The organism is Labrenzia sp. PO1 (assembly GCF_012273635.1).
Taxonomy (GTDB): Bacteria; Pseudomonadota; Alphaproteobacteria; order Rhizobiales; family Stappiaceae; genus Roseibium; species Roseibium algicola.
Window position 1 is genome coordinate 1 of sequence record NZ_JAAXCR010000009.1, and the last position, 52,601, is coordinate 52,601.

The 52,601-nt window shown below is 59.2% G+C and carries 46 protein-coding genes and 3 tRNA genes; 29 read left to right on the forward strand and 20 right to left on the reverse strand.

Annotation, left to right across the window (positions count from 1 at the left end; all coding sequences use genetic code 11):
• The 10 genes from HCG46_RS27995 to HCG46_RS28040 all read right to left on the reverse strand — a co-directional run.
• Positions 1 to 198, reverse strand: a 198-nt coding sequence (locus HCG46_RS27995; RefSeq protein WP_353621848.1) for a caspase family protein, incomplete at its 3' end; no start/stop codon positions are given.
• Positions 199 to 305: 107 nt separating this feature from the next.
• The gene (locus tag HCG46_RS28000) at positions 306 to 830 is read right to left on the reverse strand and encodes an Hpt domain-containing protein (protein WP_023001108.1); all 525 of its coding nucleotides are present in this window, start codon (positions 828 to 830) and stop codon (positions 306 to 308) included.
• 144 nt (positions 831 to 974) lie between these two features.
• Positions 975 to 1,784: an NAD kinase gene (locus HCG46_RS28005; RefSeq protein ID WP_031269325.1), complete on the reverse strand. Its 810-nt coding sequence runs from the start codon at positions 1,782 to 1,784 to the stop codon at positions 975 to 977.
• A 166-nt stretch (positions 1,785 to 1,950) separates the two neighbouring features.
• Positions 1,951 to 2,715, reverse strand: coding sequence for a trypsin-like serine protease (locus tag HCG46_RS28010; protein WP_209009659.1), 765 nt, complete (start codon positions 2,713 to 2,715; stop codon positions 1,951 to 1,953).
• Positions 2,716 to 2,856: 141 nt separating this feature from the next.
• Positions 2,857 to 4,353, reverse strand: a complete 1,497-nt coding sequence (locus HCG46_RS28015) for a sulfatase-like hydrolase/transferase (RefSeq protein ID WP_168688130.1) — start codon at positions 4,351 to 4,353, stop codon at positions 2,857 to 2,859.
• On the reverse strand, positions 4,350 to 5,132 hold the full coding sequence (gene phnX / locus HCG46_RS28020) for a phosphonoacetaldehyde hydrolase (protein WP_168688131.1): 783 nt from the start codon (positions 5,130 to 5,132) through the stop codon (positions 4,350 to 4,352). Before phnX ends, HCG46_RS28015 begins: the two co-directional genes overlap by 4 nt.
• 9 nt (positions 5,133 to 5,141) lie before the next feature.
• Entirely contained in the window at positions 5,142 to 6,269 is a 1,128-nt protein-coding gene (locus tag HCG46_RS28025) for a TIGR03364 family FAD-dependent oxidoreductase (RefSeq protein ID WP_168688132.1), read from the reverse strand.
• 191 nt (positions 6,270 to 6,460) lie between these two features.
• Entirely contained in the window at positions 6,461 to 7,354 is an 894-nt protein-coding gene (locus tag HCG46_RS28030; protein ID WP_168688133.1) for a LysR substrate-binding domain-containing protein, read from the reverse strand.
• A 6-nt stretch (positions 7,355 to 7,360) separates the two neighbouring features.
• Entirely contained in the window at positions 7,361 to 8,773 is a 1,413-nt protein-coding gene (locus HCG46_RS28035) for an AtzE family amidohydrolase (protein WP_168688134.1), read from the reverse strand.
• On the reverse strand, positions 8,770 to 8,955 hold the full coding sequence (locus HCG46_RS28040) for a DUF4089 domain-containing protein (protein WP_200863770.1): 186 nt from the start codon (positions 8,953 to 8,955) through the stop codon (positions 8,770 to 8,772). The genes HCG46_RS28035 and HCG46_RS28040 overlap by 4 nt, the downstream gene beginning before the upstream one ends.
• Positions 8,956 to 9,161: 206 nt before the next feature.
• On the opposite strand from HCG46_RS28040, the gene HCG46_RS28045 reads away from it, so the two are divergent.
• The 13 genes from HCG46_RS28045 to HCG46_RS28105 all read left to right on the forward strand — a co-directional run bounded on the left by HCG46_RS28045 (position 9,162) and on the right by HCG46_RS28105 (position 26,525).
• Positions 9,162 to 9,749 (forward strand): ANTAR domain-containing protein, encoded by a 588-nt coding sequence (locus HCG46_RS28045; protein ID WP_023001117.1) that lies wholly within the window; start codon positions 9,162 to 9,164, stop codon positions 9,747 to 9,749.
• A 60-nt stretch (positions 9,750 to 9,809) separates the two neighbouring features.
• Positions 9,810 to 10,919: a CmpA/NrtA family ABC transporter substrate-binding protein gene (locus HCG46_RS28050; protein WP_168688135.1), complete on the forward strand. Its 1,110-nt coding sequence runs from the start codon at positions 9,810 to 9,812 to the stop codon at positions 10,917 to 10,919.
• 365 nt (positions 10,920 to 11,284) lie between these two features.
• A complete protein-coding gene (locus HCG46_RS28055) occupies positions 11,285 to 12,685 on the forward strand; it encodes a CmpA/NrtA family ABC transporter substrate-binding protein (protein WP_168688136.1) in 1,401 nt (466 codons plus the stop codon).
• Between the two features lie 91 nt (positions 12,686 to 12,776).
• Complete coding sequence (locus HCG46_RS28060) at positions 12,777 to 13,859, forward strand: ABC transporter permease (protein WP_023001120.1); 1,083 nt, start codon at positions 12,777 to 12,779, stop codon at positions 13,857 to 13,859.
• A gap of 10 nt (positions 13,860 to 13,869) precedes the next feature.
• Positions 13,870 to 15,630, forward strand: coding sequence for a nitrate ABC transporter ATP-binding protein (locus HCG46_RS28065; protein ID WP_168688137.1), 1,761 nt, complete (start codon positions 13,870 to 13,872; stop codon positions 15,628 to 15,630).
• Positions 15,631 to 15,647: 17 nt separating this feature from the next.
• A complete protein-coding gene (nirB, locus tag HCG46_RS28070) occupies positions 15,648 to 18,101 on the forward strand; it encodes a nitrite reductase large subunit NirB (RefSeq protein WP_168688138.1) in 2,454 nt (817 codons plus the stop codon).
• Entirely contained in the window at positions 18,098 to 18,439 is a 342-nt protein-coding gene (gene nirD / locus HCG46_RS28075; RefSeq protein ID WP_023001123.1) for a nitrite reductase small subunit NirD, read from the forward strand. The genes nirB and nirD overlap by 4 nt, the downstream gene beginning before the upstream one ends.
• Before the next feature lie 31 nt (positions 18,440 to 18,470).
• Positions 18,471 to 19,316, forward strand: a complete 846-nt coding sequence (locus HCG46_RS28080; RefSeq protein ID WP_055654787.1) for a formate/nitrite transporter family protein — start codon at positions 18,471 to 18,473, stop codon at positions 19,314 to 19,316.
• Between the two features lie 63 nt (positions 19,317 to 19,379).
• A complete protein-coding gene (locus HCG46_RS28085; protein WP_168688153.1) occupies positions 19,380 to 21,113 on the forward strand; it encodes a bifunctional protein-serine/threonine kinase/phosphatase in 1,734 nt (577 codons plus the stop codon).
• 9 nt (positions 21,114 to 21,122) lie between these two features.
• Positions 21,123 to 21,572 carry a cyanase gene (gene cynS, locus HCG46_RS28090; RefSeq protein WP_023001126.1) on the forward strand — a complete coding sequence of 150 codons (450 nt, stop codon included), beginning with the start codon at positions 21,123 to 21,125 and terminating at the stop codon, positions 21,570 to 21,572.
• 22 nt (positions 21,573 to 21,594) lie between these two features.
• Positions 21,595 to 24,276 (forward strand): nitrate reductase, encoded by a 2,682-nt coding sequence (locus HCG46_RS28095; protein ID WP_168688139.1) that lies wholly within the window; start codon positions 21,595 to 21,597, stop codon positions 24,274 to 24,276.
• Positions 24,251 to 25,795, forward strand: coding sequence for a siroheme synthase CysG (cysG, locus tag HCG46_RS28100; RefSeq protein WP_168688154.1), 1,545 nt, complete (start codon positions 24,251 to 24,253; stop codon positions 25,793 to 25,795). Before HCG46_RS28095 ends, cysG begins: the two co-directional genes overlap by 26 nt.
• Before the next feature lie 40 nt (positions 25,796 to 25,835).
• Positions 25,836 to 26,525 carry a GntR family transcriptional regulator gene (locus HCG46_RS28105; protein ID WP_023001129.1) on the forward strand — a complete coding sequence of 230 codons (690 nt, stop codon included), beginning with the start codon at positions 25,836 to 25,838 and terminating at the stop codon, positions 26,523 to 26,525.
• Here the strand turns inward: HCG46_RS28105 and HCG46_RS28110 are convergent.
• Positions 26,522 to 26,935: a nuclear transport factor 2 family protein gene (locus tag HCG46_RS28110; RefSeq protein ID WP_168688140.1), complete on the reverse strand. Its 414-nt coding sequence runs from the start codon at positions 26,933 to 26,935 to the stop codon at positions 26,522 to 26,524. The two genes, HCG46_RS28105 and HCG46_RS28110, sit on opposite strands and share 4 nt — an antisense overlap.
• A 234-nt stretch (positions 26,936 to 27,169) precedes the next feature.
• Between HCG46_RS28110 and HCG46_RS28115 the strand changes: the two genes are divergently transcribed.
• The 4 genes from HCG46_RS28115 to HCG46_RS28130 all read left to right on the forward strand — a co-directional run bounded on the left by HCG46_RS28115 (position 27,170) and on the right by HCG46_RS28130 (position 33,112).
• Positions 27,170 to 28,357: an ABC transporter substrate-binding protein gene (locus HCG46_RS28115; RefSeq protein ID WP_168688141.1), complete on the forward strand. Its 1,188-nt coding sequence runs from the start codon at positions 27,170 to 27,172 to the stop codon at positions 28,355 to 28,357.
• A gap of 85 nt (positions 28,358 to 28,442) precedes the next feature.
• A complete protein-coding gene (locus HCG46_RS28120; protein WP_168688142.1) occupies positions 28,443 to 29,318 on the forward strand; it encodes a branched-chain amino acid ABC transporter permease in 876 nt (291 codons plus the stop codon).
• Positions 29,319 to 29,396: 78 nt separating this feature from the next.
• Positions 29,397 to 31,847, forward strand: coding sequence for a branched-chain amino acid ABC transporter ATP-binding protein/permease (locus HCG46_RS28125; protein WP_168688155.1), 2,451 nt, complete (start codon positions 29,397 to 29,399; stop codon positions 31,845 to 31,847).
• Complete coding sequence (locus HCG46_RS28130) at positions 31,844 to 33,112, forward strand: amidohydrolase family protein (RefSeq protein WP_168688143.1); 1,269 nt, start codon at positions 31,844 to 31,846, stop codon at positions 33,110 to 33,112. Before HCG46_RS28125 ends, HCG46_RS28130 begins: the two co-directional genes overlap by 4 nt.
• Here the strand turns inward: HCG46_RS28130 and HCG46_RS28135 are convergent.
• The 5 genes from HCG46_RS28135 to HCG46_RS28155 form a co-directional block, all read right to left on the reverse strand.
• Positions 33,109 to 33,903, reverse strand: coding sequence for an FCD domain-containing protein (locus HCG46_RS28135; RefSeq protein ID WP_168688144.1), 795 nt, complete (start codon positions 33,901 to 33,903; stop codon positions 33,109 to 33,111). The two genes, HCG46_RS28130 and HCG46_RS28135, sit on opposite strands and share 4 nt — an antisense overlap.
• A gap of 37 nt (positions 33,904 to 33,940) precedes the next feature.
• The gene (locus tag HCG46_RS28140) at positions 33,941 to 34,948 is read right to left on the reverse strand and encodes an oligopeptide/dipeptide ABC transporter ATP-binding protein (RefSeq protein ID WP_168688145.1); all 1,008 of its coding nucleotides are present in this window, start codon (positions 34,946 to 34,948) and stop codon (positions 33,941 to 33,943) included.
• Complete coding sequence (locus HCG46_RS28145) at positions 34,945 to 36,882, reverse strand: dipeptide/oligopeptide/nickel ABC transporter permease/ATP-binding protein (RefSeq protein WP_168688146.1); 1,938 nt, start codon at positions 36,880 to 36,882, stop codon at positions 34,945 to 34,947. The genes HCG46_RS28140 and HCG46_RS28145 overlap by 4 nt, the downstream gene beginning before the upstream one ends.
• Positions 36,882 to 37,826, reverse strand: coding sequence for an ABC transporter permease (locus HCG46_RS28150; RefSeq protein ID WP_023001138.1), 945 nt, complete (start codon positions 37,824 to 37,826; stop codon positions 36,882 to 36,884). Before HCG46_RS28150 ends, HCG46_RS28145 begins: the two co-directional genes overlap by 1 nt.
• A gap of 280 nt (positions 37,827 to 38,106) precedes the next feature.
• A complete protein-coding gene (locus HCG46_RS28155; protein WP_035908743.1) occupies positions 38,107 to 39,666 on the reverse strand; it encodes an ABC transporter substrate-binding protein in 1,560 nt (519 codons plus the stop codon).
• 147 nt (positions 39,667 to 39,813) lie between these two features.
• On the opposite strand from HCG46_RS28155, the gene HCG46_RS28160 reads away from it, so the two are divergent.
• From HCG46_RS28160 to HCG46_RS28195, 8 genes are all read left to right on the forward strand, one after another.
• On the forward strand, positions 39,814 to 41,055 hold the full coding sequence (locus HCG46_RS28160) for a Zn-dependent hydrolase (RefSeq protein WP_168688147.1): 1,242 nt from the start codon (positions 39,814 to 39,816) through the stop codon (positions 41,053 to 41,055).
• A gap of 159 nt (positions 41,056 to 41,214) precedes the next feature.
• A complete protein-coding gene (gene cyoA / locus HCG46_RS28165; protein WP_031269334.1) occupies positions 41,215 to 42,147 on the forward strand; it encodes a ubiquinol oxidase subunit II in 933 nt (310 codons plus the stop codon).
• A complete protein-coding gene (cyoB, locus tag HCG46_RS28170) occupies positions 42,147 to 44,186 on the forward strand; it encodes a cytochrome o ubiquinol oxidase subunit I (protein WP_152506381.1) in 2,040 nt (679 codons plus the stop codon). Before cyoA ends, cyoB begins: the two co-directional genes overlap by 1 nt.
• An 11-nt stretch (positions 44,187 to 44,197) precedes the next feature.
• A complete protein-coding gene (gene cyoC / locus HCG46_RS28175; RefSeq protein ID WP_023001143.1) occupies positions 44,198 to 44,791 on the forward strand; it encodes a cytochrome o ubiquinol oxidase subunit III in 594 nt (197 codons plus the stop codon).
• 9 nt (positions 44,792 to 44,800) lie between these two features.
• Positions 44,801 to 45,106, forward strand: coding sequence for a cytochrome o ubiquinol oxidase subunit IV (gene cyoD / locus HCG46_RS28180; protein ID WP_168688148.1), 306 nt, complete (start codon positions 44,801 to 44,803; stop codon positions 45,104 to 45,106).
• Between the two features lie 66 nt (positions 45,107 to 45,172).
• On the forward strand, positions 45,173 to 45,442 hold the full coding sequence (locus HCG46_RS28185) for a hypothetical protein (RefSeq protein ID WP_075284752.1): 270 nt from the start codon (positions 45,173 to 45,175) through the stop codon (positions 45,440 to 45,442).
• Positions 45,443 to 45,562: 120 nt separating this feature from the next.
• A complete protein-coding gene (locus HCG46_RS28190; RefSeq protein ID WP_168688149.1) occupies positions 45,563 to 46,780 on the forward strand; it encodes an FAD-dependent oxidoreductase in 1,218 nt (405 codons plus the stop codon).
• Positions 46,777 to 47,757, forward strand: a complete 981-nt coding sequence (locus tag HCG46_RS28195) for a glycosyltransferase family A protein (RefSeq protein ID WP_168688150.1) — start codon at positions 46,777 to 46,779, stop codon at positions 47,755 to 47,757. The genes HCG46_RS28190 and HCG46_RS28195 overlap by 4 nt, the downstream gene beginning before the upstream one ends.
• Before the next feature lie 64 nt (positions 47,758 to 47,821).
• Here HCG46_RS28195 and HCG46_RS28200 read toward each other — a convergent pair.
• Positions 47,822 to 47,897: transfer RNA gene (locus tag HCG46_RS28200), tRNA-Thr, on the reverse strand.
• A 680-nt stretch (positions 47,898 to 48,577) separates the two neighbouring features.
• Here HCG46_RS28200 and HCG46_RS28205 point away from each other — a divergent pair.
• A complete protein-coding gene (locus tag HCG46_RS28205) occupies positions 48,578 to 49,768 on the forward strand; it encodes an MFS transporter (RefSeq protein WP_152510559.1) in 1,191 nt (396 codons plus the stop codon).
• Between the two features lie 25 nt (positions 49,769 to 49,793).
• Here HCG46_RS28205 and HCG46_RS28210 read toward each other — a convergent pair whose 3' ends face one another.
• The 3 genes from HCG46_RS28210 to HCG46_RS28220 all read right to left on the reverse strand — a co-directional run bounded on the left by HCG46_RS28210 (position 49,794) and on the right by HCG46_RS28220 (position 51,712).
• A complete protein-coding gene (locus tag HCG46_RS28210) occupies positions 49,794 to 50,609 on the reverse strand; it encodes an RNA methyltransferase (protein WP_168688151.1) in 816 nt (271 codons plus the stop codon).
• Between the two features lie 72 nt (positions 50,610 to 50,681).
• Positions 50,682 to 51,185 carry a PaaI family thioesterase gene (locus HCG46_RS28215; protein WP_168688152.1) on the reverse strand — a complete coding sequence of 168 codons (504 nt, stop codon included), beginning with the start codon at positions 51,183 to 51,185 and terminating at the stop codon, positions 50,682 to 50,684.
• Positions 51,182 to 51,712, reverse strand: a complete 531-nt coding sequence (locus tag HCG46_RS28220; protein ID WP_209009660.1) for a MarR family winged helix-turn-helix transcriptional regulator — start codon at positions 51,710 to 51,712, stop codon at positions 51,182 to 51,184. Before HCG46_RS28220 ends, HCG46_RS28215 begins: the two co-directional genes overlap by 4 nt.
• Before the next feature lie 418 nt (positions 51,713 to 52,130).
• Between HCG46_RS28220 and HCG46_RS28225 the strand changes: the two genes are divergently transcribed.
• The 3 genes from HCG46_RS28225 to HCG46_RS28235 all read left to right on the forward strand — a co-directional run.
• Positions 52,131 to 52,215 (forward strand) — tRNA-Tyr (locus HCG46_RS28225).
• A 22-nt stretch (positions 52,216 to 52,237) separates the two neighbouring features.
• A tRNA-Gly gene (locus HCG46_RS28230) sits at positions 52,238 to 52,311 on the forward strand.
• 170 nt (positions 52,312 to 52,481) lie between these two features.
• Positions 52,482 to 52,601 (forward strand): GTP-binding protein (locus HCG46_RS28235; RefSeq protein ID WP_286185580.1); only part of this gene is annotated, 120 nt, incomplete at its 3' end.

Genomic DNA, 52,601 nt, shown 5'->3' on the forward strand with positions numbered 1-52,601 from the left:
CAGGTCGAGACCTGTGACGACATCGAATCCGAGGTCCGTCAGCTTGTCCGACATGCCCTTGGCATCGTTGTAGGGGTTCTTCAGCTCCGCGACATTCGCGTAGCCGGAATTCCCTATTACAAGAGCTACCCTTCGTTCGGCATGTGCGGAAGTCAAAGACAGCAATAAAAGAAAAAAGAAACAAAAAAAATGTTTCACGGCCATTCTCCATGAATAGGCCGAATGCTATGCGCGCTTGAAACCTGAGTCAATCAACTCTTTGACGTTGCGGCATAAACCTTGTTGGCAATTGGTCTACTGGTCCGTCAGACGTCATCAGGTTTCGGCGGAAATTGTGCGAGATATTCTTCCGTCACGCCTTGCAGGGTTTTCAGAAGTTCGACGCCGGTCTTGTTCGCTTCGTCCTTTGCACCTTCGGCGACCATTGCGCGAATGGCTTCGACGTAGCGTTCGACGAGGGACAGGGGCAACTTGTCGGGAGACGGCACGGTTTCGATCAGGTGACAGAAGCTGGCGGCGACTTCGCCAACCAATGGAAAACCAAGTGTCAGGGCCTGTCCCTTGATATTGTGTGCAGCCTGAAACAGGGCGGCGAGGGTGTCGTCGTTCAATCCCTGTGCGCGAACAGCTTCCCAAGCGTGAAGCAGTGTGGCGCTCTCGTTGTTCATCCAGGTTCCGAAATGGGAAGACAAGCGTTCGAGTGCTGCTTCAGCCGCCTTGACCGGATCGAATTTCTTGGCCTCGCGAGGTGTCAGTTCCCGCACCTTGCTGCGCAGGTCCGAAGGCGGGGACAAGATTTCATATTCCTGGTCCTTGGCAGTGTCGGCCATGACGGCAAATGTCCTCGTTATCCTCGCTCGGTCCTGACTTCAGAACACCTCGGTGGCAAAGCCTTCGGGCATTCGGCCGGAGCCTGTGGCTGGCAGTATCGGCAATCATACTTAACAGGGTGTTTCCGCCAGGATGTTTCGAAACTAATAGCGGAACATTTCAGTGAGGATGCGTTCGTCCCAACCGTGATCAGAATCAAACATGATCACGCCTTCCGCTTCGGCCGCTTCCCGGACTGCGACATGGGTGACGTGACGGATTTCGGTGTGGTCGGCCGACGCGCTGACAGGGCGTTTGCCGGGATCCAGTATCTCGATATCGACCTTTGCGCCGTTCGGCAGGATCGCGCCGCGCCAACGCCGTGGCCGGAAGGCGCTGATGGGGGTCAGCGCGAGCAGTTGTGCGGTGATTGGCAGTATCGGGCCATGCGCAGATAGATTGTAGGCAGTGCTGCCTGCCGGTGTCGCGACTATGATGCCATCGCACACAAGTTCTTCCAGCCGGACGCGTCCATCGACCGAGATGCGCAGCCGGGCGGCCTGCGATGTCTGGCGCAGGAGTGACACCTCGTTGATGGCAAGGGCGTGATGGATGCCTTCAGAGGTCGTTGCCGTCATTTCCAAAGGCCGGATCGTCGTGATGTCGGCCAGCGCTAGCCGGTCCTTCAGGTCGTTTTCCCGGTATTCGTTCATCAGGAAGCCGACCGAACCACGGTTCATGCCGTAGATCGGTTTGTTGCTGCCCATGTGCTTGTGAAGGGTCTGCAGCATCAGGCCATCGCCGCCGAGAGCCACGATGACATCGGCTTCAGCCACCGGAACATTGCCGTAGCGGGCGGACAGGTCTTCCTGAGCCTTGAGTGCTTCCTCCGTGTCGCTGGCGACAAAGGCGAGCTTGTCGGTGGAAACCGGCCGGAAGTGTTCGGCACTGGAAGGAGGCGCAGATTGGTACATGAGCCAAGGGGTCTTTGCGTCTGGCAGTCTGCCGGCCAAAAAGCTGCATGCGTTGCGAAGCTGCTCCGGGCCGAATTCAGGGAATAGCACCATAACCGGGCAACCGGCGTTGGTGCAGAGAAAATTTGTCTTTCGGTTCAGATTATGCCCGTCGGCTGAATTGTCGTCAGTTGTCCGTATCAAGCGATGACCGGAGTGGCGGGGCTGCCGGAGTACTGTCATCGCTGCAGCTCGGATTGGCCAAAAGGTCCTGCCATTCCAGGAAAGGCACGATGGCTGAGCGGACGGCGTCGATCTTGGCTGACATGATGCCGGCAACACGGAGCCCGTTCGGCGTTTCCACCAGGAGCGGACCGCCCGATGCGCCGGCTTCCGAGGCGCAATCCGTTACCCAGCTGTCCTCGGCGGTTCCCATGACCCTGCATGCGGTCACGACGGTTGGCAGAAACCGGCGGCTGCGGCGGTAACCTGCGGATTGAAACCGTGTGTCCTTGGTCAGAACTGTTGCCTCATCCAGCGAAAGCACCGGAACGGGCGGTAATGTGCTGGGTTCCTTCAGCAAAATGATCCCGACATCCTTGTGTACCTCCCGCAACCTGGGATTCTGCCGTGGCTCGTATCCTGCAGCGGTGATGGTGCAGGCAGGTTCCAGGCGGGCGGAGTATTCGTCCCGCCGAACACCGGCCATGAACAGAAGGTCTTCGATCGGAAAGGGCTTGCGGGTCGTCTTGTTGTAGAGGCAATGGGCGGCTGTGAGCACGATATCGGGTGCGATCAAGGTGCCGGTACACATGGCAGTCGACCTGAAGCCGGCAACGTTTACCCGTCCAATGGACGGCCAGGGTGGATCGATCGAGTCAATGACCTTGAGCTCAATCGGGGCCGCGGACACATGCTGGTGCGAGAGCAGGGCGACGAGAGCCAGCCCCATGGTCCGGAGAACACTCCGTCCAATCCCGGTGAAAAGCTGATTTTTCCGCAAAGTCTGACGCATTCTTCAGAGCCCCTATGGAGGGTTCATTCTGTCGTTCGACGCTTAACGTCACGCTAAGCGGACCTGCGAAAGTCCAGGCTATTCCCGATAGTAGTCCCAGACCAGGGTGCGGGCCAGGGTCTCGTCGTTGTGACGCATCCGGGTTGCCACAAGGGCATCAAGGTTGGCGATCACCAGGTCCGGGTGACTGGCCGCCTCGTTGACCGGCGCGGTGGACTTGCAGGCGGCCTTCATCAGAATGTTGGGCATTCCGGAGAAATGCACGAACTGCCATTCCGGCCCGAGGCGGCAAAGTGCGGTGGAGGATCCTTCATGGGCAGATGCCGGGAACTTCTCCGGCCATTTCTTCAGAAATTGCCTGTAATCGAACTCCCAAAGGGCAGCATCTCGCCAGGACAGAGGCGTTTGTCCGCTGAGGTACGGCAGCAGGCTGGCTCCGTCCAGAGCATGCTCAGGTTCGATATCCAGCAGATCCAGGAGCGTCGGGAAGATATCGGTCGAGGAGGTAAAGGCGGAGACCCGGTTCGCTACACCGCCACCCGGTGCCCGTATCATGAGGGGGATGTGGTAGCTCTCGCGGTAGAACCCGCTTTTGCCGAGCATCCAGTGATCGCCCATCATCTCTGCATGATCGGAAGTGAAAATAACCAACGTGTTTTCGAGTGGTTCCAGCGCCTCGAAGATCCGGCCGAGCTGTGCGTCAACTTCGGTGATCATGCCGTAATAAAGTGCTCGCAACCGCCTGAGATCGCGCTCCGTCAGATCACGCACGAAGTCAGTGGTTCCAGGTAAATGGGAGGCCAGCTGCTGATAGTCCTGCAGGGCTTCCATTAGGGGATGAAACGCAGCTTCCTCCGCCGCAGTTGGTGCCCCGGAGAAACCCGGCCCGTCATCCGGATGGTAGAGGGTGTTATAGGGGGCAGGAGCGGCAATCGGCGGATGCGGACGCAGGAAGGAAACATGCGCCATCCATGGCCGGTCTTCTTCCTGTTCTCCAAGCCAGGTGAGGAAGGCATCCGTCATGAAGGCGGTCTGGGTTTCGTCCTTCGAATACCTGGCTGCCTTGAGGCTGACTTTTTCACCTTCTTCGGGTTCCACGTGATGGATGGTAGGCAAACCTGCGGGATCGTGGCCGCGTGAGGCCATCCAGGAAAGCCATTGCTTTTCGTCCTCGGCAAGAGGCTGGCGTACCCAGAAGCCGGGCAGAACACCTTCATAGGAAGTCAGGACAGGATCGTTCGGGTGATGCAGGCGCGGATCGGGTGAGGTATCGGTGTAGCCGAACAACGTTGGCGTATATCCGGCCCGGCGGGCAGCACGGGCGATATTGTCGAACCGATCATCGAGTGGCGCGCCATTCCACACGACCCGGTGGTTCATCTGGTAAAGTCCGGTATAGAGCGAGGCCCGTGCAGGAGAGCACGGAGCCGTTGCTGCATAATGCTGCTCGAAAACTGTTGCCGTTGCGGCGAAGGCATCAAGGTTCGGCGTCCTGACAACAGGGTGTCCAACTGTGCCGAGACAATCGCCCCGCCACTGGTCAGCGGTGATCAGCAGGATATTCGGACGTGTCATTCCGCTTCCAGTTTCTCGATCAGGGCTGGCAGATCCGCGACCGTATCAATCACGTAATCGGCGCCGGCTTTTTTCAGCTCTACCGTTGCATGCTGGCGCAGGACGTCAACCTGATCTTTCGAAAGGGCAGCGAGTTCCTCCGGTGTCTTGCCTGCATAGTTGCCCGACAGCGCAAGACCAACAGTCAGGCAGCCGGCTGCAACACCCTCGGCAATGCCCGGTTCAGTGTCGTCCACCTTGATGACCGCGCTCGGCGGATAGGCCACCAGATCGACGAAGCACTGATACATGCCGAGCGGACCGGGACGGCCTTCCGGCAGGTCGTCGGCACAGATGAGATTGTCCGGCTCATAACCCTGTTCGGCGGCTTTCGGCAGCACGCGTTCCATGATCGAGCGTGTATAGCCTGTGGTCGAGCCGATTTTCATGCCCTTGGCGCGAAGCAATCTGACAACCTCGACAGCACCTGGAACGAGATCGGAGAAATCGGCGACGACTTCCTCGTTCATTGGAACGAAGACCTTGTAGACCTTGTCCACATCGGCATCAGTTGGTGCGTGGCCGTATTTGGCGATCCATTGGGCGCAGATGTCCGGATCATCCATCATGGAGCGGATGTGGTCCCACTTCGGTTTGCCCATCGGGCCGCGTGCCTGGTCGATGGTTGCGGTAATGCCGAAGGTCTCGAAGGCCTTTACGAAGACACCCATCGGGGCAAAGGATCCGAAGTCGATCATGGTGCCGGCCCAGTCGAAGACCACGGCTTTGAATTTGCTCATCTTGTTTCCTCACGCATAGAGATCGGCAATGGTTTCCTCGCCGATGGCGAAGGCGGTGGAGGCACCGCAGCCGGCCGTGACGACGACAATGCGGGTACTATCGTCCGGCGCATCGGTGAAGCGCCAGCGGTCCGGGGCAGAGGCATAGGTGCCGATCCAGGTTTCAGAAATGTCATAGGGGCCGAGATCGAGGATCGTCTCCATCTCGCCCAGGATCAGGTCGTTCACGGTCTTGTCGATGAACGGATCGGGTGTCGCGCTGTAATGATGGCTGTCGCCGACAACGAGACTGCCGTCTTCGGACTGGACAACGATCAGGTGAATGCCGTTTTCCCGGTGATCAACCATCTCCCGATCCAGCCGGGCTTTCAAAGGCTCTGCTTGGGGGAGTTCGGCATAGCCAAGATATCGCGCCAGGCCGAGGTCAGACATGACTGCGGTGCCAAGGTCGATACGATTGCGAGGGGCGACGCGTAACATCTGCAGTTTGCAGCGTGTGACTTCGTAAGTGGCGATCCGGTCAGAAAAAAGCGTCGTGCCATCGTCGCCCGGGCAGATGATCACGGTCTCCGCGGGCACCGTCCCGCGCGAGGTCTGAAGCTTCGGCGCCTCGACAGAATTGACGCTTGTCTGCCAGAGGAAGTCGACGGCATGGGCTTCTTTCAGCCAATTGGCGATCCGGGGCAGGGCATCTTTCGATTCCACGCGCACTTCCAGCGGCGAATAGAGCGCGCAGGTGATTTTCTCCTGTCGCAAACAGGGAACCTTGAGGGAGGCCTCAGCGGGTGTAAGGCGCCGACACTCCGCACCCATTTCTGTCTTCAGAAACGCGTTGATAACAGCTTCCGACTCCGGGAGCCTTGCGGTCATGGTCAGACCTTCGTGCAGCAGCGGTATGCGGGCGGCTTTCGCAACTTCTGCCCACACCTGTCGGCTGCGCGACGCTTTCTGCCAGCAGTCGCCTGCCTGTTGGCCGGTAACAGTCACAAAGCCGAAGTTGCGGATCGAGGCGCCATTTGCCTGGCTGTCGCGATCAATGACGACAACTTTCTTGCCGCGCCTGACTGCTGCGAGGGCGTGCGCAAGCCCAACGATCCCGGCACCGACGATCGCAAGGTCATAAGATCTCTGTTTCATTCAGGCGGTCTCTGGAAATGTGCTGGAGCCGTTCGAAGTCAGTATCACGCTTTTGTCGCGGGCGATGGAATCGACTCTGGTGCAGTGGTTTTGTAAGCGTCAGGCGCCAGTAATCACGGAAGTGCCTTTCGGTCTATCAAAGATCAGAATGTATAGGTTTTAATTATCAAATGACGGGTGACTTCTATTTGTCATGAAGCGGGCAAACCGGCTCGAAATGCCTCTATGGCGGCAACCGTACCCATGTCTTTTTGCCAGACTGCAAAGTGGTTTGCGTTGAGGTTCGCGTCTTCGATCCTGACACCGACACAACCGTCGCGCTCGGTGATTTCCGCTTCCAGCGCGACACCGATACCCGAGCCGGATCTGACCAGTGTTGCGATTGATCCCCACGAGCCAAGAGCGAGTGCGGTCTTGGGTCTTGTCCCGGCAAGCGTGGCAGCGGCTTCGAACAGCCTGCGGGTACCGGAACTTCCTTCGCGTTGGAGGAGGGGGAGCTCGGCGACGTCTTTCCAGGAAGCGCTCTCCTTTTTCGCCAGCGGGTGTTCGGGAGGAACCGCCAGGACAATGCGTGTCTTCAGGATCAGTTCGCCTTCGAGGCCTGCCGGAATTTCGCGCCCGGTAATGAAGCCGATATCGAGAGAGCCTGTTTCGATCAGGTTGATGATGTCCTGGCTTGCAAGGGCGCGGGCCTCGATCGAGATGGTCGGGTGTTTCGCCATGAAGGCCGAGATGATCGGGATGGCGAGCTGATAGGTTGAATAGCCAATCCTGAGTTCACCAGCCGCAAGGGCGCGGTGGTGAGACAGCTCGGTTTCCAGATCGCCTGCCAATGCCAGCAAGGCCCTGATGCGGGGCAATAGAGAGACCAGAACCGGCGTCGCGGAAACTGAATATCCGGACTTTACCAGCAGTTTTGTCTTGAAGCGGCTTTCCAGACCCTGAATGTGATTGGAGATGGAGGGTTGGGAGACGCCGATTTCCTTCGCCGCATCTGTGAAGCTTCCGGTGCGCACCACCGCTTCCAGCGCTCGCAGTTGCGCCAGGCTGAGGTTTCCTGTGGTGCGGGCCTGTTCCCTTTTCACCGGGCTTCAGGCCGTCAAATTGGCGACGGGCGCGCGGCAGATACCTGTCTGTTCCAGGTGGTGAGCGACACGAAGCGCCAGATCCTCGCGCCAGGCAGGGGCGATCACCTGAACACCGATCGGCAATGTCGCCCCTTCCAGCCAGACCGGTACCGTCACCGCGGGAAGGCCGATGAAGGAGATTGGCTGGGTAAACAGGCCGATGTTGGGACGGGCCGGCATGGTCTCGCCGCCGATCGTGAAGGTCTTGGTACCTGACGGCAGGGCCGGGAAGGGGGTGGCCGGGGCCAGAAGAACATCGACATTCTCGAAGATCTTGCGGAAGAGGTCGCGAAACCAGCTCCGGAAGCGCTGGGCCTGCTGGACCCAGATTGCCGGTACCATGGTTCCCGCCAGGAAGCGGTCACGCGTTTCCGGGTCAAAGTCCTGCGGCCGTTCCAGGATACGGCCGAGATGCAGGGTAGAGCCTTCGGCCGCCGTGATGACATAGGCCGCGGCGCGGGCCCGGGCAGCTTCCGGAATGTCGATCTCAAGGCTTGCCCCAAGCGCCTTGGCGACAAGATCCACTGCATTCAGGGCATCCGGCAGGGCCTTGTCGCGGAAATAGCCACCTGCCACGGCAATGCGCAGCGGGCCGATATCTTCCTGCAGCCGGTTATGGGTCTCGATTTCCGGATGGTTTGCCTGGGCCGGGTCCGCGGGGTCGTGGCCCTGCAGGACGTCAAAGATCAGGGCAAGATCTTCTGCCGATCGTGTGAGTGGGCCTAGGTGATCGAGACTGCCGACAAACGGATATGTGCCTGCACGGCTGAGGCGGCCATAGGTCGGTTTCAAGCCGAACAGGCCGCAGAACGAGGCCGGTACGCGGATGGAGCCATTGGTATCGGAGCCCATTGCCAGCGGCACCATGCCGGCAGCCGTTGCCGCGGCAGATCCGGAGGAGGACCCCCCGGTCATATGACCCGTATCATGAGGATTGCGGCAGATGCCGTCGTGTGCGCTCTCGCCGGTAAAATCATAGGCGTATTCGCCCATGTGGGTCGCGCCGACCAGAACTGCGCCAGCGTCCTTCAGCTTGCGGACCAAAGTCGCATCGGCAGAAGCAGGCGGGTTTTCGCGATTGATCTTCGCGCCGGCGCGGGTTGTCAGACCTTCGACATCATACAGGTTCTTGACCGCATATGGGACACCGGCGAGTGGCAGTGTTCGGCCCTCTGTAATCGCGTCATCGACAGCGCGCGCTTCAAGAAGTGCACGCTCCCCCAGGACGTCGGTAAAGGCGTTGACCGTCGGATTGAGACGTTCAATAGCTTCGAGAGATGCGTAGGCAACTTCCAGAGCCTTGATGTCGCCGCTGTTGACGGCTGTGGCCGTCTGAGCCGCCGAGCGGGTGTTCAGTTTGCTGTTGTCCTGGCTCATGGAACAAAGACCGGTGCGGCTTCGGCGTGGTCTTCCAGCGGAAAATCCAGGACGGCTTCGGCAGCTTTCTCGATCGCGGCGATATGCATTTCCACAACAGGGCGCCAATCTTCTTCGATCGTCAGCCCCAACATCTTTTCCATGTGGGCCACATGCGCCTTCGGCTCAAACGTGTCCGCCATCCCGCTTTCCTTCATCCTGAATTTTCCCGGTGCATCATTCTAAGGCTGTGGGGTTCTGTCCAGAGGAGAAATCTTCTTTTGGTTCCCGTCTTTTGCAAGTCCGGTTTCACGCGTTCCAGGGTCACTTCAGAATGTCTCCACAGGACAGCTTTGTTGCGGCGCAGCATTTTTGTTGCATAAAAAATAGCCCTGCGCATAATGGCGGCATGAGCGGCGGGCTTTCCATTCTGGTTATAGATGACAACAAGATCCGTGCCTCGATCATCGAGCAGGGATTGCACGATGCCGGGCACGATAGGGTCATTCTTGTTCACCAGATGGAAGGACTGGTTCGTCAGATCGCCGACATCAATCCGGATGTGATTGTCATCGATCTGGAAAACCCGAATCGCGACCAGCTGGAACACATGTTTCAGGTGTCGCGCGCGGTGCGGCGACCGATTGCGATGTTCGTCGACAAGTCGGACAGCCATTCCATCGAGGCGGCCGTCGATGCTGGGGTGTCGGCCTATATCGTCGACGGGCTCAAGCGGGAGCGGGTCAAATCGATCCTTGATATGGCGATCAGCCGCTTTCGCGCGTTTTCCAGGCTGACGGAGGAGCTGGAGGAAGTGCGCTCTGAACTTGCAGACCGGAAAACCATCGATCGGGCCAAGGGCATCCTGATGAAATCGAAGGGGCTCAGCGAGCAGGAGGCCTATGACCTGTTGCGTCGCACGGCCATGAACCAGAGCCGGAAGATCATTGATGTGGCGCAGAGCCTGGTGATCGCCAGCGGACTTCTGGGAGACTGACGCGATGACAACAAAAAACACCGAGTGGGGAGAAGCGGCCAACCAGGGGACTGGAGTATCATGGATACGAACTTGAAGCCCGTCATCGCCGGATTTATCCCGCTTCTGGACAGTGCCGTTGTCGTGGCAGCTGCCGAACTCGGTTTTGCCGAGCAGGAAGGCATCGCGCTTAAGCTTATCCGCGAAACATCCTGGGCCAATATTCGAGACAGAATTTCGGTCGGTCATTTTGACGTGGCGCATATGCTCGCCCCGATGCCGATTGCATCCAGCCTCAACCTGACCAGTCTTGCCGTGCCCATGCTGGCGCCCATGCTTCTGGGGCTAGGTGGCAACGCAATTACGGTTTCCAACGCACTCTGGGCGGACATGTCGGCTGTCGGAGCCGATCCGGAAGGCGACCCGACGTCGACCGGTGCGGCGCTCGCGCGGGTGATTGCCAACCAGCAGGAGGCGGATGTGCCGCTGCTTCATTTCGGGGTTGTGCACCCGTTTTCAGGCCATGCCTATGAATTGCGCTATTGGCTCGCCGCCGCCGGAATTGATCCGGACCGGGATGTCGAGATTACCGTACTGGCGCCGCAGGTCATGGCGGATGCCCTGGCCGCCGGTCAGCTCGATGGATATTGCGTTGGCGAGCCCTGGAACACGGCTGCGGTCGACGCGGGAACGGGGCGCATTGCAACCTACAAACAGGCCATCTGGCCGGACAGTCCGGAAAAAGTGCTGGGCGTGACGCGCAAATGGGCCGAAGCCAACCCGGAAACGCTGGCCGCGCTGATGCGTGCCTTTTCGGCAGCCGCCGACTGGTGCGCCGATCCGAAGAACAATGCCGAGCTGGCCGACATGCTCGCAAGGCCGGACCTTCTGGCTTGCCCCGCTGAAATCTGCCTTGCAGCGCTATCGGGCCGTATCAGGCTCGGCCCGGTCTCGGTGAAGAACGTTCCGGACTTCCTGACCTTCTCGGGTGGGCTCAAGGCGGCGCCAATGCCGGTCCACGGCAAATGGTTCTACGAGCAGATGGTTCGCTGGGGGCAGGTGGAGCGTTCGCGAGAGGCGGAAAGCGAAGTTGAAAAGGTCTTTTCTCCGACCGCCTATCTGGAGGCTCTGGAGCTGACCGGAGAAGCGACAGACATGACCATAGAAATGTTTGACGGCGCCCGTTTTTAACTTCCGAGACAGCTCGCCTGGCGCCGGGGCAGTCTGGTTGCGTTGCACAAAATTCGTTCAGTTGCCTGCAAGCTTCGATGATCAAATATGCAGCTTGAGCATATGGTCAAAATTTTCACAAAGAGTAAGTATCTGTAAATAAAGAGAAAAGCCAATTTCTCCAAATTGGCACAGTTCGTGCTTTTAAGCAGGTGAGGCCGACGCTGGCCTACCAGATATCGCACCCACTGCCGGGTGCACAGGCAAAGCCGCCGATTTGAACCGCATGGGAATTCCTCCCGTCATGCGGTTCGGTCGGCGGCTTTTTTATTGCTCCTGTGCCCGGCTGAAGAGGGCGCAGGACGAACGAGGGACAGGACGCGACAATGAAAAAGACCCTGAATATCACCCGCCGGAACGCATTTGGCGCCCTGATGGCAGCCACGGCACTTGTGTCCGCTTCCAGCGCCTATGCCGAGATGCTGGATGTCGAAAAGGACGAACTCACCTTCGGCTTCATCAAGCTGACGGACATGGCTCCGCTCGCGGTTGCCTATGAGCTCGGCTATTTCGAGGAAGAAGGCCTTTTCGTAACCCTGGAGCCGCAGGCCAACTGGAAGGTTCTGCTCGACCGGGTCATCACGGGCGAACTGGATGGGGCGCACATGCTGGCCGGACAGCCGCTGGCGGCCACCATCGGTTTCGGCACGAAGGCACACATCGTGACGCCGTTCTCCATGGACCTTAACGGCAACGGCATTACCGTTTCCAACGAGATCTTCGAGATGATGAAGCCGCACCTGGAAATGCAGGACGACGGCAAGCCGGTTCACCCGATCAAGGCAACCGCCTTGAAGCCGGTCGTCGACAAGTTCAAGTCCGAAGGCAAGCCGTTCAACATGGGCATGGTCTTCCCAGTTTCCACCCATAACTACGAACTGCGCTACTGGCTGGCATCCGGTGATATCAACCCGGGCTTCTATTCCAGTTCGGATATCTCCGGCCAGATCCAGGCAGACGCTCTGCTGTCGGTCACTCCGCCTCCGCAGATGCCTTCAACGCTGGAAGCCGGCACCATCTATGGCTATTGCGTCGGCGAACCCTGGAACCAGCAGGCAGTCTTCAAGGGCATCGGCGTTCCGGTCATCACCGATTACGAGATCTGGAAGAACAACCCGGAGAAGGTCTTCGGTCTGACGCAGGAATTTACCGAAGAATATCCGAACACCACGCTTGCGCTTACCAAGGCGTTGATCCGCGCGGCCAAGTGGCTGGACGAGAACGACAATGCCAATCGTATGGAAGCCGTCGAGATCCTGTCCCGCTCGGAGTATGTCGGTGCGGACGCTGAAGTGATTGCCAACTCCATGACCGGCACCTTCGAGTATGAGAAGGGCGACAAGCGAGACGTTCCCGACTTCAACGTCTTCTACCGCTACTTCGCCACCTATCCCTACTATTCCGACGCCGTCTGGTACCTGACCCAGATGCGCCGCTGGGGGCAGATTTCCGAGTACAAACCCGACAGCTGGTACGACGAAGTCGCGCGGTCGGTCTATCGCCCGGACATCTATCTGAAAGCCGCAGAAATGCTGGTCGAGGAAGGGCATGTGGCCAAGGAAGACTTCCCCTGGGAAACGGACGGCTACCGCGCTCCAACCCCGTCGGCGGACATCATCGACGGCATTCCCTACGACGGCAAGCAGCCGAACGCCTACATCGACAGCCTTCCGATCGGCCTGAAAGGCAAGCAGGTGGTCGACGGCAACCAGGTCGTGGGCGGCTGATCTTCCCCAAACTTGAGCGGCGGTCTGCAGCCCCGCCGCTCGTTTTTCTCATTCGACACGAACCGACAGAATTCGAACAAGGATTGACGACATGGCCAATGCCGATACCGCAGGCAGTCAGGACCTTGCCCGTGCCGCACGCCGGGAAAAGCTCTTCACACGGATCAACAAGGCCGCCGGCTGGCTGGATGCGCTCGGCCTTTCCTGGACCGTGCCGCTCCTGAAAATTGCCGCAGGCGACAGCCCGAAGGAGCAGCTGGGGGAACTCAAACGCGTTCTCGTGATTCCTCTTCTGGGCATCATCGCCTTTCTCGTCCTCTGGGGAGCGCTGGCGCCCCAGGTGCAGACATCCCTGGGCGCAGTTCCCGGGCCGGCGGCCGTCTGGAGCCAGGCGGTCAACCTCTGGGACGATCATGAGCGCGAGCGTGACAAGGCCGCTGCGTTCTACGATCGCCAGGAACAACGCAACGCCAAATACGAAGCTGAAGGCAAGACCGACAAGATCAAGTGGCGCGATTATACCGGCAAGCCGACCTATATCGACCAGATCGGCACCTCGCTGAAAACCGTCGGCCTCGGCTTCCTGATCGCAACGCTGATTGCCGTGCCGCTTGGCATTGCCTCCGGTCTGTCGCGCTCCTTCAACGGCGCTATCAATCCGCTGATCCAGATCTTCAAGCCGGTGTCGCCGCTGGCATGGTTGCCGATCGTCACGATGATTGTTTCGGCAACCTATGCCGATCCTGTCGACTGGCTGTCTAAATCCCTGCTGATCTCCGCCGTCACCGTGACGCTCTGCTCCATGTGGCCGACCCTGATCAACACCGCGCTGGGTGTGGCCTCGGTCGACAAGGACCTGATGAATGTCGGCCGTGTTCTGCAGCTGCCGACCTGGAAGACCGTTACCAAGCTGGTTCTGCCGTCCTCTCTGCCGCTGATCTTCACCGGGCTTCGCCTGTCGCTGGGTGTGGGCTGGATGGTGCTTATTGCGGCAGAAATGCTGGCGCAGAACCCGGGGCTTGGAAAATTCGTCTGGGACGAATTCCAGAACGGCTCTTCCCAGTCGCTCGCAAAGATCATGGTCGCTGTCCTGACCATCGGCATCATCGGCTTCATGCTTGACCGGCTGATGTTTGCCCTGCAGCGCGCCTTCACATTCTCGGCCAATCGCTAAGGAGACGGATATGTCCTTTCTGGAAATTTCCGGCGTCTCCAAATCCTATGGCGAAAATGCCACCCGGACGGATGTGCTGGACGATATCAATCTGAAAGTGGAAGAGGGCGAGTTCATTGCCATCGTCGGGTTTTCCGGCACCGGCAAGACCACGCTGATCTCCCTGCTGGCCGGTCTCATCGAGCCGGACAAGGGCGGCATCATCTTCAAGAACAAGGAAATTGACGGGCCGCACCAGGATCGGGGCGTCGTGTTCCAGTCCTATTCGCTGATGCCGTGGTTGTCGGTGTTCGGCAATGTGGCGCTGGCCGTCGACAGCGTTTTCAAGAAGAAGAGCGCCGCTGAGCGCAAGGCGATCTGCGACAAGTACATCGAGATGGTCGGTCTGGGGCATGCCAGGGACCGCAAGCCGTCGGAACTTTCCGGTGGCATGCGTCAGCGCGTTGCCGTGGCACGGGCACTCGCCATGCAGCCTGAGCTTCTGTTGCTGGATGAGCCGCTGTCCGCTCTTGATGCCTTGACCCGCGCGAAGCTGCAGGACGAATTCGCCGCGATCTGCGACGAAGAGAAGAAGACCATCATTCTCATCACAAACGATGTCGATGAGGCAATCCTTCTAGCAGACCGGATCATACCCCTGAAGCCCGGCACACCGGCAACGCTCGGTCCGGAGTTCAAGGTGTCGTTTCAGCGGCCACGCGATCGCGGTGAACTCAATCACGATGACGACTTCATTCGCCTGCGTGCCGAAGTCACCGAATACCTGATGGAGGCTGGTGCCGAGCGTGGCGCTGATCTGGAGCGGGAAATCGTTCTGCCGGACATCGTTCCGATTACCCAGCGTCCGAAGCCTGCCGACAAGCTTCCGGCGGCTTATGAGCGGGCATCGGAATCCGCGGTTCAGGACCGTTATCTCGACTTCTCTCAGCTGAAGAAGGTCTATCCGACGCCGAAGGGGCCGCTGACGGTTGTCGACGGTTTCGATCTGAAAATGAAGAAGGGCGAGTTTATCACCCTGATCGGCCATTCCGGATGCGGAAAGTCGACGGTCCTGTCCATGGTGGCCGGGCTCAACAAGATCACCGAAGGTGCCATCGTACTGGACGGAACTCATGTGACGCAGGCCGGTCCGGACCGTGCCGTCGTTTTCCAGGCGCCGAGCCTGATGCCCTGGCTGACAGCATACGAGAATGTCGAGCTTGGGGTCGACAAGGTCTATCCGGATGCGTCCAGGGCCGAAAAGCGGGACGTGATTGAATATTACCTCGGCAAGGTCGGTCTGTCGGACGCCATGCAAAAGGCTGCTTCGGAGCTTTCCAACGGCATGAAGCAACGCGTCGGCATTGCACGGGCCTTTGCCTTGTCGCCGAAGCTCCTGCTGCTGGACGAACCCTTCGGCATGCTCGACAGCCTGACCCGCTGGGAGCTGCAGGACGTCCTGATGGACGTCTGGAAACGCACCCAGGTGACGGCCGTCTGCGTCACGCATGATGTCGATGAGGCCATCCTGCTCGCCGACCGGGTGGTGATGATGTCGAACGGGCCCAATGCCCGCATCGGCAACATCATGGAAGTGGACCTGCCACGGCCGCGGTCGCGCAAGGAGCTGCTCGCCCACCCGGATTACTACGCCTACCGCGAGGAGCTTCTGGACTTCCTGGAAGCCTATGAAGGCGGCGCGGACCCGAGCGAAGACCAGTTGAAATCCATTCAGGAAAAGCGGGCCGCACGGATGGCCCGTCAAACCGCGGCAGCCGAAGCAGCCGAATGAAAGTCTGGAGAAAAGCCATGACAAAACAGAAACTTGTCATCGTCGGCAACGGCATGGCACCCGGGCGGATGCTCGAAAACCTGTTCGAAAAAGACAGGGATGCTTATGACGTCACCATTTTCAATGCAGAGCCGCGGGTCAACTACAACAGGCTGATGCTGTCGCCCGTGCTGTCAGGCGAGAAGTCATACGAGGACATCATCACCCATGGCGACGACTGGTATGCCGAACATGGCGTGACGCTTCACAAGGGAGCCCGGGTTGCCGAGATCGACCGGGACGCCAAAACGGTTACCTCGGAAAACGGCGTCACCGCCAAGTACGACAAGCTGGTGATCGCGACGGGATCTTCCCCCTTCATCATTCCGCTTCCTGGCAAGGACCTGGACGGGGTTTTGACCTATCGCGATCTGGACGATGTGGAAAAGATGCTGGATGCGGCCAAACGGGGCGGACGTGCCGTCGTCATCGGCGGTGGGCTCCTGGGTCTTGAAGCGGCAGCCGGTCTCAAGATGCAGGGCATGGACGTAACCGTTCTGCACCTGATGCCGACCCTGATGGAACGCCAGCTCGACCCGGCTGCGGGGTTCCTGCTCGAAGCGGAATTCAAACGTCGCGGCATCGACGTGCGCACCAAGGCAAACAGTCATGAAATCCTGGGTGATGATGCAGGCAAGGTGAGGGGCATCCGCCTTGACGACGGCACTGAGATCGAAGCCTCGATCATCGTCATGGCCGTCGGCATCCGCCCGTCGGCCGACCTTGCCAGGGAGGTCGGGCTGGACGTCAATCGCGGTGTGCTGGTTGGCGATGACATGCGCACCAGCGATGCGGACATCTTCTCGCTCGGGGAATGCGTCGAACACCGTGGCATGTGTTACGGGCTTGTCGCGCCGCTTTATGAAATGGCGGGTGTGATTGCCGACAATCTGCTTGGCGCTTCTTCCGAATACACGGGCTCGGTCACCGCGACGAAGCTCAAGGTGACAGGTGTCGATCTCTATTCGGCAGGCGATTTTTCCGAAGGCGACGACCGGGAAGAGATCGTGCTGCGTGATGCGTCGGCCGGCGTCTATAAGCGCATCGTCCTGAAAGACAACAGGATCGTCGGTGCCGTCCTTTACGGAGAGACCTCCGATGGTCCGTGGTTCTTCGACCTCCTCAAAAAAGGTACCGACGTCTCGGACATGCGCGAGACGCTGATCTTTGGTCAGGCTTACCAGGGAGGGTCCCCGCTGGACCCTACGGCGGCCGTTGCAGCCTTGCCGGATGATGCGGAAATCTGCGGCTGCAACGGCGTATGCAAGGGCAAGATCGTTACGACGATCAAGGAGAAGGGTCTGACGACCCTGGACGGTGTTCGGGCCCACACAAAGGCCTCGAACTCCTGCGGCACCTGCACGGGGCTGGTCGAGCAACTGATGCAGGTGACCTTGGGCGATGCCTATAACCCGGCGGCCGTAACGCCGATGTGTGGTTGCACGCACCTGGGCCATGACGAGGTCCGCCGCCTGATCAAGTCCAAGGAGCTGAAATCCATTCCGGCAGTGATGCAGGAACTGGAATGGACCACCTCCGGCGGCTGTGCCAAGTGCCGGCCGGCGCTCAACTACTATCTGGTCTCCGATTGGCCGGATGAATATGCGGATGATTACCAGTCCCGTTTCATCAACGAGCGTGTCCACGCCAACATCCAGAAGGACGGCACCTATTCGGTGGTCCCGCGCATGTGGGGCGGGATGACCTCTTCCAAGGAACTGCGGGCGATTGCCGATGTGGTCGACAAGTTCAACATTCCGGCGGTGAAATGCACCGGTGGCCAGCGCATCGACATGCTTGGCATCAGGAAGGAAGACCTGCCGGCAGTCTGGGCGGACCTCGGCAAGGCCGGGTTCGTTTCCGGGCAGGCCTACGCCAAGGGTCTCAGGACCGTGAAGACCTGCGTCGGGACGGACTGGTGCCGCTTCGGCACGCAGGATTCCACCGGTCTCGGCATCAAGCTGGAAAAGTTCATGTGGGGCTCATGGACCCCGGCGAAGTTGAAGATGGCGGTCTCCGGCTGCCCGCGAAACTGCGCGGAAGCAACTTGCAAGGATATCGGCATCATCTGCGTCGACAGCGGTTACGAGATCCATTTCGCCGGAGCTGCCGGTCTTGACATCAAGGGCACGGAAGTTCTGGGCCTGGTGAAGACCGAGGATGAGGCGATCGAGCATGTTGCTGCGCTCACTCAGATGTACCGCGAGCAGGGCCACTACCTGGAGCGGATCTACAAGTGGGCGAAACGCATAGGTCTGGAGGAGATCCGTCGCCAGATCATGGACGATAAGGCGATGCGCGTGGCGTATTTCGACCGTTTCGTCTTCTCCCAGAAATTCGCCCAGGTCGACCCATGGTCGGAGCGTGTCTCCGGCAAGGACAAGCATGAATTCAAGCCGATGGCTGTTCTGACGAAGGAGGCTGCCGAATGACTGCCGACATCCGTAACTGGGTCCATATCGGCACCCTTGAAGACATTCCTAGGGAGGGAGCGCGGTGCGTGAAGAATGGCGACATGACCATCGCCATCTTCCGCACCGCCAAGGACGACGTCTTTGCGCTGGAAGACAAGTGTCCGCACAAGAACGGGCCTCTCAGTCAGGGCATTGTGCATGACGGATGTGTGACCTGCCCGTTGCACAACTGGGTGATCTCCCTGGAAACGGGAGCCGCGCAAGGAGCTGACGAAGGCCGCACGGCAGCTTTCCCCGTCCGGCTGGAGGATGGCCGGATCCTTGTCGATCTTTCCTATTCCCACGAAGCCGTCTGACCGGCCGAGCACTCTCGCGAAAGGAATTCAGATGTCATATGTAACGCCACAGGAATTTGCCACCAAGATGATCGACGCCGGTGAAGCGAAGATCTTCATGTCCACAAAGGACACGCTCATCCGGGCCTATATGGCAGGCGCCATCCTTGCCCTTGCCGCCGCCTTCGCCGTGACCATCGCCGTCAATACCGGTAATTTCCTGGTCGCCTCGATCCTGTTCCCGGTCGGCTTCTGCATGCTCTATCTGCTCGGCTTCGACCTTCTGACGGGCGTGTTCACGCTGGCGCCGCTGGCCGTGATCGCTAAACGTCCGGGCTGCACCTGGGGCGGTGTGTTCCGGAACTGGGGCCTGGTCTTTACTGGCAATTTTGCAGGTGCCCTGACCACGGCGGTGTTCATGGCGATCATCTTCACCATGGGTTTCAGCCAGGAACCGAACGCCGTCGGTCAGAAGATTGGCCAGATCGGTGAAACCCGGACACTCGGCTATGCCGCCGCCGGCTGGGCGGGGCTGCTGACAGTCTTTATCCGCGCAGTGATGTGCAACTGGATGGTTTCGACCGGTGTTGTCGCCGCGATGATGTCGAACTCTGTCTCCGGCAAGATCATGGCGATGTGGATGCCGATCCTGGTGTTCTTCTATCTCGGCTTCGAGCACTCGATCGTGAACATGTTCCTGTTCCCCTCGGGCATCATGCTCGGCGGCAACTTCACCTGGTTCGACTACTTTGCCTACAACGAAATTCCGGTTGTTGTCGGCAATCTGGTCGGTGGGCTGACCTTCGTCGGCGGCATGATCTACGCCACCCACTACAAGACGTCGCCATCCCGCAAGGCAGGCTACGAAAAGGCGCCGGTCGCAGCGCCTGCCGAATAAGTGCGACGCTCCGCCGTCATTGGCGGCGGAGCGTCTTTTCCCGAGGAGCCATTTCCCGTGCTGATGCAAGTCCGCCATACCACCTTGAGCGTCGAGACCGGCCAGCATTCGTCTGCCGGACGGAAAGCCCTGAACCAGGACTTTCATGGCGCCATGGTGCCGGACGGCCCGGCCCTGGTGCACAAGGGCATCGCACTTGCTGTCGCGGACGGCATTTCCTCCAGTCCGGTTGCGCATGTCGCAGCCGAAACGGCCGTCAAATCCTTTCTCTCCGATTACTATTGCACCTCTGAAGCCTGGACAGTGAAGACCTCTGCCGTCCGGGTGATCTCTGCCGCCAATTCCTGGCTTTTCAGCCAGACGAAACAGGTCGATGATCTCGACAGGGGCCATGTCTGCACCTTTTCTGCCCTGGTCCTGAAGGGGCGCAAGGCGCATCTCTTCCATGTTGGTGACAGCCGCATCTGGCGTCTTTCCGGCCAGAGCCTGGAACAGCTGACGGAAGACCACACTGTCCGGATTTCCGAACAGGAGAGTTATCTCGGCAGGGCTCTGGGGGTCGGGCAATCTGTCGATATCGATTATGCCGTGTTCGATCTTCGTCCGGGCGATCTGTTTGTCCTCACGACGGATGGTGTCCATGGCTTCTTGCGGGCGAAGGATATGGCCGACGCCGTGCTGGCCGGCGAAGCGCTCGATCAGACAGCCAGGACACTTGTCGAAAAGGCGCTGGCTGCAGGCAGCGACGACAATCTGACCGTTCAGATCGTGCGGGTCATCGACATCGCGGAACCCGGTGCAGATGATCTCCTGAACGGGGAAGGCACCTTGCCACCGGCGCCGCTGCCGAAGGTACCTGGCAGCCATGAGGGGTTCCGTTTGATACGCGGCTTGCACGCCACCAGCCGCAGCCACATCTATCTGGCGGAAAATGAAGAAACCGGCGTACCGGTGGCGCTCAAGTTTCCGTCGCTCGATTTACGCGGAGAGGAAGACTATCTGCGCCGGTTCGCGCTGGAGGAGTGGGTTGCACGCCGGATTTCATCGCCGCATGTGTTGAAGGCTTCCACCTATCCGCAGGGCCGTCAGACGCTTTTTCTGGCATCGGAGTTTGTCGAAGGCCAGACGCTTCGCCAGTGGATGATCGACAATCCTCACCCCAGCCTTCAGACCGTGCGCGGGATTCTGGAGCAGGTGGCCAGGGGATTGATGGCCTTCCACCGCAAGGAAATGGTCCATCAGGACCTGCGGCCGGAAAACATCATGATCGACACGTCCGGCACGGTGAAAATCATCGATTTCGGGTCGGTGCGGATCGCCGGCGTGATGGAAGCCGCTCCTTCGCTCGACAAGGGGGAGATCCTCGGCACCCACCAATATACCGCACCAGAGGTGTTTCTCGGCTACCTCGGGACTGAGTACAGCGACCAGTTTTCGCTCGGTGTGATCGCCTACGAAATGCTGACCGGGCGTTTGCCCTATGGTGCGGCCGTTGCCAGGGCAACCAGTGAGCGGGCACAGGCTGCCCTGCGCTATCGCAGTGCGACAGCTGTCACGGAACGGGTTCCGGACTGGGTCGATGGCGCGCTTTGCCGCGCGGTTCATCCCGTGCCGGGCAAGCGCTACGAAGCGCTGAGCGCCTTCCTGGAAGATCTTCGTCGCCCGAACCCGGCCTTCAGTTCAGATCGATTTGTCCCTCTGGCGGAACGGGATCCAGTCCGCTTCTGGCAGATCGTCTCTGCTGTTCTCGCGGTGCTCTGCGCCATCCTCTTGTTTCAACTCTTCGGCAATTCATAGGAGATTTTCATGACCGCTCTTACCCGTGAAGACGTTACCAGCATGATCCTGTCGGCGAAGCGCCAGGCGGGGCTCACATGGGAAGGCATTGCCGAAGCGATCGGCATGTCGCCTGTCTGGACCCATTCGGCGGCCATGGGCATGAACGCCATGCCGGAAGACAAGGCAAAGGCAATCACGGAGACACTCGGTCTGCCGCAGGAAGCGGCGCTAGTACTGCAGGAGAGCCCAACAAAGATCTGGTCGCAGACCGTGCCGACGGATCCGTGCATCTACCGTCTTTATGAAATCGTCGGTGTCTACGGCCCGACAATCAAGGCTTTGATCCATGAGAAATTCGGCGACGGCATCATGTCGGCCATCGATTTCGACATGTCGGTAACCCGTGTTGAGAACCCCAAGGGAGACCGGGTGAAGATCGAGATGTCGGGCAAATACCTTGGCTACAACGCCTGGTAAATCAAGAACCGGGATTGATGGCATGACCGAACAAGAAAAAACAATCCGGACCACCTGTCCCTATTGCGGTGTCGGCTGCGGCGTCCTCGCGACCCGGCACCCGGACGGGACGGTGACTGTTGCAGGTGACCCCAAGCACCCATCCAATTTCGGCCGGCTGTGTTCCAAGGGTTCGGCCCTTGGAGAAACGCTTTCGCTGGATGACAGATTGCTCTATCCGGAAATCGACGGCGAACGCGCCAACTGGAATGACGCGCTCGATCTTGTCGCGCGCAACTTTCAGGATGCCATTCGGGAACATGGACCAGATAGCGTTGCGTTTTATGTGTCCGGCCAGATCCTGACCGAAGACTATTACGTCGCCAACAAACTGATGAAAGGGTTCATCGGTTCGGCGAATATCGACACCAATTCCCGCCTTTGCATGGCATCTTCGGTTGCCGGGCACCGCAGGGCATTCGGCTCGGACACGGTTCCGGGAACCTATGAAGATCTTGAACTGGCAGACCTTGTTGTGCTGGTCGGCTCCAATCTCGCCTGGTGTCATCCGGTCCTGTTCCAGCGCCTTGAAGCGGCCAAGGCTGCAAACCCGGCGTTGCGGGTGGTCGTAGTGGACCCGCGCAAGACAGCGACCTGCGCCATCGCCGATCTGCACCTGCAATTGAAGCCCGACACGGACGTTGCCCTCTTTAACGGGCTGCTCGCCTTTCTGGCGGAAGCGTTTGTCGTGAATGACAGCTATGTCAATCGCTTCACTCAAGGACTTGAGAAGGCAGTTGAGGCTGCAGGACCCTGCGAGATCGGCCAGATAGCCGAAAAGACCGGCCTGTCACGTCAGGATATCGCACTCTTCTACAAGATGTTTGCCCGGACGGAAAAGACAGTCACCGTCTATAGCCAGGGTGTCAACCAGTCAGTCGTAGGCACGGACAAGGTCAATTCCATCGTCAACACACATCTGGCAACTGGACGGATCGGAAAGCCCGGCATGGGCCCTTTTTCCGTCACGGGTCAGCCGAACGCCATGGGCGGCCGGGAAGTCGGTGGACTGGCCAATATGCTCGCCGGCCACATGGCTTTGGAAAATGCCGAGCACCGCGGGATCGTGCAGGACTTCTGGCAAAGCCCGGTCGTGGCTGATCGGTCCGGCTTGAAAGCTGTTGAGCTTTTCAAGGCCGTGCGGGAAGGCCGGATCAAGGCGCTCTGGATCATGGCGACAAGCCCGGTGGACAGCCTGCCGGATGCAGATGGCGTGGCAGAAGCTCTTGAAACATGCTCCTTTGTAGTCGTTTCGGAAGTAACGCGGGCAGCCGACACGGTTCCCTATGCGAACGTGTTGCTGCCTGCAGCCGCATGGGGTGAAAAGGACGGGACGGTTACCAACTCCGAGCGCCGGATCTCAAGACAGCGTGCGTTCCTGGAGCTTCCCGGTGAGGTTCGCCCCGACTGGTGGCACCTGAGCGAAGTCGCAAGACGCATGGGCTTTGCCGGGGCCTTTTCCTATGAAGGGGCTTCGGCGATTTTCCGTGAGCATGCAGCACTCTCCGGGTTTCGGAACGAAGGCAGCCGTGATTTCGATATCGGTTCTTATCGGGACGTGTCTGATGCCGATTTCGATGCCATGGAGCCCTTTCAGTGGCCGCAGCCGGCGGGGGCACTACCAGCTGATACGAGGTTCTTTGCTGGCGGAGGATTTTTCACCGAAAGCGGCAAGGGGCAGTTCGTGCCTGTTGTTTTCAAGGCTCCGCGGCAAACAGAGCGCCGCTATCCGTTCACCCTGAATACGGGCCGGATCCGCGACCAGTGGCACACCATGACGCGCACCGGCAAGACGCCGCGCCTTACCGCGCATTTTGCCGAACCTTTTGCCGAACTCAACCCGATCGATGCCGAAAAGCTCGGGATCGACCCGGCAGATCTGGTGACGGTCAAAAGCCCTTATGGGGCCGTGGTGGTGCGGGCGCTACTGACAGACCGGGTCGCCCCGGGAGAAGTCTTCGTGCCGATGCATTGGACCGACCAGCTTGCATCGAAAGCCCGCATCGATGCGGTCATGGCGCCCGAGACAGACCCCCATTCCGGACAGCCCGGATCCAAGTTCTCGCCTGTGGCTGTGGCAAAAGCGAAAATGGCCTGGTTCGGTTTTGCCGTCTTGCGCCAGCGACCGGAGAAGATCGCTGCCGACTACTGGGCCCTTGCTCCTGTGCCTGGCGGTTACCGGCTTGAGTTCGCGGCGAAAGCCGATGCGGATTTCGCGGAAATCGCAGCTGCGTTGACCTCGTCCAGCAACGAGACGACCGATATATCGGACGGTGCCGCTGGCTGGAGACGTTTGGCCGAGTGGCGGGACGATGTGCTACAGGCAGCGTTCTTCTTTTCCGCATCCCCGGTGGAAGTCTCGCGCCAATGGGCTTGCGGGCTTCTGGATGAGGGGCCTGTTTCGCCGCAGGAGCGGGCACGGGTTCTTGCTGGACGCGTGCCGGCAGACAGGCCGGATCCGGGGGCGCTGGTCTGCTCCTGCTTCCAGATCGGCTGCAACCAGATTGCCGAAGCCGCACGCTGCGGTGCGACGAGTGTCGGTGCAATCGGTGAAACACTGAAAGCCGGCACGAATTGCGGCTCCTGCCGCTCGGAAATCCAGACGCTTCTCGATGAAATTGCAAAGGAAAGCCTCGATGATGCCGACATTGCGCAAGCCAGCTGAGGTAAAGCGCCGGAGCCGTCCGGCACGCGTGGGGGCTCTTGCAAGCCTGCCGCTGTTCTTTCCGCTTGAAGGAAGAAAAGTCCTGCTAGCAGGCGGCACGGAAGCTGCCGCCTGGAAGGCGGAGCTGCTGGCTGCTGCCGGGGCAGACGTACATGTTCACGCACAGGAACTGGAGCCGGCTTTCGAGGCACTTCTTGCGGCCGGCAGCATCAAGGGGCGTTTCATACATCACCGGTCCTGCTGGTCGCAGCAAGACTTAGAGGGCGCAGCCCTTGCGATTGCCGATGCAGAGAGTGACGAAGAAGCCGCAGCGTTTGTTTTGGCCGCGCGGCGCATGGGAGTTCCGGTCAATGTGATCGATAACCCCGCCTATTGCGACTTCCAGTTCGGGTCCATCGTAAACCGGTCACCGGTCGTGATCGGTATCTCGACCAATGGAGTCGCGCCGATTCTTGGCCAGGCGATCCGACGGCGGATCGAGACGCTGATGCCTGAAAGTCTGCAAGGATGGGCGCAGCTGGCGAGCCGGTTGCGGGAAAAGACGCTTTCCCTGCTGGACGCGGGGGCACAGCGGCGCCGGTTCTGGGAGCGGATCTCCGATCTTGCCTTCTCGGGCAGTTCGGCGCCTGAAGAGGAAGAGCATCTCGCCGAAGCACTTCTGGAGGATGCGAGGACGTCTGGCGCAGGCAAAGTTACCCTTGTGGGGGCAGGGCCGGGCGATGCCGAATATCTGACACTGAAAGCCGTGCGTGCGCTGCAATCGGCTGATGTCATTCTCTTCGATGATCTGGTCGATGACGCGGTTCTCGAACTTGCGCGTCGAGAAGCCAGGCGGATGCTGGTCGGAAAAAGAGGTGGCCGGCAAAGTTGCCGCCAGGAAGACATCAACGACATGATGGTTTTGCTGGCACGACAGGGCAAACACGTGGTGCGGCTCAAATGCGGAGATCCGATGATCTTCGGCCGTGGTGGAGAGGAACTCGACCGTCTTGCTGCTGAAGGCATCCCGGCAACCGTTGTTCCCGGCATCACAGCGGCCTCTGCCATGGCGGCACGCCTGGGCGTTTCCCTGACGCACCGTGACCATGCTCAGTCGGTCAGGTTTGTCACCGGCCACTCGCGCAAGGGAGATTTGCCGGAAACCGTAGATTGGGCTGCGCTCACCGACCCAGCCACCACGACCGTTTTCTACATGGGGGCGCGCATGGCCGGCCGTATCAGAGACCGGCTTGTTGCCGAGGGCTTGTCCGCTGCGACCCCCGTCGTTGCCGTTTCGGGAATATCCCGCACCGACGAAAAGCGCTGGTCGGGAACGCTGGACGAACTTGAACGCGGTGTCGATTTGCTTGGACTGGAAGGTCCGGTCCTCATCGGAGTGGGGCAGGTCTTTCGGGCAACAGGCCGTCAGGACGGGCAAGGTGAAGGATTTGAATTCAATCAGGTCTTCTCTGTGCGAGGGGAAATGGCCGGAGCTGAAAATCGAGGCATTCGGACACTTGGCAAATCTGCAGCTATTTGATTTGTTTGAGCGGCAAATCAGCTGGTGATCCGAAGCACTGATGAATCGTTCCGAACAAATTTGCGCAGCCCTGCGCAGTGCCATCCTTGAGCGTGCCCTGTTACCGGGCATGAAACTGCCGGAAGATTCGCTGGGTGAGCGTTTCGGGTCGAGCCGGACGATTGTGCGCCAGGCACTGGAACGGCTCGCAGCGGAGGGCCTTGTCGAACTGCGACGGAACAGGGGAGCCGTTGTCGCAACCCCCAGCCTGGAAGAGGCGCGGGATCTGTTTGACCTGCGATGCCAGATCGAAGACCTCGTGGTGTCCCGGCTGAGCGCTGAATTCTCCCAGAAGCACCTTGATGCACTGAATGCGCATCTCGACAAGGAAATCGCCGCTGAAAAGGGACCTGAGCCTGTCTCCATCCGGCTTGCCACGGAATTCCACATTCTTATGGCGCAGCTCACGGAAAGTCCGGTTCTGATCCGCTACGTGGAAGATGTCGGCTATAGATGCGGGTTGACGCTGGCGCTTTACTCGCGGCCGCATTCCACTGATTGCGGGATCCAGGAGCACCGGGAAATTATTGATGCTCTTTCCAAGGGCGATGAGGATCGGGCCAGGGATCTCATGCGACATCACCTGGGGGCCGTGGCTGACCGGGCGCTGATCAAGCCCGAAAACAAGGGGCAGGGCATCTATCTTGATGCCCTGGAACCTTACGTTCGCGCCGTTCGAGGAGACGACTAGGCTTCAATGCCCATGCGGGTGAGAATTCGCTCCGCGCTGTCGTTCCAGACATCCATCTTTGTGATCTTGCCGTCATGCACTTCGAACCGATCGACATACCGGTTGCCTTCGAAGGCGGTTCCGTCCGGCCATTCACCGTAAAGCGTCCCGACAGAGTAGACGACAACCCCGTCCGCCCCGCGGGCAACGTCGAAACGGTCCATCTTCTTCTTCACCCACTTGTACCGCTTCGCGTTAAAGCCGGTCGGACCTGAGGGATGGTTGAATACCCGTCCGCCCGTAAACGTGATCGTCACATCGTCGGCAACGTATGTCGCAGCGAGATCCGGATCGGGTTTCATGGAAGCGTCGAGATATTCCCTGACGATCTGCGCTTCCTCGGGAAGAGTGTCCTTGTTTTCGTCCTGCATCGGGCGTCCTTTTCAAAATGGCCTTCCGGAGCATAAATCCTGTCCGGTTTTTTGCATGCAAATTTTGTATGCAAAGATTGCATGCAATTTAAGCGAAATTCTGATGTCATCGAAGGTCTGTAAAGGCAGAAATTAGATAAGTAATTGAAATGTATAGAGATCAGTAAACTGGCATCTGACTTGCTCTTGATGTGGCGTTCGGACGTGTCGTCCGGAAAACCAGAGGAGCCGTTCATGAAATCCGCTTGCAAATTTCCGAAGGTGACACGCCGCGTTCTGATGTCAGGTGCTGTCGGCCTCGCCCTGGCCACCAGCCTGCCGGCCTTCGCCGCCGATACAATCAAGATCGGCCTTGTTGCCGCGCTCAGCGGTCAGTCCGCCAAGTCCGGACAGGCAATTACACGTGGCCTGACCATCGCGATTGACGAGATCAACGAGAAGGGCGGTGTCCTTGGCAAACCGCTTGAACTTGTAAGCCGCGATGACGAAAGCAACCCGGGCAAGGGGCTTGTCGCCGCACGTGAGCTTGTCCAGCGCGAAGGCGTTGCGGCTCTGATCGGCGGTCTGGACACACCGGTCTCCTTTGCAATCGTTCCCTTTGCAAACCAGTCAAAGGTGCCTTTTGTCGGCCCGTGGGCTGCAGGCACCGGCATCACCAAGAATGGTGCTGAAGAGAACTACATCTTCCGCGTCTCCGCCGTTGATGAATATGTCGATGAAGCGATCACCGAGTATCTGGTCACCAAATACGGATCCAAGAAACCGGGCATGATCCTCATCAACAACCAATGGGGCGAGTCCAACGAGAAGGGGCTTTTGAAAGCGCTCGAGAAGCGCGGCATGGAGCATGCGGGTATCGAGAAGTTCGAGTCCAACGACGTCGATGTCGTGCCGCAGCTCACGCGCCTCAAGGAAAACGGCGCGGATGGCCTGTTTGTGGTGGCAAACGTTGCCCCGACCGCACAGGTGGTGAAATCACTCGACCGGATGGGCTGGGATGTTGCCATGGCATCGCACTGGGGCCCGGCAGGCGGACGGTTCACGGAACTGGCCGGCAAGAGCGGCGAGAAGCTCCACTTCATCCAGACCTACCTGTTCCGGGAGGGCGATGCGAAGGGCGAGGCCATGTTCTCGAAGCTTCAGGAGAGCTTTCCCGAAATCGAGACCATGGCCGATGTGACACCCGCGACCGGTATCGCCAACGCCTATGACGCCATGCTTCTGCTGGCTGCCGCCATCGAGAAGGCCGGTTCCACCGATGGTCCGGCTATCCGACAGGCGATGTACGACATCGAGAACATCGAAGGCCTGATCAAGACCTACACCGACCCGTTCTCGCCGGAAGACCAGGATGCGATTGCTCCTGAAGACTATGTCTTCGCGCAATTCGTCGAAGGCGAAATCATCCCGATCGAAGATTGATGATGTCACCTCCCGCGGCAGGCCCGCGGGAGGTTTCTTTCCTTTGAATTAGCCCTGATCCCGTCTCACCCGCCAGGACCCACCCATGACCCTCTTGATCGCCGCCCTTGTCACCGGCATTGGCCTTGGAAGCATGTACGGGCTGATCGCGCTCGGCTTTCAGATCACCTATTCCGTTTCTTCCACCGTCAATTTCGCGCAGGGCAGCGTTGTCATGCTGGGCGCGGTTCTGGGCTTTGTCTTTACCGAACGGCTCGGCTTGAACTGGCTGATCGCCTATCCGCTTGCGATCGCCTGCTGCGGCTTTTTTGGCGTGCTTGTTGAAATACTTCTGGTTCGTCCCTTCGTGGAACGCAATTCGGAGGCCTGGCTGATGGCGACCGTCGCGGGCGGCATCTTTCTCGACAACGCCGTTCTCTTCAGCTTCGGCAACGAACCGCGGACATTGTTTTCGCCTTTGGCGCAGACCACCTGGCAGTTCGCCGGCACGGGCATCTATCCGCAGCAACTGCTTATTCCGATTGCCGCCATCGGTGTTGCTCTGGCGCTGCACTTCCTGTTCCGCAAGACCTTGCAGGGCAGGGCGCTGCTTGCCGTCGTCCAGAACAATCAGGCAGCACGGCTAATGGGGATCAACACAACCATGATGGTGTCCGGTTCCTTTGCGATTTCGGCGATGCTTGCCGGATGTGCCGGTCTTTTGATCGCGCCGTTGTTTTCCGTGCATTCGGACATGGGGACGCTCTTTGGCCTCAAGGCCTTCGCGGTGGCAATCCTGGGCGGCATGACATCGGCAGCCGGCGTCATGCTGGCAGGCTTTCTCTATGGGGTGACGGAAGCCCTGGTAACGGCCTACCTGGGCTCATCTTCCACCTACATCGTTGTCTTTGCGCTGATCATCCTTGCACTGACATTGAAGCCGGACGGTCTCTTCGGTCGTCCCGCCGTAAAGAAAGTCTGAGGAAGCGCCGTGCCCTTTCTGAACCAGCGAATTCTTATCGATAGCGCGTTGCTCGTTCTAACCGTTGCAGCCTGTGCGATGGCCGTGACAAGTGGTGGCTACACGCAGTTCGTCATCGGCCTTGTTGCAATCACGACCATCCTGGGGACAGGTCTCAACGTTCTTTATGGTTTGACTGGTCTGGTCTCCCTTGGTCAGGTGGGTTTCTTTGCCATCGGCGCTTATGGTGTGGCGGTGATGACCCTGTCTGGCCTGAGCTTCTGGCTGGCACTGCCCTTGTCCGCGCTCGTGGCGGGGATCGCGGGCGTTCTGCTGGCGGTGCCTGCCGTCCGTATGGCGGGGCCGTTCCTGGCAATGGTCACGATTGCCTTCGCGTTCATTGTCGAACACGGCGCGGTGGAATGGCGTTCCCTGACTGGCGGTCAGAATGGCCTCATGGGCTTTCCGATGCCGGAGATCCTGGGCTTCGTGTTCAGTGAGCGGGAACTGGTGGTGCTGGCCATCCTGCTTGCCGGATTGTCTCTCTACCTGTTTCGCCGATTGGCCGAAAGCGGCTGGGGCATGGCAATGACGGGCGTACGCGATGCTGAAACCGCAGCCGCCTCGCTTGGATATCGGCCGTTTGCGGTCAAGGCGGCCGCGTTTGCCATTGCGGCGGCGATGGCCGGGCTTGCGGGCGGTCTGTTTGCACCGTTGATGATGTTCATCGCGCCGAGCAATTTCCCGTTCTCGCAGTCGATCCTGTTTCTCTTCGCAATCCTGATCGGCGGCGCCGGCACCGTGCTGGGGCCACTCGCCGGTGCGCTGGTAACCGTCCTGCTGCCGGAGTTCCTTTCAGATCTTGCAGAATACCGGCTGCTGTTCTTTGGCGGTTTGCTGGTGGGCGTGCTGCTGATTGCGCCTCGCGGTCTGGTCGGCACAGTGGCGTCTTACATCCCGAGGTCGAGCCGAAGCGTGACGCCGGTTTCTTCCGCAGACATCGAGCAGTTCCTCCAGGGCGGGCTTTCCTCAAGTGCACTGGAAATTGAAGACCTCGGCATTTCGTTCGGCGGTGTTCGGGCAGTCGATGGTGTCAGCTTCCGGATCGAGCCCGGCGAGGTAACATCCATCATCGGTCCGAACGGTGCAGGCAAGACCACCGTCTTCAACATGATAGGCGGGTTCTACCGTCCAACGCAGGGCAGGATCCTGCTTGGAAGCCGGGACCTTGCCGGGCTGCCGGCCCATGCGGTTGCCCGATCGGGGATTGCCAGGACCTACCAGACGACCAAACTTTTCGAGGACCTGACGGTGCTTGCAAATGTCGTCTCCGGGCTGGGCCGTGGTGCCTTCGGCGACCCGTGGTCCGACATTCAGTCGCCAGATCGTTTGTCGCTGGCGGCAGGACTGTTGCGATACTGCGGCTATGAAGGTGACTTCGACAAGCGTGCCGGTGATCTGCCGCATGTCGACCGCAGGTTGGTGGAGATCGCACGTGCGCTTGCCCTGAAACCTGACATCCTTCTTCTGGATGAACCGGCTGCCGGATTGATGCGAGCCGACAAGGACAAGCTCGCCATGCTGCTGCGGGATATTGCCGACCTGGGGCCTGCAGTTGTGCTCGTTGAACATGACATGGAGCTGGTCATGGGGATTTCGGACCGGATCCAGGCAGTTGACGCCGGCAAGCCTATTGCCTTTGGCACCCCGGCAGAGATCCAGGCAAACGAAACAGTGATTGCAGCCTACCTCGGCACCGGTGGCGCCACGGCCTTCCCGCGCATAAAACCGCTGCATACGGAAGAAACGCCTGTTCTTTCGACACAAAAGTTGACTGCAGGATATGGCGCGGCTCCGGTGTTGAAGGAGGTATCACTCAAGGTGCGGCCAGGCGAAATGGTTGCTCTGCTCGGGGCGAATGGTGCAGGAAAATCGACGTTTCTTTCTGCCGTTTCGGGTCTGCACAGGCCGGTCACCGGAAGCATAATCCTGAATGACGAGCAGACACAGGCCATGCAGCCGCATGAACTCGTCGGGCGTGGTCTTGTGCTGGTTCCCGAAGGCCGCCAGGTGTTTCCGGAACTGACAGTGCGCGAGAACATCGAACTGGGTGCCTACAAGCGACATTCAGATGTCAACAGCTCGGAACTGGAAGCTCATCTGAAGCGGTTTCCGCGCCTGCGTGACAGGTTGCACAGCCGCGCAGGGCTTCTTTCGGGCGGTGAGCAGCAGATGATGGCAATTGCCCGCGGTCTCATGGCGAAACCCAAGATCCTGCTCCTGGACGAACCTTCGCTTGGATTGGCACCGGCGATGGTTGAGGAGCTTTATGCGATCCTTGGTGAGTTGCGGGACGAAGGCATCACCATTCTGCTTGTCGACCAGATGGCGACGCTTGCTCTTGCCGTTGCAGATTACGCCTACGTATTGGAGCAAGGCCGTATCGTGATTGAAGGCAAGGCTGCGGATCTGGCTTCGGACCCGCGGCTGACGGCGGCCTATCTCGGCGCCGCCAATGAACAGGAAACTCGCATGGAGGCGAGGGTATGAGCGGGCTAGTAATCCGGAACGTCCTGCTGGAGGGCGCTGATGCGGCTGTCGATATTGCTGTTAGGGCCGGAAAGATTTCGGCGATAGGAGCCGACCTGCCCACGAGTGCGGAAGAACTGAATGGTAACGGCGTTCTCCTGGTGCCGGGATTTGTCGAGAGCCATCTTCATCTCGACAAGGCCTGCATTCTCGACCGCTGTCGGAACGAGACAGGCACGCTGGAAGGAGCGATCTCGTCAGTTGCTGAGGCAAAGAAAGGGTTTTCTGAAGAAGACGTCTACGACCGTGGTCGAAAGGTTCTCGAAAAGGCCATTACCCAGGGCACCAACGCCATCCGGACGCATGTGGAGATCGATCCGGGCATCGGCCTGACGGGGTTTCACGCCATTCAGCGGCTGAAGCAGGATTTCGCCTGGGCGCTGGACCTGCAGATATGTGTCTTTCCGCAAGAAGGGCTGATCAACAACCCTGGTACTGCCGAATTGCTGGAAGAGGCGCTCACCGCCGGAGCGGACCTGCTGGGCGGGTGTCCCTATACGGACAGCGATCCGAATGGCCAGATTGCCTGTCTGTTCGAAATGGCCGAACGCCATGATGTCGATCTCGATTTCCACCTGGATTTCGATCTCGATCCATCCTGGCGTCATCTTGATGAAATCGCCCGTCAGACAGTCGCTTTCGGATGGCAGGGAAGGGTCGCGATCGGCCATGTCACAAAGCTGTCGGCCCTTTCCCGAAAGGACCTTCTGGAGGCGGTGCAAATTCTGAAAAGCGCTGAAATCGCGCTTACCGTCCTGCCGTCGACGGATCTGTTTCTGATGGGACGCGGCAGCGAAAGCCTGGTGCCGCGGGGGGTCGCGCCGGCGCATGTCTTTCATGAACACGGCGTGTGCTGCACGGTCGCAACAAACAACGTGCTGAATCCCTTCACGCCCTATGGCGACTGCTCCTTGCCGCGCATGGCCAATCTTTATGCCAATGTTCACCAGCTCGGATCAGCGGAAGACCTGAAGGCCTGTTTTGACATGGTAACGGCTGCACCACGGCGGCTGATCAACAAGGCTCACAGGATCGAAGTCGGCGAAGCGGCCACCTTCGTGGCGCTGCCGGCCATGAGCGGACATCAGATCGTTTCGGAAATCATCCGGCCGGTCTGGGGGATGAAGAATGGAAAATTCACCTTCGAGCAGGCTCCGGCCAGGTTGATGGGACCATTGGAAGCGCAAGGCCGGACCGAGGAAAGGCGAGCGGCTCTTGTGCCCTAGCTGCTCGTGGACGAGACCACTTGCGCCGTTGTGCTGCCGCGTGTGCGCATGGCGGCACGTTCCTTCATGTATTTTTCCGCCTCGATCATATGACCACGCATGATCATGCGGCAGAGCTCGGCATCACCCGATTTTATCGCCCGCAGTAACTGCACCTGATAGTGCAGTCCCGTTTCGCGCAGGGCAGGGTTCGGTTCCTTGTAGATCGAGCGGCAGACCGTCATGTCGCGAAGCAGGCTGAGCAGGAAGGAACATGTGAAGGCCAGGATCGGGTTCTTGCAGTGCCGGGCCAGTTCTTCGTGAAAATCAAGCTCGGCCAGGCGCTGCGAATATTCTTCTTCCGCCGTCTTCGGCTCGTCCTCGTAAAGCCGGATGCAGCCCTGCAAGGCCTGAAAACCCTCGTCTGTCAGTGTTCCGGCAACCGAGGCGGCAAGTTCCGGCTCAAGCTGTTTCCGGAGTGTGTAGATGTCGGCAATCGTCGGCTGGTCGAACAGGAACAGATTGTCCAGCATGCGGATGGCTTCACCTGGCTCCACCGATGCGACGAAGACACCGCCGCCCGGACCGCTGCGCGTTGAAATCAACCCCTGGAACTCCAGAACCTTCAAAGCCTCACGCAGTGAACCACGTGACACCCTGACCGTTTCCGGCTGAAGCCATTCGGCGGGGATCCTGTCACCGGGGCGCAGACCGGCTTCGACGATCTGTTCGCGGATCTGCTGGGCAACCATGTCGGGCCGCCGCAGGCGTTTCCGTGTCTTGGGATCTGTCGCTCCTTCGGGAATTCTCATGGCCGGTTAAACTGCATTGCCTTGTTTTTTGGGGAGCCTATGCCTTCCCGAGTGGGTGATAGCAAGCCGCAACGTGATTGTTGCCGCCTTTGGCCTCGTCTGGTGACGGTTTGCCGGCAACGCAGATATCCGTGCGGTGCGCACAGCGCGCGGCAAAGGCGCAGCCTTCAGGAGGATTGTAGGGATCCGGCAATTCGGCAGAGGCGTCTTCCGACATCAGGTCGTGCCGCCCGGGGGCGGGCGCGGAGCGCATTAGCAGATCCGTATAGGGATGTAGCGGCTTGCGGAAGATTTCTCTGGCTGGACCCAGTTCGGCCATCCGGCCGAAGTACATCACCGCCACGCGGTCGCTGACACTTTCCACCACCGAAAGATCGTGGCTGATGAAGATGTAGGTGAGGCCGAAGTCGTCCTTCAGCTTGTCCAGCAAGTTCAACACCTGGGCCTGCACCGAGACATCAAGGGCAGACACGGGCTCATCAAGCACGATCAGCTCCGGCCCGGCCGCAAGGGCCCGCGCAATGCCGATCCGCTGCGCCTGGCCGCCGGAGAATTCATGGGGGTAGCGTTCCAGGAACTCCGGCGCCAGGTTGACCGCCTGCAGCAGCTCGGCAAGGCGCTTCTCGCGACCATCGGAATTCAGGTTTGTCAGGTGCTTGAGCGGCGCTTCCAGGATGGTCCTGATGGTCTTGCGCGGATTGAGCGAGGCAACCGGATCCTGAAAGACATATTGAACCTTGCGGGCGAGAGCGTTGCGGTCCTTTTTTGCCAGTGCCGCAAGATCCTCGCCGTTGAAGGTGATCGAGCCGGAAGTCGGCAGATCGAGACCGACGACGAGGCGCGCGAGCGTGGACTTGCCGCAGCCCGACTCTCCGACGACACCGAGGGTCTCTCCCTTCTTTACATCGAGACTGAGACCCTGAACCGCGTGCACGGCGGGAAGATGACCGCCAAAGAGCTTCCGACCGCCGCCGAAAATGCGCTCGACATCCTGAATGGTCAAAAGGGCTTCGCTGTCCATGTGGTTCTGGCTTATCTCGTTCATGCGGTCGCTCCGGAATTCAGCGGAAAGAGGCAGCGCACACCGCGGGTTTCGGAAGACATCTCAAGGTTGATCTCGCCGGTCCGGCAGGAGGTCTGTGCGTGCGGACACCGTTCGGCGAAGGCACAACCGTCCGGCAGGTTGTTGACCACGGGCGGGCGGCCCTCGATTGCGTCCAGACGACGGTCCGGCTCGCCCAGAACAGGCACGCATTCGATCAGCTTGGCGGTGTAGGGATGACGCGGGTTCGCCAGAACCTCCTCCGTCGTTCCCGTTTCAACGATCCGGCCCGCGTACATCACCGCAACACGGTCACAAAGGGCGGAGACAACGCCGAAATCATGGGTGATGAACAGGATTGCAGCGTTCCGTTCGCGGCGCAGGCCGTTCATCAGAGTCAGGATTTGCGATTGCACGGTGACGTCGAGCGCGGTGGTCGGCTCGTCTGCAATCAGCACCTTGGCATCGTTGGCGAGCGCCATGGCAATGCAGACCCTTTGGCGCATGCCACCGGAAAGCTCGTGCGGGTAGGCGGACAATCGTTCCTTCGCATTCGGGATCCGCACAAGCGAAAGCAGTTCAACGGCCTTTTCCCGTGCTTTCGAGCCGGATATGGGCTGGTGGGTGGTGATCGCTTCCGTCAACTGATCACCAACGGTGAAGAGCGGGTGCAACGTCGACAGCGGATCCTGGAAGACATAGGCAACCGCCCCGCCTCTGAGGTCCCGGATACGCCGGTCGCTTGCCGCAAAAAGATCTTCGCCGTCGAGATAGGCGGCACCGCCTGCAATCCGGCCGGGTGGTGTCGGCACAAGGCCCATGATGGACATGGCCGTTACCGACTTGCCGGATCCGGATTCTCCGACAACGCCCAGGCATTCGCCCTCTTTCAGGTTCAGATCAACACCGCCGACTGCCTTGTAAACGGAGCTGCCGATCTGGAATTCGGTGCGCATCTGACGGACATCCAGCACACCGCCCTTTTCCGAAGGCGCGGGGATCTCGTCGAGGTTGCGATGCACCGCTGTTCGAGAGACCGGCCGGGTGAGGGACCCGGCACGCAGGCGCGGGTCGAGGATATCGCGAACACCGTCGCCGAAGAGGTTGATACTCATGACCAGCGCAAAGATCATCAGGCCCGGAATGATGGAGACATGCGGCGCGGTAAAGAGGATCTTTCTGCCTTCACCCAGCATGGAGCCAAGGTCTGCCTGTGGGGGCTGGGCCCCCAGGCCGAGGAAAGACAGGCCGGCCGTTTCGAGGATCATCCAGCCGACGGTCGTCGACATGGTGATGACGATCACCGGCAAGACGTTGGGCAGAATTTCCAGAAACAGGATCTGCACCGGTGATTTGCCGGACAGCCGTGCCGCGTCAACAAACTCTCTTCGGGATAGCCCGAGCGTGATACCGCGAATGTTGCGGGCAAAGAACGGTATGTTGACGAGCGCGATGGCGTAAAGCGCGTTGAGCAACCCAGGGCCGAGCACGGCGACAATGGCCAGTGCCAACAGAATGTAGGGAAACGCCATCACCATATCGATGCCGCGCATGATCAGAGTGTCCGTTCGCCCGCCTGCGTATCCGGCGACCAGTCCCAGAAGCGAGCCGAAGAAGGCAGCGATTATTGTTGCCGACAGACCGACGGCAAGCGATATGCGTGTCCCCCAGATCAGCCGCGAAAGGATGTCCCTGCCCAAGTGATCGGTGCCAAGCAGGTGTCCTTCGGTAAGGACCGGCAGAAGTCGGTCTGCCGGGGCGGTAACGTCCGGGTTCGCCAGCGGCAGGATCGGCGCTGCCAGCGCGATAAGACAGATCAGCACCAGAACGACAAGGCCGCTGGTTGCCAGCGAATTGTTGAGCAGCAGCGCAAGTGTCCCCGGGCGCGAGGACTTTGCCTTCTCCTTGGAAGGGGCGCTCATGGTCGTGTCACTCATCAGCGCAACCTCGGATCAAGAATGGTCTGCACCACGTCTGCGAGCAGATTGAAGAGAACATAAGCGGCGGCGACCACCAGAACCCCGCCCTGGACCAGCAGCAGATCGCGGGTGGAAATGGCGGTCACGAGCATGGATCCGATGCCCGGCCACTGGAACACCGTCTCGATATAGACAGCACCGCCGATGACAAAGCCGGCCTGGATGCCAATGACCGGCACCACGCCGACGAGGGCCGACTTGAATGCGTGCTTGTAGATGACCTTGCGTTCCGACAGGCCCTTGGCGCGGGCGGTGCGGATATAGTCCTGACGCAGCACTTCCAGCATGGCGGTGCGCGTCAACCGGGCAATGACGCCGGTCGCGACAACCGAAAGCGTCAGCGCGGGCAGGGTGAGGTGATGGATCAGGTCGGGCAAGTCGCCGCCACCATAGATCGCGTACATGCCGGACGCCGGAAACAGGCGCAGATTGACGGCAAAGACCAGGATCAGCAGCAGGCCGAGCCAGAAAGACGGGGTCGAGATACCGATCAGAACGAGCAGCGTGATGATCTTGTCCGCCCAGCCGTACTGACGGACAGCAGAGACAATACCGGCAAGAAGACCGAAGATCGAGCACAGGATGAGCGAGGTTCCGGCCAGAATGAGGGTCGCTGAAAAGCGCTCCATCACTTCATCCAGCACCGGACGATTGAGCGTGTAAGAGCGGCCGAGATCACCCTGGAACAGGTTGCCGATCCAGATGACGTATTGCTCGAACAGGGTTTTGTCGAGGCCGAGATCGCGGTTGAGCTTGGCGACATTTTCCGGTGTCGCATAGGAGCCGAGAATGGCAGTTGCCGGGTCTCCCGGGATCATCGCCATGATCAGGAAGACGATGATCGTCAGCCCGAACAGGACCGGGATGGCAGCCAGCAGACGCTTGGCGATATAGGAAGCCAATGGTCTCTCCCTCTTTCTGAGTGCGGCCGGCCATTTCCTGAAGCCTTGCCGCCTCCGCAACCTCATCCTGAGGAGCGCATTTATGCGCGTCTCGAAGGATGGGCGGCACACTCCGGAGCAAGTGGCCCATCCTTCGAGACAGCGCCTTGCGCTTCCTCAGGATGAGGGAGTGTTGTGTCGCCGGGGTGCGCCTTTACGTTTCCTTCGGCACTTGCTGCGTGCAGGTCCGAATACGAAAATCCCGGCGAACCGTTCAAGGTCCGCCGGGAGACGTGTCGTCTTATTGAGGCTTCTTGACATCCTGAAGCATCAGGAAGAAGGACGGTTGCAGCTTGAAGTCTTCAACCGATGCCTTGGTGACGGCATTCTGTTTCCAGTTGGCAACGAAGACCCAGGGGGCGTCCTCCTGGACGATTTCCTGCATTTCCTTGTAGAGCCTTGCACGTTCTTCCTGGTTGGTTTCCTCGCGGGCATTTTCCAGAAGCTCGTCCACCTTGGCGTTGGAATAGTAGCCGGAGTTGAACCCGCCCTGTTCGGGCATCGCTTCGGTGCGCAGGGCCAGGAACGGAAGCGTGTCCGGGTCATTGGTCATCCAGGCCATTTCCGCCATGGAAGCCTTGCCTTGCAGACCCGGGTTCACCTTGCCGAGGAAGGTGTTCCATTCATAGGTCTCGATCTTGACCTTCATGCCGACGGCCTGGAGATCGGCCTGGATGGCCGTGCCCATGGCAACCGGGTCGAGCATGCCGGAGCCGCCTTCGGTGACATAGAAAGTCACTTCCTGTCCGGCGTATTCAGCTTCCTTCAGGAGTTCCTTGGCTTTTTCCGGATCGTAGGGATAGGGCTCCAGGCTCTCGTTGTAGGCCCAGGCAAAGGCAGGAGGTGTCGGCCCTGCTGCGACGTCGGCCGTACCTTGCAGGATGTTTTCCACCAGCGCCTTCTTGTTGATGGCGTAGTTGGCGGCCTGGCGTGCAGCCTTGACGTCAAACGGTGCTTCGCGGGTGTTCAGGATCAGGAACCAGACGTGAGGTCCGGCCTGTTCCAGCACCTTGAACGTTGAATCGTCCTTGAACTGCTGCAGGCTGTCCGGCGGGACTTCAACCATCACGTCCAGTCCGCCGGAGAGCATTTCGGCGATCCGGGTGTTGGCATCGGTGATCGGACGGTAGATCAGCGCTTCCAGGTCCGGAGCGCCATCCCAGTAGTCTTCGTTCTTGACGGCAACCACCTTGGCGTTGGCTTCCCATTCGGCAAACTTGTAGGCGCCGGTACCGGACGGATTGCGGCCGAAATCCTTGCCGTATTGCTTGACGGCCTCGGGGGAGACAATCAGACCCGTCGGATAGGCAAGGTTCGACAGGAACGGCGCGTAAGGGGCACTGAGGTTGAAGGTGACGGTGGTTTCGTTGTCGACGACCACGTCCTCAACAGTGGAGAAGAAGAACGCGAGCGGGAAGGGACCCGTATCGTGATAGGGGTTTTCCTCGTTCAGCATACGGTCGAAGTTGAACTTCACCGCTTCCGCGTTGAAGGGGGAACCGTCGTGGAACTTGATGCCTTCACGCAGCTTGAACGTGTAGGTCTTGCCGTCTTCCGAAATGGTCCAGCTTTCGGCAAGGGACGGTTCGACTTCCAGGGTGCCGTCCTTGTAGCGCACAAGTCCGTCATACAAGTTCACCAGAATGCGGAAATCGTTCACCGCGGTGACGGCGTGCGGATCGAGTGACTTGGGTTCCGCGATCTGGCCGACAACCAGAACATTGGGCGGAGTTTGCGCCTGCACCTGGGGTGCAAAGGCGAGGAAGGCCGAGGCGAAAGCCGCGGCTAGGAATCTTTTCATGACCATTCCCCTCGTTGTTTCTGACGAATAATTAATCATGATTAATTGCAATGCTGCAATAATTATTTCATATTTATTTTCGCTCGAGGGTTGTGCTCTCGATGCCAGATAAACGCTTAAGCGCTGATAAATAAGGGGGAAACAAGGATGCCGCAGCACGCAATCCGTATCGACCCGGAGCGTCTCAGAACGCTTCTCAACGGAGTGAATCGCTTCGGCTTTGTTCCTGAAACCGGCGGCTACACGCGACTAGGCTTCACTCAGGTCGATCTGGAGTGCAGGGATTGGTTCGAGGCGCAGATGAGGGCCGACGATCTGCAGGTGTGGAGAGACGGCGCACTCAACCTGTTTGGCCGGTATGGACCTGAGGACGGGCCGTGCGTCATGGCCGGATCGCATCTCGACACCGTGGTCAATGGCGGTGCTTTTGACGGAGCGCTCGGCGCCTGTGTTGCGCTGGAATGCGTGCGAACGATGAAGGATGCCGGAATAACGCCCCGGACAGCGATCGAAGTTGCCGCGACTTCCGAAGAAGAGGGCCGTTTCGGGGGCATGCTCGGCTCACAGGCCATATCCGGGGCGATCACTCCGGCATGGATCGAGCAGGCGATTGATGCCGACGGGATCCGGCTGCGCGATGCCATGAACAGTCTGGGTCTCGAGCCGATGGACATCCTGAAAGCAGCCCGGCCGGCCGGTTCGATAAATGCCTTTCTGGAACTCCATATCGAGCAGGGGCCGGTTCTTGAAGCCGAAGAATTTCCTATCGGCATCGCCGAGGAGGTTTCCGGTGTCTGTTATCTGGAGTTGGAACTGACGGGAATCGCCAATCATTCCGGGACAACACCCATGCATCTGCGGGCGGATGCATTTGCCGGACTTTCCGAGCTTGCCGGGACAATTCCGGATCTGATCCAGATGCACGGCACCGACCAGAGCCGGTTTACCATTGGTCATGTCGAACTTTCGCCGAACCATCCCCACACGATTCCAGGTCGCGCAGTCTTTTCGGTGATTCTGCGTGACACGTCGGAAGAGATAATGGTGGGGCTGAAATCGCGTTTTCTGGAAAGCGCCGACATTGTCGCAAACCGGCACCGACTGAAATTGAACAAGACCGAGAGGAGCTGGTTGTCACCGGTTTCGCTGGATAGCGAGCTTGCCGACAAGCTCGCCAGCCTCGCCGAACGTAACGAATTACCGGCGCGGCGGATGCCTTCCGGAGCCGGTCACGATGCCCAGACAATGCAGTCTTTCTGCCCTTCCGGGCTGATCTTCGTTCCCAGCCGGGCCGGCATAAGCCATGCTCCCGAAGAACACAGCGACTGGTCGGATATCGAGAAGGGGGCGAACCTCATGCTGCAGGCGTTGCTCGACTTGTCCGGCTAACCTGTTTGCTGGTGTCTGCCGGCTTCTGCAACTTTCGCTCTTTCAATGCCGCGCGGGCTCGGCTAGGCTTTTCAAAAGTAAAGCATATCGTTCTTGGCGGGCGTGCCGCCACAAGTGTTGCAAACAGACAGTCCCTATCCATTTTTCAACGGGGGTGCCATGGTTGATCGGATTGCCGGACTAAGGGTCCGTATTGCCTTGAGGTCTGCCGCGACGGTCGGCCTCGTATGCCTTTTCCCGTTGTTACAAGGTTGTGCGCTTTCCGATGCGCCGGTGCTCTTCCCGAAAGGGCCTATCGCGTTGGCGGAACGGGATCTGCTGTTCACGGCATTCGGCATCATGATGATCGTCGCCATTCCCGCGATCATACTAACGCTGCTGTTCGCCTGGCGATATCGCAAGCGTAATGGCAACACCGCGGATTATGCGCCCGAGTGGGATGGTTCCTGGGGCATTGAAGCCGTGGTCTGGCTGGTTCCAGCTGCGATCGTGATTGTCATCGGAACCATTGTCTGGGATGCGACCCACAGGCTCGACCCTTACAAGGCCCTGGCGTCCGATAAGCCGGCTTTCAAGGTGCAGGCCGTCGCACTCGACTGGAAATGGCTGTTCTTATACCCGGAACTCGGCACGGCCAGCGTGAATGAACTGGCTTTTCCCGCAGACAGGCCGCTGACCATCGAGATCACTTCCGACACGGTCATGAATTCACTGATGATCCCCGCACTCGGTGGCCAGATCTACGCCATGGCGGGCATGCGCTCTGAACTTAACCTGATCGCAGATGGTCCAGGCACCTTCAACGGCCGCAACACAATGTATTCCGGCGACGGCTTTTCCGACCAGCACTTCAAGGCTCATGCCATGAACGAAGCGGATTTCACCGCCTGGAAGGAAAAGGCAACAGGATCCGCTGACGTGCTGGACGCCAAGACCTATGTGGACTTGCACAAGCAGAGCGTTGCCGATCCAGTCCGGCATTATTCGTCTTACGAGACGGATCTCTTTTCGATCATCCTGCGCAAATACGCGCCGATTGTCGGCCCTTACGAAAGCAAGGCCGCCGAACTCATCTGCCGGGGGGCTGTTTGATGCTGGGACGTCTTACGATTGAGGCCCTGCCGTTCTATTCCTGGGTGGCCATGGGTGGGGCGGCAGTAACCGTTGGCGGCGGCATTGCCGTGTTCCTGCTGATCACCTGGCTGCGCGCATGGAAAGTTCTCTGGACAGACTGGCTGACCAGTGTCGATCACAAGAAAATCGGCATCATGTATGTGGTGCTGGCTCTGGTGATGCTGGTTCGCGGGTTTGTCGATGCCCTCATGATGCGCGCGCAACAGGCGGTTTCCCTGAACAGCGAAGGTTACCTTCCGCCGGAGCATTTCGAGCAGATCTTTTCCTCTCACGGCACCATCATGATCTTTTTCGTGGCGATGCCGTTCCTGACCGGGCTCATCAACATCATCGTGCCGCAACAGATCGGCGCGCGGGATGTCGCCTTTCCGTTCCTGAATTCCGTCAGCCTCTGGATGACGGCCGCCGGTGCGGCTCTGGTGCTGATATCGCTTGTGGTCGGCAAGTTCTCTCAAGCCGGCTGGACCGGGTATCCTCCATATTCCGGGGCTGAATATAGTCCGGGTGTGGGGGTCGACTACTGGCTATGGGCGCTGATCATCAGCGGGGTGGGCAGTACGCTCTCAGGCATCAACTTCATCGTGACCATCGTCAAGAACCGCTGCCCGGGCATGACTTTCATGCGCATGCCGATGTTCACCTGGACGACACTGTGCATTTCCATCCTGATTGCCTTCGCCTTTCCGGCGCTGACGGTGGTCGCCGGTCAGTTGACACTCGATCGCACGCTTGGCTTCCATTTCTTCACCAACGGTGACGGCGGCAACATGATGATGTTTGCCAACCTGCTGTGGATCTGGGGTCATCCGGAGGTCTACATCCTGATCTTGCCGGCCTTCGGTATCTTTTCCGAAGTGGTGGCGACATTCTCGCGCAAGCGGCTGTTCGGTTACACTTCACTGGTCTATGCGACCGCCTGTATCGCGCTGCTGTCGTTCACAGTCTGGCTGCACCACTTCTTCACGATGGGCTCGTCTGCCAATGTGAACGCCATATTCGGCATCGCAACGATGATCATCGCGGTGCCGACGGGGGTGAAGATCTTCGACTGGCTGTTCACCATGTACAAGGGCCGGATCGAGTTTCACACGTCCATGGTCTACACCATCGGCTTCATGGTGACCTTCGTCATCGGTGGCGTGACCGGGGTGCTGCTGGCCCTGCCGCCCGCCGACTACCTGATGCACAATTCCACCTTCCTGGTGGCGCATTTCCACAACATGCTGATCCCGGGCGCTCTTTTCGGTTATTTTGCCGGCATGAACTACTGGTTCCCCAAAGCCTTCGGTTTCAAGCTGGACGCCAAATGGGGCATGCGGTCCTTCTGGTGCTGGATCATCGGTTTCTATCTCGCCTTCATGCCGCTCTACGTCCTTGGCTTCAAGGGCATGAGCCGGCGGATGGAACATTATGCCGACCCCACCTGGCAACCCTATCTGATCGTCGCTGCGATCGGGGCTCTGTTCGTCCTGTGCGGCATCGCCTGCATCGCCATCCAGCTTTACGTTTCGGCCAGGAAATGGGGATCCGCCAGGGACATCACGGGGGACCCGTGGAACGGTCGTACCCTGGAATGGGCGACGTCCTCACCGCCAGCTGCCTATAACTTCGCGGTTCTGCCCGAGGTGACCGATATCGACGCGTTCCACGACATGAAGATCCGGGGGGAGGCTTATCAGCCGCCGCAGCATTACGAAGACATCGTCATGCCGAAAAACACCTGGATCGGCCCGGTGCTTGGTGCACTGGCCTTTGTGCTCGGTTTTGCCTTCATCTGGTACATCTGGTGGCTCGTCGCCCTGAGCTTCGTGCTGTCTCTCGTATGTGTTGGTATCCGGGCGTCCGACGACAACAGCGAATTCGTGTTGCCCGCAGCAGAAGTCGCCCGGATCGAGCGTGAACGCCTCGCTCAGATCTCGCCGGCCGACCTGCACGACATGCGCGATTTTGTGCCGCGCGGTGCCGCCTCTGGCGCACCGTTGTCCGGAACGGTTTGAGGGAGGGGCCGATGTCTGCTGCAACCATCCTTGAAGAGGAAGAGAAGCACTCCCTTCATTCCAGGGAATTCGGGTTCTGGATCTATCTGATGACCGACGCGGTCATCTTCGCGCTGTTGTTTGCGACCTACGCTGTCCTGTCGGAAAACTCCGCCGCCGGTCCGACATCAAAAGAGCTCTTCGATCTCAGCAGGACTGCCGTTGAAACCGGCTTGCTGCTGGTCTCCAGCCTGACGTTCGGGATGGCGAGCATTGCGCTGATGAACGACCAGAAGGGCCGCGTGGTCCAATGGCTCTTTGTGACCTTGCTTCTCGGCTTCGCGTTTCTGGCAATGGAGCTGAGTGAATTTGCCGGCATGATCGAAAAAGGTGCGGGGCCGGAAGTAAGCGGCTTCCTGTCTGCCTTCTTCACGCTGGTGGGTACACACGGACTGCACGTTGCGTTCGGGGCACTCGGGATCGTGGTTATGATTGGCCAGATCATGGTCAAGGGCCTGACGCCGCCGGTTCGTTCCCGGTTGATGCGGCTCGGGCTGTTCTGGCATTTTCTCGATATTGTCTGGATCGGGATCTTTTCGGCGGTCTATCTGCCGGGCGTTCTATAGGGGGCACATATGAACCATTCCGCTGAACGCAGCCTGTCTACCTATCTCACCGGGTTTGTGCTTGCAGTTGTGCTGACGGCAATTCCCTTCACCCTGGTCTGGGGCGGACTGCTCACAGGCAGTGCCGTATATTTCGTCATCGCCGTTGCCGCGGTTCTGCAGGTGATTGTTCACCTGGTCTTTTTTCTACACATCGACCTGAAATCCACCCCGGTCGAAAACCTGTTCTTTCTGGCCTTTGCCGCGGTGCTCATTTTCATCATGGTCGGCGGCAGTCTCTGGATCATGATGGATCTGCATCACCGCATGCAGTGAATGCCTGGTCGCCATTGAGGCGTCTCGCCGCAATCGACGACCAGCCTGTCCGAAAGGGAGAATGACATGAGATGCTATCGCAATCCGCTTGCCGGAAGTCTTCTGGCCGCAGGGCTGATGCTGGCCGCTACCAACGGTGCACTTGCCGACTGTCAGGCGGACATCGACAAGGTTGAAAATGCCGTTACCCACTCCGAAAGGGAGGGTATCGACATCACTGTTGCAGAGAAGATGCGCGCACTGCTCCAGGAAGCGAACAAGGAACGGCACGCAGGCAACGAAGCAAAATGCCAGGAGCTGATCAACCAGGCAAAATACATCGGCGACGTGGAATGACGACCGATAATGTATCTGTTCCACTGGTCGGTTTGCTGCGCTTGAGGTAAGAGATCCCGTTCCGGAACAGGTGTGGGGAAACATGATTTCGGTCGTTCTTGGATGAAATCGTGCCGGGACATGGCGATTGTGGGGGCCGGCATTGCCGGCTCGATCGCAGCTCTGGAGCTTGCTGATCGCGGTAACCGCGTCGTGCTTTACGATGCCGGAGCAGAACCGCTGACAGCGGCATCGCTGGTCAACGAAGGCAAGATCCATCTCGGGTTCGTATACGGCGGGGACAGTTCAGGTCTGACCGCACGGCGCATGATCGACGGCGCGCTTCAGTTTCGGTCCATCGTGTGCCGGTGGATGGCGCAAGACCTGTTCGCTTCTTCCGTAACGCAGCCATTCGATTATGCCGTTCCCGAGGGGTCTCAGCTTTCCGCGGGTGCGGTAGAACAGCACTTTGTGCTGGTGCAGGATATCCTCCGCGAGCGGCTAGCGGCACCAAATGCAGACTACCTCGGCGAAGTGGATCTACCGGCCTTCCGGCGCCTGACCTCCCATCCTTATGGCTCTGACGCTGGCAAGATCGAGGCGGCCTTCGGAACGCCGGAACGATCCGTCGACACGCGAGCCATTGCTGCTTCACTGCGCGCAGCGGTTCTTTCTCACCCGCGAATCGAGTTCCAGTCCAATCACAGGGTGACGCGTTTCGAGACAAGCCGGTCCGGTTGGAAAGTGGTTGGTGAACATCGCGCTGACGGACCATTTGACCGGGTGCTCAACGCCGCCTGGGAGCAGCGCCGCTTTCTGGACCACGCCAGCGGCTTTGCTGATGATGCCTCGTGGTTCCTGCGCTACAAGATGGCGGTGCTGCTACCGGATGTTGTCGAAGATCTGGCGAATGTTACGCTCATGTTGGGGCGATACGGGGATGTCGTGCGGTATGAGACAGGCCGGGTGTATCTGTCCTGGTACCCGTCGATGATGCTCGCCAGCACACGCGACCTTTTGCTTCCGCACCCAGAGATCGCTTCTTCCCGAAAGGCCGAAATTGTGCGCAGTTCCGTTGCCGCACTTGCGGCCTACTATCCGAAGTTAGCTGAGTTCCTGCGCTTTCCCGAGATGGACGAAGCACCGTTGATCGGCGGAGTTATTGATGCAAGGGGCGCAAGTGATATCGATGATCACGTGAGCGATCTGCACAAGCGCAGCAGAATAGGCCCCAGCCTCCTGGCTGATGGTTATTGCAGCCTTGATCCGGGCAAATACACGACCGCACCGATGTTCGCGCTTGAAGCGGCGGACGCGCTGGCATCTTCAAGCCGGGTTCATCAAGTCATCGCCTCATGAAGTTTCCTGCAATATGGCCATGGAAGCGGCCACGTCTGACAATCTGTATTCCTGCCTACCGGCCGAAGGGATTTCTGGAACAGGTGCTTGCGTCGGTGCAGGGGCAGAGCTTTCGCGACTATCGTGTTGTCATTTCCAATGATGGCGGTTTCGAACGGGAAACCTTCGAACCGTTCCAGCGCATGGCAAACGTGGGTATCTACCATCAGCGGGGACGTCTCGGCTGGGTGGAAAACGCCAATTGGCTGATCAGAAGGGTGAGGACGCCGTATTTTGCCATCCTGCCGCAGGACGACACTATTGAGCCGGACTATTACGCCGCGCTTGTGGAACTTCTGGAAAAGACACCTGCTGCCGGAAGCGCTTGCACCGCAATTCAGACCGTCGGCAGGCCGGATGAACACATCATTCGCAGCAAAAGTGTAAGCGGAGACCTGGAAGCGCGGATCAGTCAGGTGTTCGGGATGAGTTATGCCGGCGTCAGTTTTCGGGCGGTCAACCGGACACCGCCAAACCTTCGTGATCTGACCGTTCCCGGAAACCGGTTCGACAACATGTTCGCCGACAGTACCTGGATCATGCGCCAGGCGATCCAGGGTGAAATGCTTTATCTCGACCGGCCGCTCTACAGGAAGGTCTATCACGACGGCAACACTCACACGCGCTGGCTGGAAACACCTGCCAAAACCCTTGCATATGCGTGGATGCGTTATTGCCAGCAAATGGCACTCTATGCGGCCCGGTCCGTGGCTGACGAGTACCAGCGCGAGGCCATATTCGATCTTGCCTGCGAGCGGGTCTTTTCCAGAAACAGCGAGTTGAGACCGCTAGCCGTCGGCACGGCATTCGACGCGATCTGGAGCCAGAGTGAACTGGATTTGCGCCAAAAAGCGATGAAGAAGATGCTGCGGCGTTCATTGATGCAGCGCCAGGGTAGCTGCAACGCGTGGCGAGAACATATGGTCCGTGTCGCCTGAGGCACGCGAAAGCACGGTGCCAGCGGCGAGCGACACAATAGAGTTTCAGGCTGAATGGGGGAAATGGTGCCGGCAGCAGGATTCGAACCCGCGACCCCGAGATTACAAATCACGTGCTCTACCAGCTGAGCTATACCGGCGCCGGGGATGGCTTCTACCAGATTGGGCGCACTTGTCCATGCCCTGATTTGCATTTTTCGATCCTGATTCCGGAAAACCAGCTAAACCTCTCTGATAATTTCAAAAATTGGGTAGCCGTTGTGGATAGTTTCGCGTGCGCAGAGGCTCAGCGATCCAGAACTTCTGTGTCGCGACATCTCGATTCCAATGTCATTCCTGCAAAATGACGGAAGCAGTTGTGCTTTCGGTGCAATCAAGAGGCATCGTGTTCGGTCAGCAGGACAGCGCGCGGCTATCTTGCAAGTTCCCTGGAACGGAATCATTTCCTTGCCTTGGAATAATATGCTCGCGCAGCACATCAAGCACTGACCCGCATCGCCGATTGTGAGACAGAACAAGGTGGACACAGGCGATTTTCTAACCGCGGCATCCGACAATCCAGCTTTCGCAAGCGCTGAAGGGGCTCTGCGAAGAGAGGGCTCGACAGCTTGCATGAACCGGGTTTTGCACCCATAAATGCGCACTCTGAATATCAGCCTGTCGCTTTCTGCGCGGGCTCTCCTGGTTTTACCGGAAGGCAGGCTGGATTGACCAAACACTGTTCGGTCCTGTCATCACTTCCGTTTCACTCTCAGTGGAAAGTCTGCCGTGCCACATGTGGCTCTGCTCGAAATCATGTGTGCCAATTGGATCGATTTAAATGACTGAAGCGCAGCGCATCTGCCTCATTTTCTATCTGCAGCCGATCGCACTCGGGGCTTGGCTGCCGCATATTCCAGGTGTCCAGACAGCGCTCGGACTGACCAACAGCGAGTTGGCGATTGCGCTCGTCGGGGCGCCGGTCGGCACTTTGACAACCTTGATGATCGCGGGGCGCATTGCAGGCTGGATCGGCGCCAAGCGGATCACGCTGGTCTTCTATCCGGTCTTTCTTCTCGCCATGCTGTTGCCCTTCATGGCGACAACCCAGTGGCTCTTGATGGCGGCGCTCGCTCTTGTCGGCGGATCGATGTCCATCCTGGAACTTGGGCTCAACGTGCTGGCTGACGATTACGAGACTCGCACCCACCACAAGATCATGAGCAGAGCACATGGCTGCTGGAGCTTCGGACTGCTGTCTGGAACGCTGATTGGCTCGGCTGTTGCGGGTCTTGCCCTGTCGCCCCTTCTGGCCGGTATCGCGATCGCGATCCTGGTTCAGGCCCTGGTGCTGCCTGTAATCCTGCAGTTGCCTTTGCCGCCCGAAGGGCAGTCGGCCAAACCCGAGCAGCGCGGTTTCCGGTTGCCACATCCGGTTTTGCTAGGTGTCTGTTTTTTCACTTTTGGAACGACTTTGGTGGAAGGGGCCGTTGCCGATTGGGCTGCGGTCTATCTCCGGGATGCCTTTGCTGCCAATCCAGGCCTCGCCGGGCTGGGCATATCGATCTTTTCGCTGTGTCTGGCTTCGACCCGGCTCATGGGAGACCGCTTGCGCCAGGTTGCGGCGCCAGGACGCCTGGGGCAGGTGCTTGCGCTCATCGGACTGATTGGTCTGAGCCTGATATGGCTTGCACCGAACGTGCCGATTGCGCTTGTCGGTCTGGGAGTTCTGGGATCAGGAGCCGCGCTCGCGTTTCCCCTTGGAGTGACCGCGGCATCCGCAGCGCCTGGAGGAAGTGCGGCTTCCAATGTCGCCGTGCTTTCCTTTGTGGCTCTGCTTGGCTTTCTGGTCGGGCCGCTCACCATCGGGCCGCTCGCCGATGCCTTCGGTATTCGGGCGGCGCTCATGGTGCTGGCACCGATGATCGGCATCAGTCTGCTGCTGGCGCCTTGCCTGACCCGGTCGGAGGCGACGCGGGCGAACAGAACTGCTACCAGCTCCGTGACTGCGGCGCACGGAGAGGTGCACTGAATCGGGGGCTGAAAGGAGAGGGGCCTTACAGCCCCATTTTCATCCGCGCCACATAGAGTGACAGTACAGCGGCATTTGAAACATTGAGCGAGCGAATCTCGCCCGGCATGTCGAGGCGGGCTGTCAGGCCGCAGGCTTCGCGCACACCCTGTCGGACGCCTTTGCCCTCCGAGCCCAGTACCAGAACTGTCCTGTCGCTGAACGGTGTCTCTTCAAGACTTGCCGCGCCATCGCTGTCGAGGGCAATGCAGGAAAAGCCTTCGTCCTTCATCTCGGCAATGAAGCGGGCCATGTTTTTCACCCGGACATGTTTGATCATGTCGAGTGCACCGGAAGCGGATTTCGCCAGAACGGAGCCTTCTTCCGGTGCATGGCGTTCGGTCGTTACCACCGCATCGGCATCGAGCGCGACAGCCGAGCGCAGGATTGCGCCGACATTGTGCGGATCCGTGACCTGGTCAAGCGCCAGTACGAGGCGAGCACCTTTCAGATGCTCGGCGCCATAAGCGGGCAGGGGATCGGCTTCAAGAATCATGCCCTGATGGACAGCATCCTTCGTCACCATGCGGTCCAGTGCGCGGGGCATCATGGATTCGACAGGGACATCGATTGTCACGCCGCGTTCTTCGAGGCGGCGAACGGCATTGTCCGTTGCGAACAGCTTCAGCCGTTTGCGGTCCTTGTTGGCAAAGGCCGCTTCAACGGTGTGAAGGCCGTAAAGCAGTACCGGGCCTTCCGGGGGAAGACCCGGACGGCGCGGCGCAGGTTTGCCAGCGAACTTCTTGTTGCCGCGAAAGCCCGGCTTGCCGGCTGGGCGCGAAGGTTTCTTGTCGTCACTCATGGCGCAGCTCTACCGGGATTTCCACGTCAGGAAAAGAGGGAAAGACAGTACGACTGTTCCATATCCATTGCCTCAAGAGGGCTTCAGGATCATGCAGCTGACGGTGCCATGGGCGATCAGTTTGCCGTTCGCGTCCCGCAGATCACCTTCGGAGGTCGCCAGGCGGGAGCCGCGGTGGACGATCCGTCCCTCGCAAACCACTTCGCCGCTGGTTTCAAGCAGCGGGCGAACCATGTTCACGTTGAGCGATGTGGTGGTGTAGAATTCGCCGGGCTGCAGCGTGGTGTGTACAGCGCAGCTCAGCGCCGTGTCGATCAGCGTCGAAATCCAGCCACCATGGACCGTACCGAGCGGGTTCAGGAACTCGCGTGCCGGCAGGCCGGTGAAGACGGCCCGGCCTTCGCAGAATTCCTTCATCCTTATATTGGAATGCACCATGATCGGCGGGGCAGGCAAATCGCCTGCCATCATGCGCTCGAAGATATCGAGCCCGGTCATGGTGGCAAAGGCTTTCTTTGGAAGTGCGCCAAGAGTGTGTGTCTTGCCGTTTTCAGTCAGGGTCTGGGGATCGCTCATGATTGGTGTCCTGAAAAGGTGGTCTCGTCGGGGTCTGAATGGGAGGCGGTGTCTGCGGCGGGTTTTTCCTGGCTTTCCAGAATGTGAACGGCCTTGCGCAACGTGGACATCTGGGTGCGAACGACATCTGCGCCGTCCGGGCCGAGCAATGTGCTGACCTCTTCCTGTGCCTTGAGCCAGGTGCGGTGGATCTCAATCACCTTTGCCTCACCCAGTTGTGTCAGCACTGGAAGAACCTTTCGGCCTTTGCCATCTTGCCGGCTCACAAGGCCGGCAGTTTCCAGAGGCTTGAGGTTTCGGGCCAGCGTGGATCGGTCTATGCCGAGAAAACGGGCGATCTCTGCCGCCGAATTTGCAGACCCGTCGGCTATGGCAGCCAAAAGCTGGGCCTGGGTCAGTTCAAGGCCAAGCGCTGCCATGTGCCTATTATAATGTCGGGTCAGAAGATTGGCGGTGCGCCGGGCAGCGTGACCGAGGCAGGTTCGGCCCATGTGCTGGAAATCGATATCTTTAAGAGAAGAGGGCATTTGTTGTAGATACAACAACTAAAGAATCTGCTCAAGGGTGCAGTCGTGTCCGACTGGTTTTTCAAAAGGGCAGCAGGTGCAGGCATTGGCATAAATGGCCTCGTCAAAGGAACGGGCGCGTTGATGAAAGTTGTCCACAGGCTGGGGGCGTGTGACGCCGGATTTTCAGCAAAACGCAGGGGAACCGTGACATCGCAGCCGTGCTGCGGCAATCTGGTGGTGCCGTCGGCCTTGGCAATAGCTCACGTTCGAAGCCTCTGTTTCGAGCGTCCTGCTGATTTTGTTCAATTCTTTGCAAAATCGGCGTTGACAGGGCGGGGCCCTATCTGCATAACACGCGCCACGGGATTGCTCGCCCCTTCCGGGCGGGCTCTTCGGTAAGCCATCCTGATCGCTTCGGCGTGAAGCAGGACGAGATGGAGGAGTGCCCGAGTGGCTAAAGGGGACGGACTGTAAATCCGTTGGCTATGCCTACGTTGGTTCGAATCCAACCTCCTCCACCATCGTTCCTGGTTCTCTCGTTGTGCGGGTGTAGCTCAATGGTAGAGCAGCAGCCTTCCAAGCTGACGACGAGGGTTCGATTCCCTTCACCCGCTCCATCATGGGTGCTGATCGGAGTGTCCGGAACGGAAGGCTCTTTCGCCCGGAAATCCTGACAAGAAGTTCAACGGGAAGCAATTCGTCGCTCGCGGATCTGTCCAAGGCGCCGGAACGCGTCCCGCCTCGACCTAATTCGACCGAACCGAGTATTGGACAGAGAGCGACGCCGATGGCGAAGGAAAAATTTGAGCGCAACAAGCCGCACGTTAACATTGGCACGATTGGCCACGTTGACCACGGCAAGACGACGCTGACCGCAGCAATCACCATGACGCTGGCTGAAACCGGC

What these genes read in the sequence shown, in the direction of transcription:
- cynS (WP_023001126.1), top strand. Translation starts at nt 21,123, where the DNA reads ATGACCGCTCTTACCCGTGAAGACGTTACCAGCATGATCCTGTCGGCG.
- HCG46_RS28085 (WP_168688153.1), top strand. Translation starts at nt 19,380, where the DNA reads ATGCAAGTCCGCCATACCACCTTGAGCGTCGAGACCGGCCAGCATTCG.
- HCG46_RS28130 (WP_168688143.1), top strand. Translation starts at nt 31,844, where the DNA reads ATGAGCGGGCTAGTAATCCGGAACGTCCTGCTGGAGGGCGCTGATGCG.
- HCG46_RS28005 (WP_031269325.1), bottom strand. Translation starts at nt 1,784, where the DNA reads ATGTACCAATCTGCGCCTCCTTCCAGTGCCGAACACTTCCGGCCGGTT.
- HCG46_RS28135 (WP_168688144.1), bottom strand. Translation starts at nt 33,903, where the DNA reads ATGAGAATTCCCGAAGGAGCGACAGATCCCAAGACACGGAAACGCCTG.
- HCG46_RS28140 (WP_168688145.1), bottom strand. Translation starts at nt 34,948, where the DNA reads ATGAACGAGATAAGCCAGAACCACATGGACAGCGAAGCCCTTTTGACC.
- HCG46_RS28155 (WP_035908743.1), bottom strand. Translation starts at nt 39,666, where the DNA reads ATGAAAAGATTCCTAGCCGCGGCTTTCGCCTCGGCCTTCCTCGCCTTT.
- HCG46_RS28015 (WP_168688130.1), bottom strand. Translation starts at nt 4,353, where the DNA reads ATGACACGTCCGAATATCCTGCTGATCACCGCTGACCAGTGGCGGGGC.
- cyoD (WP_168688148.1), top strand. Translation starts at nt 44,801, where the DNA reads ATGAACCATTCCGCTGAACGCAGCCTGTCTACCTATCTCACCGGGTTT.
- HCG46_RS28215 (WP_168688152.1), bottom strand. Translation starts at nt 51,185, where the DNA reads ATGAGCGATCCCCAGACCCTGACTGAAAACGGCAAGACACACACTCTT.
- HCG46_RS28055 (WP_168688136.1), top strand. Translation starts at nt 11,285, where the DNA reads ATGAAAAAGACCCTGAATATCACCCGCCGGAACGCATTTGGCGCCCTG.
- HCG46_RS28210 (WP_168688151.1), bottom strand. Translation starts at nt 50,609, where the DNA reads ATGAGTGACGACAAGAAACCTTCGCGCCCAGCCGGCAAGCCGGGCTTT.
- HCG46_RS28050 (WP_168688135.1), top strand. Translation starts at nt 9,810, where the DNA reads ATGGATACGAACTTGAAGCCCGTCATCGCCGGATTTATCCCGCTTCTG.
- cyoA (WP_031269334.1), top strand. Translation starts at nt 41,215, where the DNA reads ATGGTTGATCGGATTGCCGGACTAAGGGTCCGTATTGCCTTGAGGTCT.
- HCG46_RS28095 (WP_168688139.1), top strand. Translation starts at nt 21,595, where the DNA reads ATGACCGAACAAGAAAAAACAATCCGGACCACCTGTCCCTATTGCGGT.
- HCG46_RS28040 (WP_200863770.1), bottom strand. Translation starts at nt 8,955, where the DNA reads ATGGCGGACACGTTTGAGCCGAAGGCGCATGTGGCCCACATGGAAAAG.
- HCG46_RS28000 (WP_023001108.1), bottom strand. Translation starts at nt 830, where the DNA reads ATGGCCGACACTGCCAAGGACCAGGAATATGAAATCTTGTCCCCGCCT.
- cyoB (WP_152506381.1), top strand. Translation starts at nt 42,147, where the DNA reads ATGCTGGGACGTCTTACGATTGAGGCCCTGCCGTTCTATTCCTGGGTG.
- HCG46_RS28145 (WP_168688146.1), bottom strand. Translation starts at nt 36,882, where the DNA reads ATGAGTGACACGACCATGAGCGCCCCTTCCAAGGAGAAGGCAAAGTCC.
- nirB (WP_168688138.1), top strand. Translation starts at nt 15,648, where the DNA reads ATGACAAAACAGAAACTTGTCATCGTCGGCAACGGCATGGCACCCGGG.
- nirD (WP_023001123.1), top strand. Translation starts at nt 18,098, where the DNA reads ATGACTGCCGACATCCGTAACTGGGTCCATATCGGCACCCTTGAAGAC.
- HCG46_RS28080 (WP_055654787.1), top strand. Translation starts at nt 18,471, where the DNA reads ATGTCATATGTAACGCCACAGGAATTTGCCACCAAGATGATCGACGCC.
- HCG46_RS28185 (WP_075284752.1), top strand. Translation starts at nt 45,173, where the DNA reads ATGAGATGCTATCGCAATCCGCTTGCCGGAAGTCTTCTGGCCGCAGGG.
- HCG46_RS28220 (WP_209009660.1), bottom strand. Translation starts at nt 51,712, where the DNA reads ATGCCCTCTTCTCTTAAAGATATCGATTTCCAGCACATGGGCCGAACC.
- HCG46_RS28110 (WP_168688140.1), bottom strand. Translation starts at nt 26,935, where the DNA reads ATGCAGGACGAAAACAAGGACACTCTTCCCGAGGAAGCGCAGATCGTC.
- HCG46_RS28115 (WP_168688141.1), top strand. Translation starts at nt 27,170, where the DNA reads ATGAAATCCGCTTGCAAATTTCCGAAGGTGACACGCCGCGTTCTGATG.
- HCG46_RS28025 (WP_168688132.1), bottom strand. Translation starts at nt 6,269, where the DNA reads ATGAAACAGAGATCTTATGACCTTGCGATCGTCGGTGCCGGGATCGTT.
- HCG46_RS28045 (WP_023001117.1), top strand. Translation starts at nt 9,162, where the DNA reads ATGAGCGGCGGGCTTTCCATTCTGGTTATAGATGACAACAAGATCCGT.
- HCG46_RS28190 (WP_168688149.1), top strand. Translation starts at nt 45,563, where the DNA reads ATGGCGATTGTGGGGGCCGGCATTGCCGGCTCGATCGCAGCTCTGGAG.
- phnX (WP_168688131.1), bottom strand. Translation starts at nt 5,132, where the DNA reads ATGAGCAAATTCAAAGCCGTGGTCTTCGACTGGGCCGGCACCATGATC.
- cysG (WP_168688154.1), top strand. Translation starts at nt 24,251, where the DNA reads ATGCCGACATTGCGCAAGCCAGCTGAGGTAAAGCGCCGGAGCCGTCCG.
- HCG46_RS28195 (WP_168688150.1), top strand. Translation starts at nt 46,777, where the DNA reads ATGAAGTTTCCTGCAATATGGCCATGGAAGCGGCCACGTCTGACAATC.
- HCG46_RS28105 (WP_023001129.1), top strand. Translation starts at nt 25,836, where the DNA reads ATGAATCGTTCCGAACAAATTTGCGCAGCCCTGCGCAGTGCCATCCTT.
- HCG46_RS28065 (WP_168688137.1), top strand. Translation starts at nt 13,870, where the DNA reads ATGTCCTTTCTGGAAATTTCCGGCGTCTCCAAATCCTATGGCGAAAAT.
- HCG46_RS28125 (WP_168688155.1), top strand. Translation starts at nt 29,397, where the DNA reads ATGGCCGTGACAAGTGGTGGCTACACGCAGTTCGTCATCGGCCTTGTT.
- HCG46_RS28035 (WP_168688134.1), bottom strand. Translation starts at nt 8,773, where the DNA reads ATGAGCCAGGACAACAGCAAACTGAACACCCGCTCGGCGGCTCAGACG.
- HCG46_RS28205 (WP_152510559.1), top strand. Translation starts at nt 48,578, where the DNA reads ATGACTGAAGCGCAGCGCATCTGCCTCATTTTCTATCTGCAGCCGATC.
- cyoC (WP_023001143.1), top strand. Translation starts at nt 44,198, where the DNA reads ATGTCTGCTGCAACCATCCTTGAAGAGGAAGAGAAGCACTCCCTTCAT.
- HCG46_RS28010 (WP_209009659.1), bottom strand. Translation starts at nt 2,715, where the DNA reads ATGGGGCTGGCTCTCGTCGCCCTGCTCTCGCACCAGCATGTGTCCGCG.
- HCG46_RS28120 (WP_168688142.1), top strand. Translation starts at nt 28,443, where the DNA reads ATGACCCTCTTGATCGCCGCCCTTGTCACCGGCATTGGCCTTGGAAGC.
- HCG46_RS28060 (WP_023001120.1), top strand. Translation starts at nt 12,777, where the DNA reads ATGGCCAATGCCGATACCGCAGGCAGTCAGGACCTTGCCCGTGCCGCA.
- HCG46_RS28160 (WP_168688147.1), top strand. Translation starts at nt 39,814, where the DNA reads ATGCCGCAGCACGCAATCCGTATCGACCCGGAGCGTCTCAGAACGCTT.